The sequence below is a fragment of the Acinetobacter silvestris genome, assembly GCF_002135235.1.
GTDB classification, from domain to species: Bacteria; Pseudomonadota; Gammaproteobacteria; order Pseudomonadales; family Moraxellaceae; genus Acinetobacter; species Acinetobacter silvestris.
Genome location: NZ_NEGB01000001.1, coordinates 346,029 through 403,699, shown reverse-complemented (window position 1 = coordinate 403,699; position 57,671 = coordinate 346,029). Strand labels below are relative to the sequence as shown.

The window sequence follows — 57,671 nt, the reverse complement described above, 5'->3', positions numbered from 1 at the left end:
TATTACGGTCTTATTACATCCAATTAATGCAGATGCTCGACCTGCTACTGCACACTATATTCAACAGCTTTCCATAGATGATCTAGAGGAAATGCAGCGCTATCTTCAAACTCAATCTAAAGAATTTCGAGGGCAGCCGACTCAATTTTATTTTCAATTGGGGCGAGAGTTAAAAAAAATTCCACCTAAAGTTCCTGAAAGTAATAGCATTCTCAGTAATATTTGGTGGAGTTTGAAATTTCGTTACTATGCTTGGCAGCAGCATGAGCGTGGAGATGGTTCTCCCAGTGTTACTTTGTATTTGAATTATTATGATCCACAGTATATTAAACAACTTAAACATTCCGTTGCTTTAGAACGTGGGCGAATTGGGTCTGTAAACCTATTTGCATCTACGAAACAAAGTGGTTCGAATAAAGTAGTTTTAGTACATGAATTACTGCATGCCTTTGGTGCAAAAGATAAATATGATTTACAAACGGGTCAACCAATTTATCCTCTCGGTTATGCAGATCCTGAACAAAATCCACTTTATCCTCAGCACCGAGCTGAAATTATGGGAGGCTATATCCCTTTAAATGCTAAGCAGAGCCAGACTCCCGATAGTTTAAGCGATACTATGATCAGTCGAGCTACGGCTCAGGAGATAGACTGGGTTAAGTAATTTGGCTGCATGTGGATAATTTGATACTTATCCACATAACTTTTGATGCAGTTCTTATACAGACAAACTTTTATATTCAAATAACAATAAAAATATATTGAATAACAATGAAGAGAAGAATATGCGCACCGTGGGAAATGATTTAGTTCGTCATCAATTACATGAGAATCGTAAGTGGTATTTGTTAATTGGAATAATATTGGTGGTTTTTGGTATTATTTTATTGGCTTCACTAAGCGTGGCTACACTAACCGCAGTGGTGTTATTTGGTGTGCTAATGATGATCGGTGGCGCACTACACTTAATTGCTGCATTTAAAATTTTTGACGGTGGGTATCGCTGGTTTTGGGCACTTTTTGGGATTTTATATTGGGTCGCAGGTTATTATGCCTTTACCTCACCGATTAAAACTGCGATTGTTTTAACCAGTTTGTTGGCGATAGCCTTACTCATCGCTGGGTTTATTCGGATTATTAATGCATTTATGTTAAAACCGATTTCTGGTTGGGGGTGGACCTTATTTTCAGGGCTATTAACCTTGGCAACCGGTGCGATTATTTTGGCTTCACCTGATTCACCATTTTGGGTACTGGGTTTGTTTTTAGCAGTGGATATTTTATTTCAAGGCGTGAATTATCTTACTTTCGCGGCTGCCATTAAAAAAATTCCACCGAGTTCAGCAGACGCGTAAGTGTTTAATGCTGTTATAAAGCGAAGGAGTGCATTGATTGCGCTCCTTTTTGTATATTTGTATAAATATTATTTAATTTTCTGTTTTTGTTCTTTTATGGGAGAAGTTGAAAGTCTTATGTCTAAAGTTTTTGTCCTTGCACCAGATTCCTTTAAAGAAAGTATGAGTGCTGAACAGGCCTGTCTAGCGATGCAGCGTGGCATTCAAAAAGTGTTTAAGGATGCTCAGTTTATTCACGTACCTATGGCGGATGGTGGTGAGGGAACGGTTGATACATTAGTGGCTGCAAAGCATGGTCATAAAATTGATATTGAAGTCACAGGCCCAGTGCGAACTCAAAAAGTCCAAACCTATTTTGGGCTCATGGATGATGGTCGAACAGCCGTAATTGAAATGGCTAAAGCCAATGGTATTCATTTGTTAGAAAATTCACAGCGGAATCCGTTGTTCACCAGCACTTTTGGTACGGGCGAAATGATTAAGGCTGCTTTGGATTATGGTGTAGCTAAAATTATTATAGGTTTAGGCGGTAGTGTCACCAATGATGCAGGTGCAGGTATGGCACAGGCTTTAGGTGCAAAGTTTTATGATGCGAATGGTGGTGAGGTTGCTGTAGGTGGTGGGCAACTGCATCACATAAAAACCATGGATACTTCAGGATTAGACCCTCAGTTAAAGCAGACGGAGATCATCATTGCCAGTGATGTGAATAATCCCTTATGTGGAGAGAATGGGGCTTCTTATGTCTTTGGGCCACAAAAAGGTGCAACAATTGAAATGGTGTTGCAATTGGATCAAAATCTCGCACATTTTGCGAATGTGGTTGAACAACAATTGGGATTGAATATTCAAAATGTAGCTGGGGCTGGTGCAGCAGGTGGATTAGGCTTTGGCTTAATGGCGTTTGCAGGTGCAAAGATTCGTTCGGGTGTGGAAATTGTCATTGAAGAAATTAGGCTTGCTGAAAAAATTGCACAAGCTGATTATGTTTTTACGGGTGAGGGCGGTATCGACTTTCAGACCAAGTTTGGCAAAACACCATTTGGTGTTGCACAAGTTGCAAAGCGATTGAATAAACCTGTAATTGCTTGTGCCGGTTATATTGGTGAAGGTGTTGAGGAATTATATGACGAAGGTTTTACTGCAATCTTTGGTATAGTCGATGGTGCATGTGATTTGCAAACTGTATTAAAAAATGGCGAGAGAAATTTGGAAAGAACCTGTGAGAATATTGCGCGGCTTTTATAATTTTAGAATTAGAATAATCAGTCTTAGATAATGGTTTTACTTTTTAAAGTTAAAAGTAATAAAAAGCTTTTGTTGCTAAGTAATTGGTTTTTGTAATTTCGGTTCAACAGGGTTATATCGGTCATTTGCTCCATTAGATAATGGTACTCATTGCGGATAATTAATTCTACTGGTGGATAAACTCAGTTTTGATGGGAGAGTTTTGTTAAACTACGCCTCATCCACAAAATGATGAGTGAAAATGAGTTTAGCCAGCCTAATTGATGAATTAAACCCTCAACAAAAGCAAGCCGCAATCACGCAAGCAAAACATAGCTTGGTCCTTGCAGGTGCAGGCTGTGGCAAGACCAAAACCATCGTCGCCCGTGCTGCCTATCTGATTGATCAAGGCGTTCCAGCCAACCAGATCCAAATTCTGACTTTTACCCGTCGTTCAGCCAGCGAAATTGTGGCACGAGTAGAATTGGCTTTAGGTGATCAAGCTAAAGGTTTACGCGCATCGACGTTTCATACTTTTTGTATGTATTTACTACGCCGTGTGCCGAAAGCATTTGGTTTAGAGCAATTCTCGATTATTGATCGTGATGATCAGTTGATGATGTTCCGCCTAATTCGCGGTAAAGATGATAAAAATAATCCAAATGCTTTACCCAAGCCGAAAGAACTGTGTGATCTTTATTCTTTTGCACGAAATACCCATCAAAAATTGAGCCTTGCTTTAGAAAAACAACTCCCTGAATTTTTGGATCATAAAGATCAAATTGCAGAAATCATGAAAGAGTACGAGGCACGTAAACAAGCACGTTGCTTCTTAGATTATGATGATATTTTAGCTGTGGTTGCCTCAGCTTTAGCACAATCGGATGGATTGGTCGATTATGTCGCATCATTGTGTCAGCATATGCTGGTGGATGAAATGCAGGATACCAATCCCTTGCAATGGGCATTGTTAGACCCTTTAAAAGATAAAACCCATTTATTTTGTGTGGGCGATGATGCGCAATCGATTTATGGTTTCCGTGGCGCAGATTTTGAAAATATTCATCATTTTAAAGAGCGTGTGCCTGAGGCACAGATTTTTAAATTGGAAAAAAATTATCGTTCAACCCAAGAAATTTTAGATCTATCCAATTGGCTGCTTGATCAAAGTGAAATTACTTACGATAAGCATTTAGAAGCTTATCGTGGAGAGGGCATCAAACCACGCTTGCATATTTTCCCGAATGAGTTTGATGAAGCCAAATGGATTGCTATCGATATTAAAGAACGTCATTTTCTGCAAGGTTCTGCATGGCATGAACATATGGTGTTGGTACGTTCCAGTTTTGCCGCACGACATATCGAGGCAGCATTTATTCAAGCCAATGTGCCATATCGTTTCATTGGTGGTATGAAGTTACTTGAAACCGCGCATGTGAAAGATTTACTCAGTTTACTGCGTGTGATTGCCAATCCATTGGATGATATTGCTTGGATGCGTTTTTTAACGCTCTGGAATGGTGTCGGTGATGTCAGTGCTAGTAAGTTATCACATCAATTGTTAGGTGAACCTGATTTAGAGCGAATGCTGGAAAAGCTGGAGAAATTTGGTCGAATTCCTGAAAATACGCTGTTGATCATGAAGCAAATGAGTGTACTCAAGCATGAAGTAGCAGCGTGTGTGAAATTGGGTGTTGAAGCATTATTGACACAGCTTGAAGAGAATTATGCCAAAAAAGAATGGTCAAAACGGGTCAGTGATTTTGATTTAGTCAAACAGTTAGCGGCTAAGCATCAACAACTTGGTGAGTTTTTAGAAGAGTATGTACTTGATCCTGTCTCAATCAGTGAAATTGAGCGTCAAGCTCAAGATGATGTGGTCACGCTTATCACCATTCACTCGGCTAAAGGCACGGAGCAAAAAGTTTGTTATGTCGCCAATGTCTCGGCTGGTCAATATCCACATGCACGTGCACAAGGCAATTTTGATGAAGTCGAAGAAGAGCGTCGGGTGTTGTATGTCGCTTTAACCCGTGCGCAAAATGAGTTGATTTTGACGAAACAAAATTTAAATTTGTGGGCTAAAGATCAAGTGGATGAACAAGGTCGAACGATTGAAAGTTATTTTTTGAATGGTTTAGCTCGAAATTTATGTACCTCTGAAACGCATTACAAACCACGTCAACAGACCGTCAAAAGCGCTTTAATTGAGCGTCAGTCGATTAATTTAGATTTTGGTATCGATCTCGATTAAACTAGAGCTATCTTGTGTTTTCATTCAAAAAGTAGAGTAGGCGAGTGCTTTTTGATGTTTATTGTCTATTTTATATTTTTAAGGTTGTAAAATGAAAATTTTAGTTCGCAGTTTAGAGCGTACAGTCACTGAAGCAGAGCTACTGGAATTGTTTAAAGCATACGGTACAGTGAAATCATGTACCGTGGTTTTAGATGCTGCAACAGGTAAATCGAAAGGGTTTGCATTTGTAGACATGCCAAATGGTCGTGAAGCAGTGAAAGCGATTAAAGGCTTAAATACATTGCGCTTACATGGACATGGTATTCGTGTTAAAGCTGTAGAAGATAAACCTGAAGCGAAATAATAAAAAAAAAGAGCCGATTAAAAGGCTCTTTTTTTATAGAATAAATTTAACAATGTTCACTTAAATTTATTCAAGCTTTATGGCAGTTGCTTGATTGGGCTACCGCCTAAGGCTTGCATCAATGTCACATAGGCATTGTATTGGTTTTGCTTGGTTTGTACTAAACTTAAACGTGCATTCCGCGTGGTTTCTTGCGCATCTAAGAGGTTTTTCAAAGCAATAGCTCCATTTTTATAACGAACTTGAGTGAGCTGCTCAGTCTTTTCAGCTAGCTCTAAATTACGTTGTTGTAATGTCACTTGCTTATCTAGTGCAGTTCTATTTGACAGTGCATTTTCAGTGTCTGCAAAAGCCTGATAGAGCGTTTGACGATATTGAATAATGCTTTTTGCATAGTCCAAGTCACTAATCTGAATATCTTTTTTCATATCATTATATTGTAGAAAAGGCAGACTTAGACTTGCACCCAAAGAAAGGGCTGGATTTTGTAATAACTGAGTTAAAGAGGTACTGCTCGAACCTAAATTGCCAGTTAAGTTAATTGAAGGATAATAACTGGCTTTGGTGGCATCTTTATTGGCCAGTGATTTACGTAACCGTAATTCCGCTGCACGTAAATCAGGACGACGGGACAGTAATTCTGCGGGTAAACCTGCTGCAATATTCGGTAGATGAATACGCGGTAGAACTTGCGGTTCTTGAATATTTAGCTGCTGTACTGGAAGCTGTAATAAAACGGCTAAGGCAGTACGTGCTTCAATACGTTGTTGATCAATTTGACTTAAACTGGCTTTTTGACTTTGTACCGATTGTTCAGCTTGAGTTAAATCTAAACCTGAAACTGCTCCTGCACGATATTGTATGCGAATCAATTCATACAGTTTTTGTGTGGTTGTTAAACTTTGCTGAGCAGTACTGTAGCGTTCATTTAAATAACCCAATTGCCAATACAAATTTGCAGTTGTCGCGATCAGGCTTTGCCCCGTGGCTTGTAAATCTTGTTCAGTCGCTAAAGCCTCCCATTTACTGGCTTCAGTCTGTCGAGCTAGTTTGCCAAACAAATCCACTTCATAACTGACACCAGCATTGAGTGAGACGCCTTTAGATGAATTGTCACCTGAATGTAAGTCAACATTGTGCCCAGTTGAAACGTTCGAGTTGATCCGAATACCTTGTTGATTTTGTGCTAAGCCAGCTCTTAAGCGGGCTTGTTGTAAATTAATGCCTGCGATAGCAAGATCCGTATTTTTTTCAATAACTTGATTCACTAATTGATTCAGTTGCACATCATCAAATAATGACCACCATTGATCAGCATAGATATCGACTTGGACTTGTTTAGTGTTCGCTTTTTGATAGGCGAAATTGTTGGGGATTTCTATACTCGGTGCTTGGTAGGGAGTTTTGACGACAGCTGCACATCCAACCAATGCGCTACTGAGAATCAAGGCACTTGCAAGCTTGCTTAAATGTAATTGCATATCCATTCCTTATTCTCGTGATAACGCATCGACAGGGTCGAGTTGTGCTGCATTGCGCGCTGGGATAAAACCAAAGATGACACCAATTAAGGTTGAGCATACAAAAGCAGCAATAATTGAGGTACTGGAATAGGCCATTTGGAAAGTACCTTTGGCAAAGTGACCGATAATTTGCCCAATGCCTAAAGAGAGTAAAACTCCGAGAATGCCGCCCAAAATACAGACCAAAATCGCTTCAATGAGAAACTGTTGCAGGATATCACTTTGACGTGCACCAACTGCCATACGAACCCCAATCTCTTGCGTTCGTTCAGTCACCGAAACCAGCATGATGTTCATCACGCCAATACCCCCGACAACGAGAGAAATCACCGCAATCGCTGAAACCAATAACGTCATGGTTGCTGTGGTTTGTTCAATGGTTTCACGAATACTGTCCGAATTTTGGGTAAAGACATCCTGTGCACCATGCCGTTGTTCGAGCAAGGCTAAAATTGCATTTTCAGCTGCAGCACTGGGATATTCATCTTTGATTCGCACAATGATATTTCGGACATTCGCTTGGCCTAACATACGGCTCATGACGGTGGAGTAGGGCAAATATACGTTGAGGCTATCCGAGTTGCCCATCATGCCTTTCTGCACATCGGTTACACCAATAATACGACTTGGGACATTACCTAATAAAATGACTTTGCCTAAAGGATCTGTGCCATCCGCAAAAAGGGTCCTTTTGGTATTGGAATCAATCACGACATCTTGAGCGCGTTGCAAGACACTTTGTTTATCAAAAGCTTGTCCAGACTCAAAAGTCAGACCACGCACATTAAAAAAGTCAGCGCCGACTCCATTCACTGTGGTCGCTGCTTCGGTATCTTTATAACGTGCTGTGACATTGGTGTTGACTGAAGGGCTGACACTTTCTACGTAGGGTTGTTCTGCTAAAGCCTCAGCATCAGCGGGTATGAGTGTTTTGGCCTGTGCCGTTTTTGAGTTATCACCAAAACCTCGACCTTGAAATACAGTAATGGTGTTGGTGCCTAAGCTGCTAATATTTTCTAAAATTTGTTTCTGTGAACCATTGCCGAGAGCGACAACGGATACCACTGAGGCAATCCCAATAATAATCCCCAACATGGTTAAAAATGTACGCATGCGGTGTGCATTCATCGCAAGTAAAGCCATGTTAAATGCTTCACCAAAACGATCCAGTGCCGAACGCCACGCAGAAGATTTTTTCTGCTTTTTGGCATTGTCTAGATCAGTACCAATATCAATAATGTCATTGGTTTCTGGCGTATTCGGCTTATCCGCAATAATATTCCCATCACTGATTTCAATAATACGCGTCGCATTTTTGGCGACATTCATATCATGTGTAACCAAAATGATGGTATGACCTTTGGCATTCAGCTCACGTAAAATACGGATCACTTCTACGCCACTATTTTTATCTAATGCACCTGTTGGCTCATCGGCGAGAATGACGTCACCGCCATTCATCAGTGCACGAGCAATGGAGACACGTTGTTGCTGACCACCAGAAAGCTGATTGGGACGATTTTGGGTTTTTTCAGCTAAACCAAGATCGGTCAGAATTTCATGCGAGCGCTTGTGACGTGCATTGGGATCTACACCTGCATAAATTGCAGGCACTTCGACGTTGCCTGCTGCCGTTAAATCGCCTAATAAATGATAACGTTGAAAGATAAAGCCAAAATATTCACGACGTAAATGTGCGAGTTCATCGGGTTCAAGTTTTCCTGTCTCCCGACCATTCACTTTATAGCTGCCAGACGTTGGTTTATCTAAACAACCTAAAATATTCATTAAGGTTGATTTACCTGAACCAGATTGACCGACAATCGCCACCAGCTCGCCTGCATAAATTTTTAAATCAATGCTCTTTAGAATCTGAATCGTCGATTCGCCCGCAGGGAATTCACGAATCAGATTGCTGACCTCGAGCAGAGGTTGTTTGTTCTGATCCATGCTTAAAATCTCATTGCGCTATTTTTATTGCTACGTTTTGCAGAATCATTCGATGTATCTGAAGCATCAGCAATAATGACTTGTTCACCTTGGGCTAAACCACGGAGTACTTGTGCTGTGACACGATTGTTGAGTCCAATGAGGACTTGTTTGCGCAGTGGTGTAGCATCTTCTGGTAGTACTCGCACAATGGCTAGAGAAGCCTTGCCTTGATCAATTAAGGCTTTTTCATCCGCATTCAGTTCTAGGCGTTGTGGACGATCACTATTTTGAGCCATATCTTTGTTGTCTTTTTGCTGTGAGTGACTTCCGGCAGATTGATTTTTTCCTGAATTTTGACCAGCAGCCGATGCGGTATTACTGTTGCCACGTTTTGGACGATTCGATTTCTGTAAGGCTGAGGAAGGAATGGTCAGCACATTTTTAGCTTCAGCTAAAATAATATAAACCTGAGCTGTCATATCGATACGTAACTTGCCATCTTCATTCGGTATATCAAATAAAGCATTGTAGTAAATAGCGGTATTTGATGATGAGGAGTTGTTATTGGTTTCATTATTAATGGAATCGGGTGCAGGCTCAACTTGACGTAAAGTCGCATAACGTTTTTTCTCACTATCGCCTAAAGTTGTGAAATAAACCTTTTGTCCTTCCTGAACTTTCATGACATCCGCTTCGGAAATCTGAGCTTTGATGGTCATGGTGTCTAATTTGGCTAATTTTACGATGGTTGGTGCACTTTGATTGGCATTCACGGTTTGACCTTCTTCAGTCACAATCGCAACCACAGTTCCATCAATTGGTGCCATAATTTGGGTATAACCCAAATTTTCTTGTGAGGTGGCTAAGGTTAACCGAGATTGTTCAATTTGTGCGTTAATCGCAGCAATATCAGCCTGTGCTGTTTTATAACTTGCTAAGGCAGATTCTAGTTCAGCTCTAGAAGTTGCATCTTGAGCATACATGGCTTGTTGGCGTGTATATTCTGCTTCAAATTTGGCTAAATTGGCTTGTTTGACTGCCAATTGTGCTTGTTGGTTTTTAATGCTAGCTTCAGCCGTTTTTAAATCATTGTGCTGACGAACTGAGTCAATTTGTGCAATCAGCTGACCTTGTTTCACTTGATCGCCTAATTTGACATACATTTTTTTGACTTGACCGGAAACCTGTGCGCCGACACTGACCATTTTGGTGGCTTCTAAATTACCTGTGGCTAAGACTGAGTCTTCTAGATCGTTACGGGTTACTTCAGCAGTAATGTATTGTGGTTTTTCGTTTTTAGGTTTTAAGAATGTCCACGCAAGCGCGGCGAGAATGGCAATACAGACCACGATTAGAATGACTTTGGCTGGTTTTATTTTTGGCATAGCGAAGTGGTTCGAGTCAGAATTAAAAATTGTTCAAATTATAAGAGTGAATTAAGGATAAAGCGTGAATTTTTTTAAATAAATAGAAATGATAATTATTCTAAATAAGCGGTAGTGTAGTTATACTGGAAAGAGGGTTTTGCCACACATTTCAGCCACACATTGAAGAATCAAGTGCTCGGCATTTTCTTGACTCATGCCTTTAATTGCGGCGTCTATACGTAAAAGAAGTTGTGGCCAAGTTAAAAAATGTTGGGGATGTAAACGCCTTAAGGCTTGTTGATAATTGGAAATTTTAGTTTTCCAGATGCCAAGTTGTAAAGCATTTTGGGGTTGTTCATACAGTTGCATTAGTAACCGCATTTCTTTGCTGAGCGTCCATAAAATTAAACTATTTGGTTCACCCGAAGCGATTAAATATTGAAAAATCTTAGTGGCTTGAACTAGATTTCCAGCAATCAAAGCATCACTTAAATCAAAAGTTGTATAGCGAGATTGATCTTGTAAACATTCGTATAGATGTTCAATTTTAATGATTGGATTATCTGGAAAGGTGTCGTGTACACGCATTAAGCTATTTTTTGCAGCAAGCAGATTATGCTCATGATGTTGCTCTAGCCATAACCAAGCATCTTGTTCGAGTTGAATGCCAAGTTTATCTGCTTCGACGGTTAAAATACGCTGACGATCTTGTGGATAGTTGGCTGTTAAAGCGACCACGACACCATTGGCTTCCACCACCTGAAAGAAAGCTGACTTTAAACTGCTGCTATCTTGCTTTGGCATAATGATCATCAGCAAATTATGTTCATTATGCTGAATATAGTTTTTTAATAATTTGAGGGCATTGGCATCAGGCTTAATATTGCCATGCACTTCAATCGCAAGATGTTGTGAAAATAAAGATAAACTATTTAACGCGTTAAAGACATTTTTCCAGTCACTGACACTACTAATATCAAAACGTTGTCGTTCAACCTCTTGAACATTCCAACTTTTACGAAAAGTATCCAGTAGGTTTTGTTCAAGTAAAGGTTCTTGACCATGTAAAATCCAAGCACCACGTGCTTCATGGGCACGTTTTAAGGCTTGGAGATAATCAATTTTCATGTATGTAGCGCGTCTAAATTATGGTGTAGTTGGATGAACGGGCAACGTTGCGTTAACTTTTGCTTTCGGTAAACGATTAGCCGAAATTTGGCGAGTTATTTGGCGAGCAATATCATCAATTAAAATTTTGCTTAAATAGGTATTTTGTTGATCATCAGTATTAACGGTTGCGACATCATATTGATAACTACGTGAAGCCGTTACGGTACGGGGTTCGGTGACTGGATGACCTTGTTTATCTTCAATCTGGAAAGTCACAGATAAACGTAATAGTGTTTCAACCAGCTTACCATTTAACTCATGACGCGTAGGTTTATAATCCAAGATACGTAAGACATAAGCATCATTGGCATTACTGAGTTGTATACCCGAAGCGGCTAAATAAACACTGAGTTTTTTCTCAAGGTCTTCAGCCTTTTCAGGAATAACCAATTGTAGCTTGGTGTAAACCAGTGGCGTTGCTTGTGGGTTTGTTCCTTTGAGATGAAATCCACAACCGACCAAGCTTGCAGTTAAGCCTAGAGTTAATACAACTGCTGCAATACGTTGAGCTAAGTGCATGCTTTGTCCTCTGTAGAAATTCTTCATTTATAGGGCGTGAATCATAATTTTAAAAATCTTAATGATTTTAGAGTCAAAGCCCGTTGAATAACAACGGGCTTTTGTAATTCTTCAAGCAACTTTCCAACAATGTCATATTAGAAAGTTGCTTTTCAATATAGGGAATCTAGAGGAGGGAATAAATTAAACCACCAAATTCACTAATTTATTCGGCACTACAATTTCTTTCTTGGTTGGACCGGTTAAGAATTGTTGTACTTCTGGTAATGCTTTTGCCAAAGCCAAGATATCATCTTTAGAAATATCAACCGCAACTTCTAATTTGCCACGAAGTTTACCATTCACCTGAACCACAATGGTTTGTGTATTGCGTGTTAACGCAGACTCATCCACTTGTGGGAATAGCGTTGTGGTTAATTCAACCCCAAATTCAGCCAATAAGGTTTGGCTTAAATGTGGTGCAAATGGTGCAAGTAAAGTAAGAAGTGCAGTGATCGATTCGCGTGCGACAGCAATGTCGTTGTCATCTTTGGCTTCAAACTTATTGTTTGCGTTTAACAATTCCATCATCGCAGCAATTGCAGTATTAAAGGCATGACGACGTTCGATGTCATCACCCACTTTTTGGATGGTTTCATGCGTTTTACGACGTAAGTCTTGTGCTGCAGATGATAAATTTGCCACATCAATTGCCGTTGCATTATTGCCTTTTTCAAGGAAACTTGAAGTCAAACGCCAAACACGTTTCAAGAAACGATTTGAACCTTCAACACCTGCATCAGACCATTCAAGTGATTGATCGGGTGGGGCTGCAAACATCATAAAGACACGGGCAGTATCTGCACCGTATTGCTCAATAATGGATTGTGGGTCGATGCCGTTATTTTTCGATTTCGACATTTTTTCTTGACCACCAACCACAACTGGCTCGCCATCACCTGTATATTTTGCAGAAAGAACACGACCTTTGTCGTCTTTTTCTAACTCAACGTCCGCAGGATTAAACCACGTTTTCTTACCTGATTCGGCTTCACGGTAGAAAGTATCAGCTAAAACCATACCCTGAGTCAGCAAGTTAGCAAAAGGTTCGTTCCCTTCAACGACGCCTTCATCACGCATCAATTTATGGAAGAAACGGGCATATAATAAATGTAGGATGGCGTGTTCTACACCACCAATATATTGGTTGACTGGAAGCCAAGTTTTCGCAGCTTCTGGTTTCACCAGACCACCAGTAAAATCTGGTGATGCATAGCGTGCATAATACCAAGATGACTCTACGAACGTATCCAATGTATCTGTTTCACGACGTGCGTCGCTACCACAGCATGGACATTTAGTTTCATAAAATTCAGGCATTTTATTCAATGGATTGCCTGAACCATCTGGCACAACGTCCGTTGGTAAAATGACAGGAAGCTGTTCTTCAGGTACAGGAACTTGACCACAGGTGTTGCAGTTGATCATTGGAATTGGGCAACCCCAATAACGCTGACGAGAAACACCCCAGTCACGTAAACGGAATTGAACTTTGGTATTGGCTAATTGTTGTGGCTCTAATTTAGCAATGAATGCATCAAATGCAGCTTGGAAGGCTAAACCGTCAAATTCATCAGAATTTACCAAGGTACCGTCTTTCGAACCGTACCATTCTTGCCATTCAGTTGCAGAGAAATCTTGATCGTCTGCACCTTTGGCATCAATTACTTGTTTGATGTTGAGACCAAATTTATTGGCAAACTCAAAATCACGTTCATCATGCGCAGGAACGGCCATGACTGCACCTGAGCCGTATGACATCAATACATAGTTGGCAATCCAAACAGGTACTGCTTCACCCGTAATCGGGTGCTTCACAGATAAACCTGTTGCCATACCTTTTTTCTCGGCAGTGGCAAGGTCTGCTTCAGCCACTGAACCCATACGGCATTCTTCAATAAATGCAGCCAGTTCAGGATTATTTTCAGCCGCTTTCAGCGCCATTGGATGTTCAGCCGCAACAGCGACATAAGTTACACCCATTAAGGTGTCACCGCGTGTGGTGTAAACAGTTAAATCATTTGCATAGACTTCAGGACTTGCTGATGGGAAAGTAATTTCCATCCCTTGTGAACGACCAATCCAGTTACGCTGCATGGTCAAGACTTGCTGCGGCCAACCATCTTTTAATGTATCTAAATCGTCTAATAATTCTTGTGCATAATCAGTAATGCGGAAGTAGTACATTGGAATATCACGTTTTTCAACCAATGCACCCGAACGCCAACCACGACCATTTTCAACTTGCTCATTGGCAAGTACAGTCTGATCGACAGGATCCCAGTTCACCGTTGAAAGTTTGCGATAAATCAAACCTTTCTTATATAGCTGTACAAATAACCATTGTTCCCAGTGATAATACTCTGGCGTACAGGTCGCAAATTCACGATCCCAATCGACTGAAAGGCCAAGCTTCTTCAATTGGTCACGCATATATGCGATGTTTTCAAAGGTCCATTTTGCTGGTGCAACTTGATGTGCAATCGCAGCATTTTCAGCAGGCAGACCAAAAGCATCCCAACCCATCGGTTGCAGGACAGTTTCGCCTTTGAGACGGTGGAAACGGCTAATCACGTCGCCAATCGTATAGTTACGCACATGACCCATATGCAGCTTGCCACTTGGGTAGGGGAACATCGACAGGATATAACGATGTTTACCTTCTACAGTGTCGGCAACTTTAAAGGCTTTGCGAGATTCCCAGTCTTGTTGGACTGTTGGCTCAATCGCACTTGCTTGATATTCAGGGTCAATGTGATGAGTAGTCATATACGTATATTAAGAACAATGGTTAAAAAGTTTGTTGCACAGCATAGCGCAAAATGCACCTAAAAGTGAATTTTGCATGCTATTTAAAATTGAAAAAAATGGATCAAGAATTTTTCGAATCGCAATCTATCTAATTATTGTGCTTGAGAAGCATTGCTCGATTCAGCTTGTGCTTTTTGTACGGGTTCATGACCTTGATGAGGTTGTTGCTCAGCTTGAGGTTTTGCTGTCGATGAATTGCTTGGTGCTGGTGTTACTGGAGGGGTGTTGGTCACGGTGGAATGTGCACCATAGGTATCTATTTTACTTTTGCTTTTCGCATTTTTCGGTGGTGGCGTGTTGGTATAATGTGTTGAACCTTTGCTATCCGTCCACTTGTAATATTGTTTTGCAAAACTTTGAGATGAACTTAAAGTCGCAATGCAAAGCATGGCAACAGAGAAGAGTGTAAATTTAGAACGGTGTATTTTGTACATAAAATATCCCCAATGAATAAAATTATTCAGTCAGTTTTTAAGATAATCTAAATATACAAGCGATCAAAATCAATGTCGTGATTTAGCTTGTGAGTGTCGCTATTTTAACCGGTTTTATGTAGGAAGAAATATTTCTTTCGTAAATTTATAAGTTTATAAGTTATTGAATTTTTTTTTATAAATGATTAAAAAAAAAGGAATAGTTTAAAATATGTGCGGATGGTAAATAAACAATAAAAAGCATGATTGAAGCCTTGACTTTGATTGCTGAAACAACAAAAATGCAACACTAGTTTTATATGTTTTTATTCGATCACCCTTCGAATGAAATACATAGCAAGCAATAACTTTTCCTCTAAGCCGAGGAAATGAATCTAGTTAAAAATATGTTTATCCCAACATATTTTTTAAAATGTCTACACTGCTTAAAGGGCTGTGCAGTCAGAAAAAAATTATTATTGCTGCGAAAACGAAGAAATATGTGTGCTATAACAGAGCACAAGTCAATGAATGAAACACGATTTATGTCTCCCATAACATCGTGAAATAAAATATTAGGGTGAATTACGTTGGAACTTTTATCTGGTGGAGAAATGCTTGTTCGTGCATTAGCGGACGAAGGCGTTGAACATGTTTTTGGATATCCAGGCGGCGCAGTTTTACATATTTATGACGCGCTATTTAAACAAGATAAAATCAATCATTACCTTGTTCGTCATGAACAAGCTGCTGGTCATATGGCAGATGCTTACTCGCGGGTTACAGGTAAAACGGGTGTAGTTCTCGTGACATCAGGTCCTGGTGCGACGAATACGGTAACGCCAATTGCAACGGCTTATATGGACTCAATCCCAATGGTGATTTTGTCTGGTCAAGTTGCATCACATTTAATCGGTGAAGATGCTTTCCAAGAAACGGACATGGTTGGCGTGTCTCGTCCAATCGTAAAACATAGTTTCCAAGTGCGTCATGCCAGTGAAATTCCTGCCATTATTAAAAAAGCATTCTATATCGCAGCATCTGGTCGTCCAGGTCCAGTCGTTGTTGATATTCCTAAAGATGTGACCAATCCAACAGATAAGTTTGCCTACGAATATCCTGAAAAAGTGAAGATGCGTTCGTATCAGCCACCGCATCGTGGTCATTCAGGTCAAATTCGTAAAGCCATTGATGAATTGGTGAATGCTAAACGTCCAGTTATTTATGCGGGTGGTGGTGTTGTTCAGGGCAATGCATCTGCGTTATTGACTGAACTAGCGCATCTTTTGAATTACCCTGTGACCAATACCTTAATGGGTTTAGGTGGTTTTCCAGGTGATGATGAGCAGTTTGTTGGTATGTTGGGTATGCATGGTACCTATGAAGCCAACATGACTATGCATAATGCAGATCTGATTTTATGTATTGGTGCGCGTTTTGATGATCGTGTTACCAATAATCCTGCAAAATTCTGTCCAAATGCCAAAGTGATTCATATTGATATCGACCCAGCGACGATTTCAAAAACTATTATGGCGCATATTCCAATCGTGGGTGCAGTAGAACCTGTACTTCAAGAGATGTTGGTTCAATTGAAACAAATGAATGTTTCTAAGCCCAATCCTGAAGCGATTGCAGCTTGGTGGTCGCAAATTAATGAATGGCGCAAAGTTCATGGTTTACGTTATGAAGCTGGTAAAGATGGGGTAATGAAGCCGCAACAAGTGGTTCAAGCTTTAGATCGAATTACCAATAGCGAAGCCATTATCACTTCAGATGTCGGTCAACATCAGATGTTTGGTGCAAATTACTATACCTATAAACGTCCACGTCAATGGATCAATTCAGGTGGTTTGGGCACCATGGGTGTAGGTTTGCCTTACGCAATGGCGGCAAAGCTAGCTTTCCCAGATCAGCAAGTGGTGTGTATCACGGGTGAAGCATCGATTCAGATGTGTATTCAAGAGTTGTCGACCTGTAAGCAGTATGGCTTAAATGTAAAAATTCTGTGCTTAAATAACCAAGCTTTGGGTATGGTTAAGCAATGGCAAGATATGAATTATGAAGGCCGTCACTCAAGTTCTTATATCGATTCATTGCCTGACTTTGCCAAACTCATGGAAGCTTATGGGCACGTGGGTATCCAAATTGATCATGCGGATGAACTGGATGCGAAGCTCGCAGAAGCGATGGCGATTAATGATAAATGTGTGTTCATTAACGTGATGGTTGATCGGACTGAGCATGTTTACCCAATGTTAATTGCAGGTCAGTCATTACAAGATATGTGGTTATCTAAAGGGGAGCGTACGAAATGAGACATATAATTTCTGTACTCGTTGAAAATGAAGCTGGTGCGCTTTCTCGCTTAGTGGGGTTGTTCTCACAACGTGGTTATAACATTGAAACTTTAAATGTTGCGCCGACTGAAGATCCGACTATGTCACGCTTGACCCTGACGACTTATGGTGATGACCATAAAATTGAACAAATCACCAAGCAACTGAATAAGTTGGTTGAAGTGGTGAAAGTGGTTGATTTATCTGAAGGTTCACATATTGAACGTGAACTGATGTTGATTAAAGTCAAAGCATTGGGTGCAGCTCGTGCTGAAATCAAACGCACAGCAGACATATTTCGTGCTCAAGTTGTAGATGTGACACCGACGACGTATACCATTCAAATTGCGGGAACGACTGAAAAGATTGATGGCTTTATTGATGCTTTGGCTGAAAATACCATCCTTGAAGTGGTACGTTCAGGTGTATCTGGTATCGCACGTGGCGAAAAAGTTTTATCAATTTAACTCTATTTTATTAATACCTCAAAGATACCTCTCTTTGTAAGGAGAGGGCTTAATCAAGAAGATTTTGAATAAATTCTTCAGGATAAGAAGAGGCAACAACGCATTTTAGCGGAGACAACAATGCAAATTTTTTATGATAAAGACTGTGACTTATCTATCATCCAAGGTAAAAAAGTAGCAATTATTGGGTACGGTTCACAAGGGCATGCGCATGCGCTTAACCTTAAAGATTCTGGTGTTGACGTAACTGTAGGTTTACGTGCTAACTCTACTTCTTGGAAAAAAGCTGAAAATTCTGGCCTTAAAGTTGCTGAAGTGCCTGCTGCAGTTGTACAAGCTGACTTAGTCATGATTTTGACGCCAGATGAATTTCAATCACAACTTTATCGTGATGTGATCGAGCCGAACATTAAGCAAGGTGCAACTTTAGCATTTGCACATGGTTTCTCTATTCTTTATAACCAAGTTGTTCCACGTGCTGATTTAGACGTGATTATGGTTGCACCAAAAGCACCGGGTCATACCGTTCGTTCTGAATTCCAACGTGGTTCAGGTGTACCTGACTTAATCGCAATTCACCAAGATGCTTCTGGTAATGCACGTAACGTTGCGCTTTCTTATGCTTCAGGCGTAGGTGGTGGTCGTACTGGTATTATCGAAACTTCATTCCGTGAAGAAACAGAAACTGATTTGTTCGGTGAGCAAGCGGTACTTTGTGGTGGTGCGGTTGAGTTGGTTAAAATGGGTTATGAAACGCTAGTTGAAGCGGGTTATGCACCTGAAATGGCTTATTTCGAATGCTTGCACGAACTTAAATTGATTGTTGATTTAATGTTTGAAGGCGGTATTGCAGACATGAACTATTCAGTATCAAACAATGCTGAATATGGTGAATATGTAACGGGTACTGAAGTCATCAATGAGCAGTCTCGTGAAGCAATGCGTAATGCATTGAAACGTATTCAGTCTGGTGAATATGCAAAAATGTTCATCCAAGAAGGTGCGTTGAATTACCCATCGATGACTGCTCGCCGTCGTCAAAATGCTGAGCATGGTATTGAAGTAACGGGTAACAAGCTACGCGCAATGATGCCGTGGATTCAAGCCAACAAAATCGTAGATAAAGAAAAGAACTAATATTTCTGTCTACCCTTGAAATAGGGTGGCAGTGTTAAGGAAAAGTCAGCTATGTAAATAGCTGACTTTTTTATTCATAATTTGAGATAGGAAAAGTATTGCTGGTATTTAGATGTACTTTCTACATGCATGGATTTGCAATCACTTTATAAGTCAGTACTGGTCACTCTCAAATATTTTATAGTTTGGTGAGATATATGTTTAGGATTTTGATTTACTTGTTTTTTTCTTAGATATTTTGGGTTGTTATTATAATATTCAGGAGAGATTGTTAAGCCTTGTATTTTAATACTTTTTTTAAAGAAGCTGTGTTTTGCTTATATCAGTTGAGCTGGTAGTCGGGTCTAGAGGCTTTTATGTTATTCAATTTTTATGAATATCCTAAGAAAATAAGTTTTAGTGACCTTAAGTGGCTTTGGATTGTGATTTTAGATAGGTAAACATAATAAAGTGTGATGTATTTCATATATTTTTATCATAAATGCAAACAAAAAAAGATTAATTTATGAAATATAGGGCAATATTAGGGTTTATTTTGTAAGTTAAGTAACTTTAATAGATGTTTATGTAAAATGGTATTTTTTAATAAATATAATAAAATTATATGGTTATATTTTTTAATTAAGATATTAATGAGTTTTTTATTTTTCTGGTTCATGTTTACCTAGAATAATTTCAAGAGTTTATTTTTTTTATTAATAAAAGCTAAATAAAAAACAATATATTATGTAATAAAAATAAACAAACTTTATATATAATGTGAAATATGTCACATATATCTGTTTTTTTGCAAAAAGCATTATTATGTATTTACGGTTACGAAGCCTACTCAATAATGAAGAGTAACCAGCGTAATTGTTGTTGTTTCTTATTGTTATCTATTAAGTGCACATTCTTTTTAAAAAAAGAAATGGGAGATAAAAGATGAATAAAATGACGCAGGCTGCGTTAGCAGCAGTGGTATTGGGTGCTTGTTCAACGGCAGTTTTTGCAGATGATGCAGCAAAACCAGGTGATAATGGCCCAGACTTTTCAAGATGTACGGAGCTAGGCTGTAGTAAAGATATTCCAATTACATTAGAAGTACCGAAAAAATGTACTGTAAGTGGCGGTAGTCCAATTATTTTAAGTTCAGCTGGTGGTACCAAAACCTCAAATTATGCAGTAGAAAGTAATACACATTATGTATTGGAACTCAGCACAGCGAATACTGGATTTTCTAATTCTACCTATGTGAAAAATGGAACAAATCATATAAGCACAACCATAAAAACAAATGGTGGTGGATTGGTAAATGCAGGTATGGGTACTACGAACCATACAGGCTTGGGCACAGATAACTATGTTGTTTCTGTGACTAATGCAGCAACTACAGCATCCAATGCAGCAGGCACTTATAGTGACACATATCGAATTAGGGTTTCTTATTGATATTTCCTGTTTATAATAAAACGAACCTAACTTAATGTTGTGTTAAGTTAGGTTTTTATTGTTAATAATAATAAGGTGATGATATGAAAAAAATAAGACCTTTGTTAGTCGCTTCGATGTTATTCGGTACGATGGCACATGCTGGAGTTTCAGTCAGTCCAGTTCAACTTTATATGCTTGATACAGCACGACAAAAGTCAACTACTTTGACGCTTGAATCTGTAGATGAGACTGATAAAAGAATATTTGAAGTTAAGGCATTTGTATGGACTCAGGATGAAACTGGGAAAAATGTACTGACAGCAGATGATACTATTATTGTTAATCCTAGAAATTTCATCTTACAACCGCAAAAACAGCAAACCATTCGTATAGGATTTGGGCGACCAATTGCATCGGTATTGACCAATAATCAAGAAGGGGCATGGCGGATTATTGTTGATGAGATTCCACAAGCGACCAAAGATACTTCAGTTAATTTTTTACTCAACTTTAGCTTGCCATTATTTGTGGGGAAGCAAGAAGCTCTAGATATGAAATTTAAACTTGAAAATGGTCAGCTAAAGGCCATCAATAATGCAAATTCACATGTTCAAATTACGGCTTTAAAAATTGTCGATGCGAATAAAAAAGAAGTATTTAAAAACGAGACCATGAGCTATTTACTTGCAAAAAAAAGCATGATATATGATTTAAATAATACTAAATTAAGTGCTTCACAAAACTATACTATCCAGTTAAGCACCGATAAAAATGACAAGGTAGTGGAATTTAAGCTATCAGACTAAAGCCTATGCAAAGAGGGTGGTATGCCTATAAATAATAAAGTATTAATATTAATTAATGTTTTCTGGGCATTTAGTGCACAGGCAAGCAATAATAATCTAGAAAATATTCTGGCTGATTTATGGATCAATGGGCTGGATATGCATACAGATACTACTTTATTAAAAGATCAGGATCGGTTTTATATAAAGTGTGATGTATTAACGCAAGGAAAAATTGATACCAGTCGCCTTCAAATACTACAATCGCAACCCGATTACTGTTTGGTTTCGGGGGGGGCTGTTCAGTCAACTTTTGATCAAGAATCACAGTCTATTCGCTTAACCGTACCTGCTGATCTTTTTGCCACGAATACGTATGGTACGGATATTCAGAAGCCAGAAAAAGCCAGTTTTGGTGGGTTTTTGAATTATGAAATGTATTATGCGAATAATGCATCGGATAATATTTATAATGGCTTGGTTGAGTTGGGAGTTTTTAAAGATTATTGGATTTTTAAAAATTCTATGTTTTATCAGAATTTAGCGAAAGAAGATAAGTTAGTCAGATTGGCTAGTAGTGTAGATTACGACTTTACGGATCAAATGACACGCCTAACGATTGGTGATACTACGACAGTTTATAATCCTTTAATTAACTCGCTTCGATTTGGCGGGCTAAGTTGGGGAACGAACTATACAGAACGACCAGGTTTTATTTATTGGAATGTACCTAGCTTACAGGGTAGTGCTCGAATTCCATCTACGGTTGAGCTGTATATCAATGGTGTGAATATTTATAACCAAAAAGTCACGCCAGGTGATTATAATCTGCAAACGGGTTCGCAAATACAACAGTCTGGCAATGCACAAATTGTGGTTGAGGATATTTTAGGGAATCGAAGTGTTCAGAGTTTCCCGATCATCGTCACAAGCCAATTGTTACGTAAGGGGTTAAGCGAATATAATGTTTCCTTAGGAAAGCTTCGCTATAACTATAATTCGGATAGTAGTGATTATCGCGATTTCTTTGCAAATACGTTTTATCGCAAAGGGATATCTAATTCGACCTCATTAGGCACAAATCTTTTATATAGTAAAGATATTCAAAATATCGGTTTAATGTGGACACAGGCTGTCAGTAATCTATTTCTTTTAGATAGTACTATACAAGGGTCGCATGAAGATCAAAATGGATTTAAATTTTCATATGGATTGTCTGCAAGTAAAGATTTGGGGCGCTATTCTTTAGGAGCGAGTACCAAATATACCGAGAGAGATTTTAAGTTTTTAGGGGATGATCTCGGCGGGGAAAATTTTTATCCGAAATTTGAAAGTTTAGTTTATTTTGGCGTAAGTGATATTCCATTCTTTCAGAATGTGAATATAAATTATGCAGAGCAGAAATATTATGATAGCGCGACTTTTGCTCGAGATAATCAAAAAATACTCCGTGTAGGTTTTAGTCGACAAATTGGTCCTAAGGCTTTATTGGGTCTGAGTTATTTTAACGAAATGGGTGATCGAAAAGATTCGGGTGGCATTTTATCTTTAAGTTACAATTTTGACATCAAGAGATCGCTGTATTTTAATCAATCAGCGGATAATAATACCAATTTACAGTTCGTCAAAAGTGATGCGAATCAAGTTGGATTTGATTATGCCGTGGGCGTGAATAGAAGAGATAATGAAACTTTATACAATGTCGATGGGACATTTAAAACTAATGTTGGTGACTTAAGTTTTAGTCATCAGCAAAGTAATCAGTATAGAGAATCACAGTTACATTATCGCGGCGCAATCGTTTTACTCGAAAATCAGCTCAGTTTTACCAAGTCGGTAGATAATGCTTTTGCCTTGGTCAAAGTAGGTTCTTATCCGAATATTAATATTCTTCGCTCATTAAATGAGGTGGATAAAACCAATAAAAATGGGTATGCATTTGTTCACGATATTATTCCATATGTGAAATATGATATTGCGTTTGATGAAAACCAGTTGCCGATAGAAGATAAAATTATCTATTCAAATAAGCAAATTACAGCACTAAACCAACGGGGTTATGTAATTGATTTTCCTGTGTATCATGCAAAACAGGTGACTGTTCGCCTGTTGAATATGAATGGTCAAAATTTTGCACCAGGTACTGAGGTTTCTATTAATAATGAAGATGGCGATGTTTATCCAGTTTCATCTGATGGAACAGTCACCTTGTATGGCTTAATTCCAAAAACTTATCAATTGAAAGCCCAATCTAAGGAGGGAGAAGCATGCTCAGCTGAATTGAACGTTACCAATGCTCCGACTGTAGCGGGTGCACCACCCGTTGATCTCAGTTGTAAATAAATGGAGTAAGACATGAAACTTAAATTAAGTATATGTGTATTATTATTGTTTTGTATTCCACTCGGTCATGCAAAATCTTGTCAAATTGACAGAGTCACATCTTCACAATTAAAACTAAGCTCATCTTATCTGAGTCAGGCCGCAACATCGTTTATGGTATCGTGTGATACCCGTTACGCGATTCAATTTAGTTCAAGGAATCTGACTAATTCAAGTGGAAGTAGTTATTTGGTTAATGAGACTAACCATAAATTAAGAACACAAATGAATATTTCAGGCGCTTCAGGCTCTCGTTGGAATGTTCCTTTGTCACAACCAGCGGGTACGAATGATAAATTTGTAGTTCTTGTTCAATTGCTGGAGCGGCCAAATGTGCTTACACCTGCTGGCAGCTACAAAGATAACTTATATGTCAGTCTTATGTTCTAAAATGAAATTTAATGCACTGGATTTGCGCTGTTTCAAAAAACAGTCATCTAATTATCATCAAAGTGTAAGAAATATTGCCTAATCTACTCAGGAGGAGGAGATTAGGCAATTGTATAATAAGTCTATACGCACAAACCTTTGTTATACAAATAACAAGATAGTCTGGAAAAAAATTAAGTTTTATTTTAAGAAGAACAAACATAATTTGATTTGTGGAAATATGGGTTTACTTCATAATTTAGTATGGTTACGACTTAAAGTAACTATCGTAACTGAAGCGTAACGGCATGGTATTGGCTTTGTTAGAGTGCTGTAAAGGTTTACAGCAGCAAAGAGATAAATTTTATTAATCGGTCTGAGCAGAAATATTAATTTAATAATTTTAAACTGAATAAAGAGTGTTTAGTTAAACCAAATTAATCTCTAAGTATTCTAATATGCAATTCGGATGGTCGTAATATTTGAACGTTTCTCAATCCATTTATTCAATATATGCTGCAACTACCAAATAATAAAACTTTGCAGCAGATGGGGCGCAGGCTAGTGTACCAAATATAGGATGGAAATATTCTATTCAGTAATTTGAACAAGTCCTTTATTAGTTAACACAGAATTTATTTTTGTGATTTCGGATATCTCATAGTGAGGAGAGGAGTATTAAAGTGAATTTTAAAAATACTAAAATAAAAATACTCGATTTGGATCTAAAAGGCTGCATTTATCTTAATCATTTGTCACATACGCAAAATATTGCAATTTTTTTTAAAATCATTAGTCGATTAGGTGATGGTACATTTTGGTATGCCATGTTGATCTTGATATGGGTACAAAAGAATTTAGCTTATGGTTTACAACTTTTTTATGTAGTACTTAGTGGATTGTTCGGAACAGGAGTTTATAAATTACTCAAGCATAAAACCACACGCCCCAGACCGTATCAAGTACATCAAGTCATCGTGCTTGGTGAAAGACCACTTGATCACTTTAGCTTTCCTTCAGGTCATACCTTACATGCTGTAATGGTGACAATCGTCTTGGGGTACATTCAGCCGCTTATGTTATTTTTGATGTTGCCCTTTACCATTTTAGTTGCAATATCACGGATGGTACTCGGCTTGCATTATCCAAGTGATGTATTGGTGGGGGCGTTGATTGGTGTGGTCATCGCCAGTGGGATTATTTGTACTGCACCACTTTTACATATTATCTTGTAAAAATGTGCTGTTAAAAATCGAAAAATCGTTTTTCAATTTTGGGAATTTGTTAAAGTAACAGTATTCATTTAGCGTTTAGGAATATCCATGGGTTTACGTTGGACTGACAGCATTGATCTCGCCATTGAACTTTTAGAAGCACATCCAGATGTAGATCCACAATGGATTCGCTTTACCGACTTACATGCATGGGTGTGTGCCTTGCCCAATTTTAGTGATGATCCGACCAAATCGACAGAAGGTCTGTTGGAAGGGATTCAAATGGCATGGATTGACGAAGCAAACTAATCCTCAGCTTTCTGTATGTTGAAAAAACCATTTTTTTTACATATCAAAAGCAGAAAATTGCCCATTATTCGGTATAATGCGCAAAATTTTAACGTCAAATTGACCTAAGGAGCCAATCATGGCTATTGAACGTGCTTTATCTATCGTAAAACCTGATGCTGTTGCTAAAAACAATGTTGGCGAAATTTTTGCTCGTTTTGAAAAAGCGGGTCTTAAAATCGTTGCAACTAAAATGAAACATTTGACTCAAGCTGAAGCTGAAGGCTTCTATGCTGAGCACAAAGAACGCGGTTTCTTTGCTGATCTAGTTGCATTTATGACTTCTGGTCCTGTTGTTGTTTCTGTTCTTGAAGGCGAAAACGCAGTTCTTGCTCACCGTGAAATCCTTGGCGCAACGAATCCTAAAGAAGCTGCTCCTGGTACAATCCGTGCAGATTTCGCTGTAAGCATCGACGAAAACGCTGCTCACGGTTCTGACTCAGTTGCATCTGCTGATCGTGAAGTTAACTACTTCTTCGCTCAAACTGAAATCTGCCCACGTACTCGTTAATTTGTAGTACATAGGGTCGCCCGATTTTAGCTGAGAGACTTAGCTATTTATCAATTGTTAACAGACCCGAAACCAGATAAGTGATATACTGCTTGTCTGGTTTTTTTTTCTTAATATATTTTTTTGCTTGATTATTGAGCGAATTTTTTCATCCCAAGACATGGTTAGGTAATCTCATGAATTCTGAAGTTGTCGCTTCATCCGTAAAACAAGATGGGCCTCAGTCTCTATCGACTCCAGTACAAGTTGAAACTGTACCGAAGGTGAATTTACTCGGCATGTCACGTCCACAATTAGAAGCATTCTTTGAAACCCTCGGGGAAAAGAAGTTTCGTGCGGGACAGGTGATGAAGTGGATTCATCAATTCTTCGTGACTGATTTTGCCGAAATGAGTAATATTTCAGGTAAGTTACGTGAAAAATTAGAACAAGTTTGTGAAATTAAAGCGCCTGAAGTGGTACATCGTAACTATTCCAAAGATGGCACTCGTAAATGGGTCTTTCGTGTTGGAGAAGGTGCGGGCTCTTTAGTTGAAACGGTATTGATTCCTGCTGAGCATAAAACAGGATTGAGTAGAACGTTATGTATTTCCTCACAAGTCGGTTGTGCACTGGATTGTTCATTTTGCTCGACAGGGAAACAAGGTTTCCAACGTGACTTGACGCCGGATGAGATCATTGGGCAGTTATGGGTTGCGAATCATTCTTATATGGAAGACGTGCCTGTGGCTGAGCGTGAACGTTCAGTGACCAATGTAGTGATGATGGGCATGGGTGAGCCTTTACTGAATTATGATGCAGTACTGAGTTCAATGTATATCATGCTTGATGATTTTGCTTATGGTATGTCTAAACGTCGTGTGACTTTGTCAACTTCTGGTGTGGTGCCTAAAATTGATCAGTTGGGTAAAGATATCGATGTTGCTTTGGCAATCTCTTTACATGCACCGAATGATGCATTGCGTAATGAGCTGGTGCCAATTAATAAAAAATACCCATTAGAGCAATTGATTGCTGCTTGTCAGCGTTATATTGCAAAAAATGGCAATGAAAGCTCACGTAGACATGTAACCATTGAATATGTGATGTTGGATGGTGTGAATGATCATCCAGAACATGCGCAACAAATGATTAAACTTCTTAAAAATCTACCAAGTAAAATTAATTTAATTCCGTTTAATCCATTCCCTCATGCGCCTTATGAGCGTTCTAGCCGAAATCGTATTATTTCTTTTCAAAAAACTTTGTCTGATGCAGGATTTGTGTGTACGATTCGTCAGACACGTGGTGATGATATTGATGCAGCTTGTGGTCAATTGGTGGGGCAGGTTGCTGACCGCACACGCCGTGCAGAACAATGGAAAAAGAAAGTTGAAGAAGGTAATGTGATTCTGCGATCACAAGGCTAAAGCCATTGGTAGAACTTATTTAGGAGCATGCTTTGAGAAAACCTCTGTATCAAAAAACAATCGTATATATAGCGATATGTTGCACTGCATTGGTTGTACAAGGGTGTCAGACCATTCCGAATGGTATGATTACTAAAAAAGACCCTGAAAAAGCGGCAAAAGTACGTGCTCAATTAGCAGCTGAATATATCCGTTCTGGTGATTTAGATGCTGCGAAACGTGCATTAGATCAGGCGCTTGAAGCAGAACCGCGTGATTCAAATGCGAATATGATGATGGGCGTGTTACTACAGCGTGAAGGTAGTAAGCCCAATATGGAAAAAGCAGAAAGCTATTTTAAGCGATCAATTTCTATAGATTCTAAAAATGCACAAGCGCGTAATAATTATGGTACGTATTTGTATCAAGTTGAGCGTTATAATGACGCAATTGAGCAGTTCTCAATTGCGGGTGCAACATTAGGTTATGATCAGCGTTTTCGTGCATTGGAAAATCTAGGGCGAATTTATTTAAAGCTTGGTGATGCTGCCAATGCTGAAAAAACCTTTAAACAAGCTTTGCAAGCCAATCGAGATTCTATTATTTCAATGATAGAGTTATCTGAGTTGTTTTATTTGCAGCAAAATATACCCGCTGCAAGTCAACTTTATGAGCAATATGTTCGTTTAGTGGGTCAGAATAACCAAGGGGCACGAGCGCTTTGGATTGGTTTACGTATTGCGCGTGCCAATGGTGATAATATGGGAATGCAGGTGCTGGTGAATCAGTTGCGTGCACAGTTCCCAGAAAGTCAAGAATATCAACGTTATTTGCAATTACAGTACAATACTGAGGCCGTATGGAAGTAAATCCTAATTCACAGCAACCTGCTGCTTCAAATGCAGTACCTAATGCTTTAGGAAATATTCAACGTCCAGGTGAATATTTGCGTCAAGTCCGAGTTTCGCAGATTCGTGATATTCAGGATGTTGCTGCAGACTTGAATATGCCGATAAAAACCTTACAGGCATTGGAGCAGGATGACTATAAAGCATTGCCAGAGGCGACTTTTATCAAAGGATATTATCGTTCTTATGCAAAGTATTTAAATGTCGATGCGACAGCAATTATCCAGCGTTTTGATGAAATTTATGAAAATGATACGGGTTTGTTGCCGAATCATGCTCTAAATAATTCTCCTATTAAAATTATGGGAAAATTGCCAAGTTCTAAAAGTGACCGCAATAGAAAATGGTTGAAACGCAGCATATTAATTTTAGTAGTGATTGCGGTCATCTGTGCAGTTATTATTGGAGTTCAAAACTGGTCGTTGAACAAAGGTGATGAAACTCCAGAAACCAAAGCTCAGGCTTCAGAAGTGGAAGTATTGTCATTAAACAATAGTTCAGCCACATCTGGTGATGAAATGGTGCTTAATTTTAGTCATCCAACGGCTGTGCATATTGTTGACAGTACCGGTAAAGTCTTAGCGACAGGTCGTCAATCTGCGACATTAACGATTAATGGTCAATCGCCATTTCAAATTCGACTGGATGATGCCACTGCGGTAACTTTAAGTTTGAATAATGAACATATTTCATTGTCACCATATACTGTGAACGGAAAAGCAGAATTCCGTTTATCTCGTTAATCACATTGAGTCGAGCAGTACAATGATTGCAAATCCGATTAAACGCCGCCCAACACGAAAAATTCGTGTTGGTTCGGTGTATGTTGGTGGTGATGCGCCAATCAGCATCCAGAGTATGACGAACACAGAAACCTGTGACATTGATGAGACCGTTGCTCAGATTGAGCGTTGCGCTGATATCGGTGCAGACATCATGCGTGTTTCAGTTCCATCGATGGAAGCTGCAATCGCATTTGGTGAAATTCGTAAACGTGTTTCTGTGCCTTTAGTTGCTGATATTCATTTTGATTATAAAATTGCATTGAAAGTTGCTGAAATGGGGGCGGATTGCTTGCGGATTAATCCCGGTAATATTGGTTCTGAAGCAAAAATTCGTGAAGTGGTTGCCGCAGCAAAACATCATGATATTTCCATGCGGATTGGTGTCAATGCCGGTTCTTTAGAAAAAGATATTCAAAAAAAATATGGTGAACCTACTGGTCAAGCTTTGCTTGAGTCGGCGATGCGTCACATTGATATTTTGGATCGTTTAAATTTCCAAGAATTTAAAGTATCGGTTAAAGCATCGAATGTGTTTTTAACCATGGATGCTTATCGTTTGCTGTCTAAACAAATTGATAATCCATTGCATTTGGGTGTAACTGAGGCGGGAATTTATCGTACCGGTTCAGTGAAATCTGCGATTGCATTAGGTGGTTTATTGATGGAAGGCATCGGTGACACGATGCGTATTTCATTGGCTGCCGACCCTGAAGAAGAAATTAAGATTGGTTTTGATATTTTAAAATCACTGAGCTTACGTTCAAATGGGATTAATTTCATTGCTTGCCCGAGCTGTTCACGTCAAGAATTTAACGTGATTCAAGTGATGCAAGCTTTGGAAGAAAGGTTGGAAGATATTCGTACCCCAATGGATGTTTCCGTAATTGGGTGTAAGGTGAATGGACCGGGTGAAGCCAAAGAGGCGGATATCGGTGTGGTTGGTGCTGCACCACGTTCACTGGTGTATCGAAATGGTGAAAAAAGCCATTTGGTTGACACAAATCAGTTGGTTGATGAAATCGAAAGCATGGTTCGTCAACGTGTTATAGAGCTTGAAGAAGCTAAATCTAAAGAGATTATTCGCACCAGTTTTTCTGAGTAGATCATGAGTTCAATTGTCGCAATTAAAGGTTTTAATGACGTACTTCCAAGCCAAACAGCTGCTTGGAGACGTCTTGAGCAACACTTAGCATCATTAATGGATGCTTATGGTTATCAACAAATTCGTTTACCTATCGTTGAACAAACCAGTTTGTTCAAGCGTTCTATTGGCGACGCTACTGATATCGTTGAAAAAGAAATGTACACATTTTTTGACAAAGGTAATCCACCTGAGTCACTCACTTTGCGTCCTGAAGGGACAGCAGGTTGTGTACGTGCCATGCTTGAACATAACTTACTACGCGGAGCAACTCCACGTGTTTGGTATGTTGGTCCAATGTTTCGTTATGAAAAGCCACAGAAAGGACGCTATCGTCAATTTCATCAGTTTGGTGTGGAAACGTTTGGTGTGGCAACACCAGATATGGATGCTGAATTGATTTTGATGACCGCACGTCTGTGGAAGCGTATGGGCGTGGCGGATAAGGTTCAACTTGAGTTAAATACTCTGGGGGAATCGGATGAGCGTGCTGAATATCGTGCTGCCTTAGTCGAATTTTTAACTGCACATAAAGCTGAATTAGACGAAGATTCTCAACGTCGTTTAACGACCAACCCATTGCGTATTCTTGATTCAAAAGATGCACGAACTCAACAAATTTTGGAAAATGCGCCAAAATTGCATGACTTTATGCAAGAAGATACGATGAACCATTTTGCACAATTGCAACAGTATCTCACGGATGCTGGTATTGAGTTTGTGATTAACCAGAAATTGGTACGTGGTTTAGATTATTACAATAAAACTGTATTTGAATGGACAACTACACATTTGGGTTCACAAGGCACTGTATGTGCAGGTGGGCGTTATGATGGTTTGGTTGGACAACTGAAAGGTAAGGTTGATCAAACTGTTCCAGCTGTTGGTTTTGCGATGGGTATGGAACGTTTATTGCTGCTACTTGAACAGGTAGAAGACAATACGCCTGTACGTGATTGTGAAGTATTCTTGGTTGCAGATCCTGCTTATCAAAGTAAGGCATTGGTACTTGTTGAAGCGGTTCGTAATCAATTGGAAGTTATAAATAGTTCAATTCGATTTAAAATGGGTTCGCTTGGTTCAATGAAAAGCCAAATGAAAAAGGCCGATCAATCTGGTGCGATCTATGCTTTAATTTTGGGTGAAAGAGAGTGGGAAGCACAGCATCTTTTAGTGAAAGAGCTTGCAACTGCTGAGCAATGTGAAGTGGCCATATCTAATATTGTGCCGTTCTTTATTGAAAAATTTTCTGTAAAATAAGCGATAAAACATAAGGAAAAGGGTAAAACAATGAGTGCGATGACCGGTGAAGAACAACTTGATGGTTTGAAATCATTTATTCAAAAGTATGGTTCTGCCATGCTTTCGGGTGTGTTAATTGCACTGATTGCCTTTTTTGGTTGGGAATATTGGCAGAAAAAAACATTAGCAACAAACCAAATCCAAACTGCAAAAGTTCAACAGTTAATGGATGAAGCTAAAGCAGCCAGTGGTAATGAAAAAGCCTTTGCTGCGTTAGCGATAGCGGCTGATAAAATTGTAAAAGAAGATCCAAATTCAGTACAAGCATTACAAGCGCAATTGGTAATGGCGCGTTTGGCATATGATAAAGCAGATTATGCAACAGCAGAGCGTGAGTTAAAAAAAGTTGAAAACGCTCAGATTAAAGATGCTGGCTTGTTACAGGTTGTAAAAATTCGTTTAGCCGATGCTCAGCTTGCGCAAAAAAAATATGATGAAGCTTTAAAAACCTTAGCTGCTGTTACAGAGCCTGCATTTAAGGCCACTGCAGAAGAGGCCAAAGGTGATGTTTATGTAGCGAAAAATGATACTGAAAATGCTAAAAAAGCGTATCAAGCTGCATGGAATACCTTAGTAGAACAGAAGAAAGAGCGCCAAATTTTACAAATTAAACTCGAAAGTGTTGGCGTATTGGTAGATGATCCTGAACTTGAACGCCCAATTTTAGAAACGCATGTGGATGAGTCTTAATGAATATAAAATATAAAATACCGTTCGCTTTAGCGGTTTTGACAGTTGCATTGGTTGGCTGCTCAAGTAATAAAGTTAAAGAGGAAAAAATTAAGCCGAGTCCACTTCCAAAAATTGTTCAGGCTACAAGTTTGGTATCTATATTTTCTCAAAGTGTTTCTTCAACACCAGAAGAAGATCCTTTGCGTCTAAGATTAGATGCCAGTAATGGTGTGATTTTTATTGTTAATCCGAAAGGGGAAGTCGCTGCTTATAAAGGTAAGCAACGCCTTTGGGAAGTGAAAGTAACTCAGCAAGAGTTAAGCTCAGGTGTAGAAGCCGCTGATGGGCTAGTGGTTGTCGGTAATAAAAAAGGTCAAATTTTTGCCTTGGATCAAACGACAGGTGCACAACAATGGACGGCTCAATTGTCTGGTGCAATTATTAGTCCTGCTTTAATTCAATCTGGCCGTGTAATTGCAGTTGCCAATGATGGAACAGTATTTGCATTTGATGCAACCTCAGGCCAACAAGCGTGGACTTATAAATTACCGAATGCTCAATTTAGTTTGCGTGGTCAGGCTGCGCCAGTGAGCATTGATCCTCGCACAATTGTGGTTGCAACCTCAAATGGTTATGTTTATGCGATAGATAGCTTAACTGGCGTACCTCGTATGCAACAACGTGTTGCTGTGAGTGAAGGTCGCTCGGATATTCAACGTTTAATTGATGTTGATGGTGATCCAGTGGTTTCGGGGCAATTTTTGGTGACCACTAGTTATCAAGGTCAAGTTACTGTGACAGATTTGGCCTCACAGCGTGTGATTTGGAGTGAGGATGCAAGCAGTATTACGCGTCCAGAAGTTTCAGATAATAAAGTATTCGTTGCACAGGTGGATGGTAAGTTAACCGCTTACGATTTAACGACGGGGCAGCAGCTTTGGCAAAATGAAAAACTGTTAAATCGTAATTTAAGTAATCCTGTGATGCTTGGAAAAAATCTGGTTGTTGGTGATTTAGATGGTTATCTACACCTTATCGATCCAACCACAGGTGATCTAATTGGGCGTAATAAAACCAGTGGTGAAGTTCGTTCGTTACGTGTGATTGATGGGCAACTTTATGTTTCAACACGAAAGGGTGCAGTGAGCGTTTGGCAGAATCGTTAATGCAGAATCGTTAATTTTGTTCTGTCTTGTGTTAAACTAAGACATAGTTATATTTTTTAATGCTCGGGGTGATTGAAAGTTCAATACCCCGTGTTTTTATTTAGGTGATTCACCTATTTTCTTCCTATACTTTCTGATGTTCAGGCCGTTCAAATGGCTGACTTGAATAAAGGTTAATCTATGAAACCCGTAATTGCGCTCATTGGTCGTCCGAACGTCGGAAAATCAACGCTATTTAACCAGATTACCAAGAGTCGTGATGCTCTCGTTGCAGATTTTGCTGGTCTTACTCGCGACCGTAAATATGGTGATGCAACGTATCAAAATAAATCATTCATTGTCGTCGATACTGGTGGTATTGGCGAAAGTGAAGCTGGTATTGACGCTTATATGGCGGAACAGTCAAAAACAGCCATTAATGAAGCAGATATTATTATTTTTGTAGTTGATGCGCGCGCTGGTTTGCTCTCGTCTGATGAACAAATTGCACGTGAAATTCGTACTTTAGGTAAAAAAGTATATTTAGTTGCGAATAAAGTTGATGGTGTACATGCTGAAGCGGCTGTAGTTGAGTTTTATCAACTCGGTTTTGGTGAGCCTATTCATGTTGCAGCCAGCCATGGTCGTGGTGTGGCGCAAATGCTTGAGGAAGTACTTGAAGAAGTTCCTGAAGATGAAGATGGTGCTGAACACGATAAAGCGACAGGTTTACGCTTAGCAATTATTGGTCGTCCGAATGTCGGTAAATCAACGCTCGTAAATCGCTTGTTGGGTGAAGAACGTGTAGTTGCATTTGATGAACCAGGAACGACACGTGACTCGATTTATATCCCGTTTGAGCGTGATGGTCGTCAATATACATTGATTGATACTGCGGGTGTGCGTCGTAAAGGCCGAGTCGATGAAATGATTGAGAAATTCTCAATTGTGAAGACTTTACAAGCGATTAAAGATGCACATGTAATTGTGGTTGTATTAGATGCCCGTGAAGGTGTGGTTGAGCAAGACTTACACTTAATTGGTTATGCTTTAGAAGCTGGTCGTGCCATGGTGATTGCCATTAATAAATGGGACAACATGACTGAATATGATCGTAAGCAATGTAAACTTGATGTTGATCGCCGCTTTGATTTTATTCCATGGGCAAAAGTACATTTGATTTCTGCATTGCATGGTACTGGTGTTGGGGAAATGTACCCATCTATTCACCGTGCTTATGAGTCTTCACATTTAAAAGTTACACCTGCAAAATTGACGCAAATTTTGGGTGATGCAACAGAAGCACATCAACCGCCAATGATCAGTGGGAAACGTATTAAAATGCGTTATGCCCATATGGGTGGCCAAAATCCACCGACGATTGTAGTACATGGTAACAAGGTGGATAAAACTCCTGCTGATTATCGTCGTTATTTGGAAAATGTGTTCCGTAAAGTGTATAAGCTTGAAGGTACACCTGTTCGAATCGAATTTAAAATGTCAGAGAATCCATTTGAAGGGCGTAAATCTCAAATAGATGAGCGTGTTGCAGCACGTAAACGTCGTTATGTTCAGAAATTTAAAAAGGCAGCAAAGAAATTTAATAGTTAATTTTCTGTCATTAAATTAAGAAAACCCAAAGTTAACTTTGGGTTTTCTTTTTTCATAAAACTAAGTGGTTGAAAAAATTCAAGAGTATTTTGTGATGTTTTTTATTGCAAATGATATAATTCAGACCACACAGTATTCTGTGCAATAAGTAAAATATTGGCTAAAGACAATTAAGCATGATTCATATCAATTTATCACAACTACAAATGAGTTGTGCAGGGGAAACTTATCCTGCGCTTGAGCAGATCCCTGCTATGCAACGTCGGCGCTTATCTTCAATTGCAAAATTAGCATTGAGTTGTGCGATTGAAACACTTGCGCAAAATAAAGTGGATTATATCGTTTGGGCATCACAATATGGTGATGAAAGCAAAACCTATAAAATTTTAGAAGATGTGTTGCAAGGTTTGACGCCATCGCCGACACAGTTTTCTACGTCAGTACATAATGCGATTGCCGGTTTATATTCTATTCTTTGCCAAGATAAGACACCATCAACCAGTTTGTGTGCAAATTGGTCTGAAGCGTTATTTGAAGCCTATGCTTATTTGAAAACCAGTGAATATCCAGCTCGAGTTTTAGTAGTGTATTACGATGCCCCTCTGCCTACTGTATATGTGGAATATAAAGAATTTCAATTCTTTGCAATGGCAGCTTTGGTTGAGTTACAACATCCAAATTTAACTGTGACGCTATCGAATATTCAAAATCATACCTATAAATATGTAGATGCTTTAAAATTTCATCAATTCTGGACTGAAGGTTCGGATTCCAAGATGCGTGTGTGGCGATAATGCGGTTGTTCAATACCTTAAAAAATAAGGCTAATTATGTCTGGCGAGTCGGTGTAACTGGCTTTAGTTTTGCAAGTTTTGGTTTGGGTGGGGTTGCAATTGGCGGTGTTATTGCACCTTTGGTTAATTTAACCACTCGAGATCAACAACTTAGAAAGCAACGGGCACAACAGGTTATTAAGCATAGTTTTAATGGTTTTACTGAAATGATGGTAAAGCTGGGGATTATGACTTATGAAGTCGAAGGCTTAGAAAAATTAGTCAGTAGCCAACAAGAACTTGTGATTGCCAATCATCCGACTTTGATTGATGTGGTCGTGTTAATTGGGCTTATGGAAAAAGCCAATTGTGTGGTGAAAGAGGCATTATGGTCAAATCCATTTACCAAAGGCCCAGTACGGAGTGCTGGTTATATTTTAAATGCAGGTTCAGAACAATTTATACATGATTGTGTGGCACATTTAAAACAACAGCAAGCAGCTTCATTACTTATTTTTCCAGAAGGTACGCGCACAGCAAAAGGTGAGTACTTAAATGAATTCCAACGTGGTGCTGCAAATATTGCAATTCGTGCCAATGTGCCTATACGACCAATTTTAATAAAATGTACCCCTTCGACATTAACCAAGAATGAGAAGTGGTATCACATACCATCTGAACCTTTTCATATTCAAATTAAAGTTTTAGATGCAATTCATGTTGATGATGTTTTGGAGGATAATGATATTTCTCCTAAGCAAGTCCGTCGGCTAAACCAAAAACTTCAACAGTTTTTTAACCAAGAGTTATTGAAAAATGAGCAATCTTGCTGATGAATTAAAACAAATGATTATTGATGTACTTGCTCTTGAGGACATTGGTATAGAGGATATTGATACTGACGCACCATTGTTTGGTGATGGTTTAGGCTTGGATTCAATTGATGCTTTAGAGTTGGGTTTGGCGTTAAAAAAACGTTATAACATCCATTTAAATGCAGAATCAGCAGAGACAAAACAGTTTTTTAAATCAATTCAAAGTTTAGTGGCTTTGGTTGAAGCTCAACCAAAAGCTTAAGAGGTTATGATGTTAACGCAAGAACAAATTTTAGAAAAATTACGTGAATGGATGGAAGAATTGTTTGAAATTGAAGCTGAGACGATTCAGTTTGATTCAAACTTATATTCTGATCTAGATGTAGATAGTATTGATGCCATTGATTTGGTTGTTAAAATTAAAGAATTGACCGGTAAGCAAGTTCAGCCAGAAGACTTTAAAAATGTGAGAACAGTTCAAGATGTTGTAATTGTTATCCAAAATATGTTGGCTGAATGAAACATTTCATTAGAGGGGGTGTAGTGATTTTATTGATTCTCTATCCCTTTTTAGTGGGCTGGAGTTTATCGCATGGGCAGTTTGTATGGGTCAGCGTGCTGCTGTTGGTGTTAGGTATATTGCGTTTATGTAGTAAAAGCCACAACCTGATGTGGCCTTTGACTTGGTTTGCCATTTTGTGTGGTGGTTTGAGTTTGCTTTTAAATAATCAGGCTTGGCTAAAAATGTATCCAGTATGTATGAGTGTTGGAGCATTCCTGATTTTTGCTAGTACATTGATTAAGCCCCCATCGATGATTGAGCGATTTGCTCGCTTGGCTGAACCTAATTTACCTGAATCAGGTGTTATTTGGACGAGAAAAGTCACCATTGTTTGGTGTTTTTTCTTTGTGATGAATGCTTTAGTCGCGCTTGCGACGGTGTTATTTGCACCGATGCATGTTTGGGTTATTTATAATGGTTTTATTTCATATGTCTTGATGGGAATTTTACTTTTAGGTGAGTTTATCTTACGGAAGCACCATCAAGGTTTCAATCAAGAACAAAATTCTGACTCCTCAAAGGATAGTCAGTTTAATCATCATCAGAGTTAAGAATTCATCATGCCATGTCATTTCCAAAACTATCTACATTCCAGACAAATGCTATGTATTCGTGATGATTTAAGCACTGTTCGTTTTGTTGATTTTTGGCAAGATGTTTGCCAACAAGCTGTAAGTATGAAGTTATTAAGTCACAAGACTTGGGCACTTTGGGAATCTGACAGTTATGAATTTTTAGTACTTTTATTTTCGGGATTATTGGCAGATAAAGAGATTTTAATTGCACCCAATCGAATAAAAGATTTAGAACTTGAATTGGCTGAGCAAGAGATTTATTTTCTAGAACGACACAATAGTATTGGAACACAACAACAAATATTGCAGCCACAAAAACTATTATTAGATGATGATTTTTTAAATCAGGCGCAAGTCTATTTTTATACATCAGGCTCAACGGGACAACCGAAGAAGATTCCACGAACGTTGAGACAACTCTTGAACGAAGTACAAGGGTTAGAGCAGAGTTTTACTTTACCTGAAACTGTGATTGCGATTGCCACAGTCAGCCATCAACATATTTATGGTTTATTGTTTAAATTACTTTGGCCATTGGCGAGTGGACGTCGCTTTTATCTTACCCAGCTGGCTTTTCCTGAAGATGTCGTAGAAGCACAGCGTAAGTTACGATTTTTACAGATTGAAAACTATATTATTTCAAGCCCCGCATTATTAAAGCGTTGGACAGCTGAAGTCCAGTTAGAAGATTGTATGCAGATTTACTCTTCGGGGGGGAAGTTGGATAGTGGCATTCGTCCTGTATTCAATCGTCCGATTGTTGAAGTATTAGGAAGCTCAGAAACAGGCGGAATAGCACATCGTCATCAGGATGATGCGTTCTGGATGCCTTTTGCCAATGTTGATATTCAAATGACTGAACAACAAGAACTTGCAGTGAAGACAAATCATGCGTTTCGTGAGGATTGGATTTTTACTGGAGATCAGGTACAGGTTGTTGAGGAAAATCAGCCTAAAAGTCCTTTTAGGTTATTGGGGCGTTTAGATCGCATCATTAAGCTTGAAGAAAAACGCTTAAGTCTAGATACAATTGAACAGAAAATTTTATCTCTTCAAGAAGTTGAACAATGTCATGTCTTGGTTTTAGAGCACGAACATCGACAAATATTGGCTTGCGTTGTGGTACTACAGCAAGCAGCTCAACAGCAATTTGAAGAAACCTCGAAAGCAAATTTTGTGGCTGCCTTAAAAATACAGTTAAAAGATAAGTTGGAAAGTATTGCGATTCCTCGGCAATGGCGTTTCTTGCATCAATTACCACAAAACAGTCAATCCAAATTGAATAAAAATGCGCTGCAAGCACTGTTTCAAACCATGTTATTCCCTGTTGTTTTAGAGCAACAGCAGCATGCTGAAGAAGTGCAATTTAAATTAGAATTTCCTGCTGAACTTGCATGTTTTAAGGGGCATTTCCCTAACTATCCGATTTATCCAGGGGTTGGCCAAATCGGTTTTATTCAGCATTTTGCGAAACAAATCTGGGCAGATTTGGATTGGTGTAATGGTTATGAACAGCTTAAATTTCAGGATTTAATTCGACCGTATACGGTGCTGCAACTCAAATTACAACGTAAATTACATAAAGTACATTTTGAAATGAGTACTTCTGACAAGATATTGGCGTCTGGACGCTTATTATTTTCGATAACATCAGATTTGAGGGCAGAAGAATGAACTCAATGACTCAATATAGTTTTGTTATTCCAGTTTATAATCATCCGCATTATCTGGCACCCTTATTACAATATCTCGATCAATTTGACCTACCCATTGTCATTGTCAATGATGGTAGTGAAGCACAGTGTACGCAAATTTTACGTGAATTAGCTGAACAATATTCGAAGATGATTTTGGTTGAGCATGTACAAAATCAGGGTAAAGGGCAAGCGGTTGTGACAGGCTTGCGTAAAGCAGAAAGTATGGGTTTGAGTCATGCATTACAGTTGGATTGTGATGGTCAACATGATTGGAATGATATTGCAAAGTTTCTTGAGGTTTCTCAGAACAACCTGAATACGATGATCATTGGGCAGCCTATTTTCGATGATACTGTACCAAAAGGGCGTTTATATGGTCGTTATGCGACTCATATTTGGGTGTGGATTAATAGTCTTTCCTTTGACATTAAAGACAGTATGTGTGGTTTTCGAGTATATCCACTGAAATCGACTTTAGCTGTTTTAAATAGAGGAAAATTCCAACCGGATATGGGTTTTGATAGTGAAATTTTGGTCCGTTTAAAATGGGACAATGTACCCTTAATGAATATTCCGACCAAAGTGATTTATCCTGAAAATGGCATTTCCCACTTTAATGTGTGGCGTGATAATTGGGGGATATCTAAGGTACATTCCAGATTGTTTGCAGGCATGTTGCTGCGTTTACCGAAATTGATTCGTCAAAAAATTAAAGCTTAAACTCATGGTTAACTCTAATCATTCCTCGCAATGGAGCGAACTCAAAGAAAAGGGGGGCATGCTCCCTTTAATGCTTATGCTTGGGTTTTACCGTTTGGGTGGGCGCTTTTTATGTCGTCTTGTCTTATATTTTGTGATTATGTGGTATTGGCTGTTTTCTAAAATGGCAAGACAGGCATCATTATGCTATTTAAAAAAAGTACATACTTTTGCAGGTAACCAAACTCCTTTTATTGATCAACCATCCATAACGAATACTTATACACATTTGATGCAATTTGGTGAATGTATCCTCGATAAAATTGAGGGATGGCTCGGTCATATTGATGAAAAGAAACTGAATTTACGTGGTCATGAACATTTTCGGGCACATTATCAAAAGGGGGCGATTATTGTCGTTTCACATTTTGGCAATATCGAATTATTGCGTGCCATTAAGTCAGAACAGAAGCAGAAAATTAATATTTTGGTTTATCAAAAGCATGCGACACAATTTAATCAATTTTTAAAAAAGCTCAATACCAAAGCGGACGTACATTTGATTTCTGTCGATGAATTGGGACTAGAAACAGCATTTCAGTTACATGATAAATTAGAACAAGGTGAATGGATTATTGTGGCTGCCGATCGAGTTCCAGTGCAGTCAGCTCGAGTACAAACAGTGAGTTTCTTAGCCGAAGATGCTGAATGGCCACAAGGGGCTTGGATTCTTGCAAATTTACTGAAAGTACCCGTGCTCGCTGTATTTTGTTACCGAATTAAAAATAGTTTTGATGTGCATATCCATAAATTGGCTGATCAGATTGAATTACCAAGAGCTACGCGGTTACACGCAATGCAAAATTTCACGCGTCAATATGTCTCTTTACTGGAACAGCATTGTATTCGTGCACCTTATCAATGGTTTAATTTTTATCATTTTTGGAAGAAGTAATTGGACAAAAATAATATGCAAGTTTTAGTGGTAGGGGAAAACCTATTAACGATTGAAGATGTGATTCGTGTAGCACATCAACAGGTGAAAGTGGCATTGCCTGAGTCAAGTGAATGGCGAACCTTGATTCAACGTGGGGCAGATTTTTTAGATCAGCTGCTTGAAGAAGAAGGGGTCATCTATGGGGTTACTACAGGTTATGGTGATTCATGTTTAGTCGAAATTCCACCACATCAAGTGCATGAGCTTCCATTACATTTATCTCGTTTTCATGGCTGTGGTTTAGGTCAAAATCTTGATTTAGTAACAGCACGTGCTGTCGTGGTCACACGTTTGTGCTCATTAGCCCGTGGTTACTCTGGAGTATCATTTGCATTATTAGAACGATTGGTCTGGATGTTAAATGAAAAGATTATTCCCGTTATTCCTTCGGAGGGATCTGTAGGTGCGAGTGGTGACTTAACACCATTGTCCTATATTGCAGGTGCTTTAGTTGGTGAGCGGGATGTGTACTTGCATGATCAACAACATATCGTTCCAATCTCACAAGTCTATGCAGAAAAAAAGATGTCTGCATTGGTGTTACGCCCTAAAGAAGGCTTAGCATTAATGAATGGTACGGCAGTTATGACTGCAATTGCCTGCTTAAACTATAAAAAATCAGAACAAATCGCTTTGGTTAGCACGCTCATTACTGCGATGAATGTTTTAGCTTTAGAAGGTAACCCTAGTCATTTTGATGAAGTACTTTTTGCACAAAAACCACATCAAGGACAACAGCGTATCGCTTCACAACTACGGACATGGCTGAATAGTGAAGTCCAAACAGCACATCAAAGCCCAAGGTTACAAGATCGCTATTCATTACGTTGTGCGCCACATATTATTGGTGTATTTGAAGATTCAAAAGTCTGGTTACGTCAGTTTATTGAAAATGAATTAAACTCGAGTAATGATAATCCTCTCATTGATCCAGTGAACTTGCGTGTCCTACATGGTGGTCATTTCTATGGTGGTCATATCGCGCAAGCCATGGACAGTTTGAAAATTATGATTGCCAATATTGCAGATCTACTTGATCGGCAATTGGCACAATTGGTGGACCATAAAATGAATCATGGTTTGCCTCGAAATTTAACAGGTTCGAGTCCAGAACGTTTAGCGCTAAACCACGGTTTTAAAGCCGTGCAAATTGGGGTATCTGCTTGGACTGCTGAAGCTTTAAAGCAGACGCTGGCTGCTTCAATTTTCTCACGTTCTACAGAATGTCATAATCAAGATAAAGTCAGTATGGGAACCATTGCAGCGCGGGATGCGAGTCGCGTTATTTTACTGACGGAACAAGTGCTCGCGGCACTGTGTTGTGCCAGTGTGCAAGCCATTCAGCTTAAAGGTCTATCGAAAAACTTAACTCAAGTATTAACACAATTCCAAAACTGGGTGCATGAAAGCTTCACCTTTGTAGAGGAAGATCGACCATTGCAAAATGATTTACAAACCTTGGTTGATCGCTTTGAGCAATTGCAGTTTTTACACTGTGATGCATTCAATGCACTGAATATGGAAAATGATTATGCATGCTGATGTGATTATTGAAATTCCTTTCCATGATGTGGATAGTATGAATATTGTTTGGCATGGGCATTATTTAAAATACTTTGAAATTGCTCGTTGTAAATTGTTAAATGAATTTAATTATAACTATGTGCAAATGAAAGATTCAGGCTATGCATGGCCAGTCATTGAAAGCCATGTTCGTTATGTACAAGGTATCGAATTCCAGCAAAAAATTCGTATACGCGCGCAATTAAAAGAATGGGAAAACCGTTTAAAAATTGAATATCTTATTTTTGATGCAGAATCAGGTCGGCGTTTAACCAAAGGTTATACCACGCAAGTTGCAGTACAGATGCAAAGCCGTGAAATGTGCTTTCAGTCACCGCCCGTGTTATTTGAACGTTTAAACGCTTGGTCAGCATTTTTAGCTGAATCACATTAAGTTATAGAGAAGAACAGAGATGAATCATTCCACAATCCTATTGCGAGATAGAGTTGATGTGTTACAGCACATCCAGTTATTACTAAAATTGCTAGGACTGCTGCTATGTTTGGTACTTTGCTTCTCCTTTTCAAATTTTGCACGTGCGCAAAATACAGAAGTTGCTCAAATATTTAAGCAATTATCTAGTACAGCTCTCGTTCGTGCGCAGTTTCAGCAGCAAAAGAAATTGGCATCTTTAAATAAAACTTTTGTATCAAATGGCAGTGTTTTATTTTCAAAACAACAAGGTGTACTCTGGCAAATTCAACGGCCTGTGCAAGCCAGTTTAATTGTCACACCACAAAAATTAGTACAGAAAACGCAACGCACATTTAGTCAGATTGAGATGAATAAAACACCATATGGCTCAGTGGCGACTATGTTTTTACAATTGATGTCAGGTGATGAAACAGCCTTGGCGAAAAATTTTAATATTGTTTCTGCTCGCTATGCTACAAATCAATGGAATATGATCTTAACGCCTAAAAGCAGTTTATTTAAAAAACTATTCGTGCGTATTGAAGCCCAAGGTCAAAATTTTGTTGATCAAATCGTGATTACGGAACAAGCCAATAATTCAACTGTGATTCAGTTTAGTCAACACAGCGCTCAACCACAAAATTTAACGGCTGCGGAACATGCACTTTTCCAATTGGCAAAATAAGCTTTCAGCGCTTTGGTTAGTTGTTTTATTGATTGTGGCCAGTAATTTAGTCTGGGCTTGGCTACACAATGATATTCATATTCAAACCAATATTTTTGCGTTACTACCCAAAAAAAATCAAGATAAGGCACTGGAAAATACCCAGCAATATGTTAATCAACAGTTGAACAATAAAGTTTTTTTAGTCATTGATACACCTGATGAAAAAGCCTTAGTGCATGCAACGGAGTTACTCAAGCAGCAGGTTCAAGCCAGTACTTTGTGGCAACCATTAAAGCCACAATTAGATACCGATCAATTTGTACAAACCCTATTTCAGCACCATGCTGGCTTGCTTGCAGCTGAAGATGTTGAACATTTAAAACGACAAGATTATTCGGCATTGACCGAGCAGAGTTTATTACAAGTAATGAGTCCGGGGATGCCAATCACCGCTGAATTATTCAAAAATGATCCCTTGTTATTATTCCCTCGTTTTGCAATGGGGCTTGCACATCAACAAAGTAATCCTGCAATAGAAATGGAGCAAGGCTTCGCCACCTTAAAAGATGTAAATACGATTTCACGGTTTTTTACTTTAGAGCTAACGCAAAGTCCATACAATATTGATTATCAAAAAGATACTGAAGTTTGGATGAAGCAGTTCAATCAACAGTTAGCACAATTTAATGTGAAAACCCATTGGACGGGTACGTTATTGTTCTCCAATTTTGGTACGCAGTCGGCTGAAAAAGAGATTTCTAGTATTGGCTTAGGTTCTAGTATTGGCGTTTTGCTACTGGTTTGGTTTGGTTTTAGATCATTACGCCCGATGTTGACTGAATTCATTGCCGTAAGTAGTGGGTGTTTATTGGCTTTTGCTGTCACACATTGGTTATTTGGTGAAATTCATTTAATGACCTTGGTTTTTGGCGCAAGTTTAGTTGGGGTGTGTGTCGATTTTTCGTTCTACTTTATGGCCTTGCAATCACAGCATCGCAAGATCGATGGATTTTCAATTTTAAAACCAGTCTTACCCAGTTTATTCATGGGATTAATGACTACATTGGTGGCTTACCTATTTCTAACCTTTACTCCTTTTCCTGGTTTTAAACAAATCGCCGTTTTTTCAATGGTGGGTTTAAGTTCGGCATGGCTGACCAGTATCTTATTGTTACCTCGTTTAAAAGCATTAAATGCTGAACCAGCTATTCAAACGTTAAAGTTTATTGGCGATGCCCGATGTTATTTTTTACAACATCAAAAATTACGTTATTCGAGTATTGCACTGATTGTATTGATTGGACTTGGGAGTGTTTATTTTTTAAAAAGTAATGATGATATTCGTAATTTACAAAGTATGGATCAACAACTCAAACAGGAAGATCATTATGTGCGCGAACGTTTTGGTCAGGAACAAGGCAGTGATTATTTTGTGATTCGAGCGAAAACTTCTGCTGAGGTTGAAGCGCTTGAGCAGCAACTAATTCAGCAGTTATCAGATTTAAAAATGCAGGGCGTTGTACATAGTTTTCAAGCAATTGGTCAATCTATACCTTCGGAACTTCAGCAAAAGCAAAATATTCAGCTACTCCAAAGTATTCCAAAGTCAGACTTGATACTCTATGCACAAGCGCTGCAATTGAATCCGCAAGACGTATTCAATTGGCAGGTGCATTTGTCTACACAACCAATTTTGAATTTGTCGAAATTTAGCCAACATCCTTTTGCTTTTTTACAGCCAAATGCAACAGAACGTCTGATTTTATTGCAAGGTATTCAAAATGAGCAAGCACTGCAAGACTTGCAAAATGGCTACATTAAACTTTTGCAGCCCGTCAAAAATTTATCCCATTTGTTTAAAGAGCATCGCATACAAGCACAATATTTATTGGCTTATGCTTTGATTGCATTAACGCTTGGTTTGGCTTTTATTTATGGACTCAATGCGATTATTCCGTTGATATTACCAGTGAGCTTAGCCCTGTTAAGTACCTTTGCCGTGCAGGCATGGCTAGGAATAGAAATTAATTTATTCAGTATTATGGGCACATTTTTGATTATTGGGATTGGTGTGGACTATGCGATTTTTTATCGGCATGGACATGATCATCCGCAGGTGGTTGGAATGGCATTATTTTTATGTATGATGTCGACCTTGCTTGGCTTTGGTTTATTGTCATTTAGTCATACTTATGCGATTCATTGTTTTGGATTAACCGTCCTGTTGGGAGTCATTTTTTCATTTATATATGCGACATTGTTTACTCAAGCAGATCAACAGCATCGTGTCATTTTAAATAATCAGCCAAAGAGCTGAAAAATAGGGGAATAGAATGGATTTATTACAATATACCGATGTGGTGATTATTGGAGCAGGGCCATCGGGAAGTTCAGCAGCGGCCTTGTTACGACAAAAAGGCTATGCGGTTATGATTATTGAAAAACAACATTTTCCCCGATTTTCAATTGGGGAGTCATTATTACCACAATCCATGGTGTTTTTAGAAGAAGCGGGTTTACTCGAAACGGTACGTGATCATGTAGAGGAATATGCGTTTCAATTTAAAAATGGCGCTGCCTTTTTAAGAGGAAAGCAACGCAGTTTTTATAATTTCACAGAAAAATTTACCGATGGCCCAGGAACAACGTGGCAAGTTCGCCGTGCTCATTTTGATCATTTGTTAGCATCAGAGGCTGCAAATAAAGGCACTGATATTCGTTTTGGACATGAAGTTGTTGCCGTAAATGTTGCAGTCACTCAGCCCGTTTTAACGGTGAGTAATGAAGCTGGTGAACAGTATCAGATCCAAGCTAAATTTTTACTGGATGCTAGTGGTTTTGGGCGTATTTTGCCAAAATTTTTGGACTTAGAAAGCCCCTCCGATTTTCCTGTACGGCGCGCTATTTTTACCCATATTGAAGATGGAATTCTAGATGATCCCGAATTTGATCGTGAAAAAATTCTGATCTCTGTACATGAAAAAGATCATCGAGCTTGGTATTGGTTAATTCCATTTGCAGATGGCCGATCTTCTTTTGGTATTGTTGCTGAACAGGATTTCTTTGATCAGTATCAGTTTGATGATACAACTTCAGAAACATTATTAGCGACATTTAAACGGATTCTTGCGGATGAACCGAGTTTATCGCATGTATTACGCCAGATGAAGTTTGATACTCCAGTACGGACTTTGGTTGGTTATTCAGCCAATGTAAAACAGCTTGCAGGTCAGAATTTTGCCCTATTGGGGAATGCGGGGGAGTTTCTAGACCCAGTGTTTTCGTCAGGCGTAACCATTGCGTTAAAATCTTCGAGTTTAGCTGTACCTTTGGTCGATCGTACTATTCGTGGTGAAGCCGTGAATTGGATGGATGAATATGAAAAACCATTACGTAAGGGAATTAAAGTCTTCCGTGCGTATGTGGAGGCATGGTATGACGGTGAATTCCAAGATGTGGTATTTTCCAATAATCAAAATGATAAAATACGCAGAATGATTGCATCACTTCTAGCAGGTTATGCATGGGATGATGCAAATCCAATCCATCGAAATGCACGACAGCGTTTAAGTACTTTGGCAGAATATTGCCGTGAAGAAGTTTCTCAGGAAAAAGTGGTAGAGATGGAGTGATGCAATTGAAATGGATTGGCGGATTGTTTGGGATTATGCTTGGATTAAATTTAAGTGGATGCCAGGCATGGATACCGAAAGCCCAAGGTCTGGCATCGGCGCAATGGGCAGTTCAATCCTACCAACGACAAGATCAGGTTGAAGTGCAATGGAAACAGCAAAGTTTTAGTTTTTTGTTATATCAGCAGCAGCATGGGCTAAGTTTGGATTTAGTTGCGTTAAGTTTAACAGGGCAACAGTTGTTTAAACTGAAATTTGATGGTCAACAGGTTTACGTAGAACAACGGATTGAGCAAATGAAGTTATTGCCTTTCAATTTTGTGGTACGTGATATTTTATTTGCAACGTATCCAAATTTTGCTCAACTACAGCATGATCGGGTCGCCGTTCAATACGATGGTGAAAAAAATCAAAGTATTTTGATAAATCAACAGCCTGTTTTGCACATTCATGATCTTACAGATTATATCGAACTTGATAATGTACAAGTGCCTTATCAAATGGTGTTTAGTACAGTACCTAATACTTTAGAAAATAATGAATAGAGTATCATCATGATTAAAAAAATAGATGAAAGTATCATGAAGCGACAAAATTCTGCAGTTGGAATTCAATTTTCAGTGGGGTTGTCTGCGTTAGGTTCAACAGTAGAACAATTGCAACAGCATCTTATCCAACAAAAAACGAGTTTAACGTTCACGAGTGGTTTGATTCCTGAAAAGAGTGTATGGGTTGGGGCATTTCAAGCTGACTTAATTGAGCAAGTGCCTGAAGTATTACAATCTGTAGATAGCCGTAATTTACGTTTTGCATTGACTGCTTTGCAAAAGATCGAGCCAGAGATCCAGCAATATGTGCAAAATTTTGAGAGATCTCGTCTAGCCATTGTCTTGGGAACATCGACCTCAGGCATTGCTGACAATGAGCCGGTTCTCGCTGAATATTTTAAAGGGAATCCTGAGGTACAGGTGTATCAGCATAAGCAAGAAATGGGATGTCTTTCCAAAGCTGTACAACAGTATTTAGGTTGGGAGGGCTTGGCATATACCATTTCGACTGCATGTTCATCTGGGGCTAAAACATTTGCAGCAGGGCAACGTTTAATTAATGCAGGACTAGCTGATGCAGTATTAGTGGGTGGTGTAGATACTTTATGTAAACTCACTTTAAATGGGTTTAATAGTTTAGAAAGTTTATCTAATGATATTTGCCGACCATGTGGTCAGCAGCGTGATGGTATTAATATTGGAGAAGCCGCTGCGTTGTTTTTATTATCCAAAGAAAATGCTGATGTTATGTTACTTGCAACAGGTGAATCAATGGATGCATGGCATATTTCAGCACCTCACCCTGAGGGTCAAGGGGCGGCTGAGGCTATGCGAAAAGCACTCATGATGGCGGAGGTTCATTCGAGTGAAATTGGCTATTTAAATATGCATGGCACGGCAACACTGCAAAATGATGCAATGGAAGTTAAAGCGGTACGCCAAGTATTTCAAGATTTCAATGTGCCATTAAGCAGTACCAAACATCAGACTGGACATTGCTTAGGTGCGGCAGGTGCAATAGAGGCTTTTATTTGCATGCAAGTTTTAAGGGATCAAAGTTGGTTGCCGTTGCATCATCAAGGTGTGTTGGATGCGGAATTGGATGATCTGAATTATGTTGAAATAGCTCAATTGGATCAGTCAATCGACTATGTAATGTCAAACTCGTTTGCTTTTGGTGGCAGTAATATCAGCCTAATCTTTGGAACAAAAATGAAATGACCATAATGACTCCAGTGAATGCAATTGATTTTATTCCTCATGAAAAGCCCATGGTTTTTATTGATCATATCCTTGAAGTTGGGGATAACTTCGCAATTGTTGAATTATTCATCACACCTGAATTAATGTTTTGTGAAGAGTATGGGCTGCCAACGTGGACCAGTATTGAACTTATGGCACAAACAGTCAGTTTATATGCGGGTTCGCAAGGTCAAAAATTAGGACAAACACCTAAAATTGGTTTTTTGCTCGGTACACGTAAGTTGATTTTGCCTGTGGCATATTTTGAACTTGGAAAAATAGTTAAAATTAAAGTAGAAAGACAATACTTACATGAAGGTTTAGGCCAGTTTTCCTGTGAAATACTGTATGAGGCACATACTATCCAAGCCATGCTCAGTGTGTATGAACCTGTAGAAGCATCTGAATCAAAATTTGGCAATATATAAAATAATTAGGGTAATACTGTGACGAGAAGAATTTTAGTAACCGGTTCAAGCCGAGGAATTGGTAAAGCGATTGCTTTACAATTGGCGCAAGCAGGGTTTGACGTGACTATACATGCACGGTCAAGACAAGCAGAAGCGCAAGCTGTGGTGGAGCAGATTCAAGCTCTCGGTCGAAATAGTCATTATTTATTATGTGATGTGACAGAGCGTACTATAACGAGCCAGTTGCTTGAGCAGGATATTGCTGAGCATGGTGCATTTTATGGCGTCGTTTTGAATGCGGGTCTGACCCATGATGCCGCTTTTCCTGCATTAACCGATCAAGATTGGGATGACGTCATTAGTACGTCTTTAGATGGTTTTTATAATATTTTAAAACCGCTAGTGATGCCGATGATTCGTTTAAAAAAGGGTGGTCGAATCGTGACCATGTCTTCAGTATCAGGAATTATGGGAAATCGTGGACAAGTCAATTATAGTGCAGCGAAATCTGGATTGATTGGTGCGACCAAAGCACTTTCTTTAGAATTGGCAAAACGCAAAATCACCGTAAATTGCGTTGCACCAGGGTTGATCGAAACAGAAATGGTCACCGATGAGGTGAAGCAACATGCACTGAATATGATTCCAATGCAACGGATGGGGCATGTTGATGAAGTCGCGAGTGTTGTAAGATTTTTGTGTAGCGATGAAGCGAGCTATATCACCCGTCAGGTTATTTCAGTCAATGGAGGGCTGATTTAATGAAACGTGTTGTTATTACTGGAATGGCGGGTATTACCTCTTTGGGAGAAACGGCCGATGCTATTTTTACCCAATTTGCACAAGCAAAAAGTGGCATACGTTATATGCCAGAATGGGAGATATTCACTGACTTAAGATGTAAAATTGCAGGGCCAGTCGAATCTTTTCAAGTGCCTAAGCATTTTAATCGTAAAGTGACTCGTGGAATGGGGCGCGTCGCATTGATGTCTGTGATTAGTGCAGAAAAAGCATTAACCGATGCTGGATTACTGAATGATCCTATTTTAGCTAATGGTGAAACTGGGGTGGCTTTTGGTTCATCTGCCGGTAGTGTCGATGCGGTGGCTGAATTTGGCAGTATGCTCTTAGACCAAAATATGGGGAAAATGAATGCGACCACTTATATTCGAATGATGTCACATACCAGTGCTGTGAATATGACTGTGTATTTTGGTTTAAAAGGGCTGACTTTACCGACCTCAAGCGCTTGTACCTCAGGATCAATGGCGATTGGTCAAGCCTATGAAGCCATTAAATATGGTAAACAGACGGTGATGCTTGCGGGTGGTGCAGAAGAGTTGAGTGCAGCAGGTACGGCTGTCTTTGATGTGCTACTGGCTACAAGTGGTATGAATCATCAACCTGAAAAATCTCCGCGTCCTTTTGATACTGATCGTGATGGATTGGTTGTTGGTGAAGGTGCGGGTTGTTTAATCCTAGAAGAATATGAACATGCAAAAGCCCGTGGCGCAAAAATGTATGCTGAAATTATTGGTTATGGCAGCAATACCGATGGTCAACATGTAACACGACCAGATTCTGAAATGATGGGGCGCTGTATGCAATTGGCACTTAAAGATGCCGATATTTCGGCTGATGCAATTGATTATGTCAATGCACATGGTACTTCAACGGATCAGGGTGATATTGCAGAAACGCAAGCAACGGCAAGGGTATTAGGTAAAAAGCCGATTAGCTCATTGAAAAGCTATTTTGGACATACTTTAGGTGCTTGTGGCGCAATTGAAGCTTGGCTGTGTTTGGAAATGATGCATCGGAATAGTTTTATTCCAACCTTAAATCTCAATAATATCGATCCACAATGTGGAGATTTAGATTATATTGTTGGTCAGATTCGCTATATAAATGCTGAAATACTCATGAGTAATAATTTTGCATTCGGAGGAATTAATACCTCCATTATTTTTAAACGTATCTAATAATAGAAAATAGGATATTACAATGCTAATAAAGAAAGTTTGTGCAGCGATCATATTATGTTGTGGGGGAATTATTTCCGCTCAAGCTGCTGATGAGACGCATCATTTTAATTTTAAAGAAGCGGTAGAGCGAGCTGTCGCAGATGGAACTTTAGATGGTTCAGTTAAGTTTTATTTAGCGGGAACAAAATCTGGGGGGCACATCATTGCAAAGGGTTTAGTCACTAATAAAAAAACCAATGGATTTGCTAAAACGGCTGAAAATGCATGTGACCATGTACTTCGTTCTGCATTGATTCAATTTCAAAATACAGCGAAAGCGAAAGGTGCTAATGCGGTCACTAATTTAGTCAGTTATTACAAATCTAAGGAAACTCAAAGTACCACAACGTATGAATGCCACAAAGGGGCAGCGATTGCTGGTGTCGCATTGAAAGGCGATATTGTTAAGTTTTGATGCATAAGTAGGATACATTGGGTTAATGACACAGCGCACGATTCAAATTCATGTTCAAATATTAACTCAATTTATACCTTTAGATCGATCTAACTTTGTTGATTTTTCTACATTTAATAGCTATAAAAAACGATGTATTGCTCAACAACGTAATCAGTATTTAACGACGTTTTTTCTTCAAAAAATTTCAACTGAAGACTTTGCTAAAACTGAACATGGAAAACCATATTTATTCAATTTTCCAAAATATTCATTCAATCATTCGCATAGTCAAAAAAATTATACGCTTGCATTGTCACAACATGTCCAAGATCTGGGTGTTGATATTGAAGACTTAGATCGTAAAGTACGTTTTGAGGCTTTGGCGAAACATGCGTTTCATCCTAATGAATATCAGACATGGGAAGCTTTGGATTTTGATCCTGTGTACTGGTTTAAAGTATGGACGACAAAGGAAGCTGTACTTAAAGCATCAGGTTTAGGTATTCGTTTAAGTTTGAATGAGTTAGATACTCAAGCCCATGCTTTAAGCGATGGGGGAATATGTCAGCACCCTCAGATTGGTATATTTGCTTATCAAAATTATCAGCTTGCACATTGCATGCTTACCGTTGCTTGGAGAGCAGAGCAGTCCTGTAAAGGATTCTCTTTTCCACAGATTCAAGTGATCCAGCATTAACAAGTTAATTATTAGCCCTGAATATGAGCATCGTAAACAAAAAAAGCCCATCATATGATGAGCTTTTTTTGTTTTGAACGATTAAGGAATTTCTTGTTCATCAAACTCAGGTTTAACTTGTACGATAAAGTCCTGACGGTTTAGACCACGCCATAACGCAAAAGCTGTACCAATATAGATTGATGAATATGTACCTACAAATACACCAACAAACATCGCGACTGAGAACCAATGTAAGCCATCCCCACCCAAGAACATCATGGCTAGAACAACCAGCAATAAGGTCATAGAGGTATGAAAGGTACGCTTTAGGGTTTCAGTCAATGCAATATTGACAATCTCTAAAGGTGTTGCACCACGAATTTTTCGGAAATTCTCACGAATACGATCTGATACGACAATGTTATCATTGAGTGAGAAACCGATTAAAGCCAAGACCGCTGCAAGAACAGTTAAGTCAAATGGCCATTGCATCATGGCAAAAATACCTAAAGTCACAATCACGTCATGCAGTAGCGAAAGTACCGCACCGACAGCCAATTTAAACTCAAAGCGAATGGTGACGTAAACCAGCATCAGTAGCATAGCAAGTGCTACAGCACCCGCTGAACGAATGTAAAGTTCATTCCCGACTTGTCCACCGACAACATCTACTTTATGCACAATTGCCGTGTTGTCTGGTAATTGGATTGCTTTGGTAATGGCATTGCTTAAATCATCGACCTTAACATCATCTTGTGCAGGCATACGAACGATAAGATCGCGATTAGTACCAATCGTTTGCACGACAGGATCATGAAAGCCTGCTTTATCTAAAGCTGCCACAACTTCAGCCGATTTTACTGGCTTGCTGTAATTAAGTTCAGCCGAAATACCACCCGTAAAGTCTAACCCGAGGTTGAGACCTTTGGTGGTAATGAAGAACAAGCTGGCAATGGTCAAAATGATGGAAATGATTGCCGCAGGTTTGGCAATCTTCATAAAATTAATTATGCGTTCATCATCTGGACGACCGTATTTTTTAGGTTGAGTCACTTCAGTCATCATCGATCTCCTAAATGCTCAACTTTTTCAAATTACGTTTTTTACCGTAAATGAGTTGGATGATAGCACGCGTTACAGTAATCGCTGTAAACATCGAGCATACAATACCAATCATGAGTGTTACGGCAAAGCCTTTGATTGGACCAGTACCAATCGCAAATAAAATGAATGCCACGAGGAAGGTGGTTAAATTCGAGTCTAAAATAGTATTATAGGCTCGATCATAACCCGCAATAATGGCTTGCTTAGGTGATGCGCCCCAACGTATTTCTTCTCGTATTCGCTCACAAATCAAGACATTGGCGTCAACAGCCATACCGATGGTAATCACGATACCCGCAATACCCGGTAAGGTGAGTGATGCACCAATCCAAGACATGATCGTCAGAATCATCGCCAAGTTAATGACTAAGGCAAAATCTGCAATCAGACCAAATAGACGGAAGAAGGCAACCATCCACAAAGCGACAAGAATAAAACCGACTTGCGTTGAAAGTACGCCTTTATCAATGTTTTCTTGTCCTAGGCTTGGCCCCACGACACGTTCTTCAACAAAGTACATTGGTGCAGCTAAAGCACCAGAACGAAGCATTAACGCAAGTTCAGCCGCTTCTTGAGGTGAACTCATTCCAGTAATACGGAATTGTGCACCGAGTACAGCTTGAATGTTTGGTGCGCTGAGCACAACTGATTCTGCATAAGGGGTACGCACTTCAGTTTGTGCACCTGTTACAGGATCGGTCACAGTACTTACTTTTTGTTTATTTTCAATAAACAAAATGGCCATACGTTTACCTACAGCATTGCGTGTTGCATCTGCCATAAGTTTTCCACCAGCACTGTCCAAAGTAATATTAACTTCAGCACCACCAGAATCTTGACTAAATCCACTCGCTGCATTTTGAACGCGTTCGCCAGTTAAGATCCGGCTACGATTGAGCAGTATTTCTCGACCACTATCCAGTGATTGATAAGCGAAAGCTTCTGTACCAGGAGGTAAAGGTTGCCCATTTAACTTACCCGTATAACGATCGACATATTGATCATTTAAATCGGAAACTAAACGGAATTCTAAGTTTGCAGTACGACCCAAAACACGTTTTGCTTCGGCTGTATCTTGTACACCCGGGAGTTCAACCACAATGCGGTTGCTACCTTGCGTTTGCACCAATGCTTCGGCAACACCTAGCTCATTAATACGATTTCGTAACGTGGTTAAGTTTTGGTTTAATGCATAGGATTGAATTTCTTGCTTCGTCGCATCGTTATAGGTCAACTTCAGTGTAGAACCTGTATCGGTTGCAATCGCTTGCTGCGTATATTTATTCCCATTGCGGCGTAAAAAATCCATCGCATTGGTACGGTCATCATTATTTGCAAATTGTATAGTGATGACATTGTTATTTAATGACAAATTATTAAATTTAATTTTATTGTCACGGAACTCACGACGTAAATCTGTTTCTGATGTTTCCATACGTTGTGCAACAGCTTTGTCCATATCTACTTCAAGTAAGAAGTGAACACCACCGCGTAAGTCCAAACCCAGCTTCATTGGTTTAGCACCAATTTTTTGCAACCATTCAGGTGTGGTTGGTGCAAGGTTTAATGCAACTGTATAATTTTCACCGAGTCCATTGGCTAAAGCTGCTTTGGCTTTTAATTGAGCCTCTGATGTGCTTAAACGTAGGAGTGCGGCATTTTTGGTGAAAGTATTATCATGACTGCTAATATTTTCGTTTTTTAAAATTTGCTCTGCTTTTTGTATAACGGTCTGGTCAATGACGGTACCTGCCTTGGCACCAGAAATTTGAACAGCAGGTTCATCAGGATACAAACTTGGCAGTGCGTATAATGTACTGATGATTAAAACAACCAAAATCAGTATATATTTCCATGCAGGGTAACGCATTTGCTTTCTTCTTAAAATGAAAAAGTCGTGCTAGTAGCACGACTGTTTTATGATTAAAGGTTATTTAGTGTGCCTTCAGGCAATACTGAAATGACACTCGCACGTTGGATTTTAACTTCATTACCACGGTTTAGCTCAACGACTGCAAAATCACCTTCGATCTTGGTGATACGTCCCATTAAACCACCCGCAAATACAACTTCACTGCCTACGCCTAAGCTTTCAACTAAGTTGCGATGTTCTTTTGCGCGTTTTGCTTGAGGACGCCAAATGAGGAAATAGAAGATTGCTACAAATACAGCAATCATTAATATGTTTGCCATCATGCTTGGACCTTGTGCAGCTGCTGGTGCAGCGTGAGCAGAAGAAATAAAAAAGCTCATTTTAGTTTCCTAAAGTTAAATAACGGGTGTCTTTTTGTGGTCGTTGAGACTTCAATATGGTTACAACTGAAAAAATTTCTAGTTAATAACGTTATATATTTTGAAATAACAAAAACCACATGACATTTAAATTGACTTGTTCTGCAATTTACATTGTCTTGAGTTTGAGCGCAAATACTGATGACGGAATATTCAATGCTGTTTTATATTTGAATATTAGTCTTCAGGGCAAGGCGGAACGTCTAAACCACGACGCTGATAAAAATCAGTTACATAGTCATCAAAAGTACCGTTATCTAATGCATCACGGATATCTTGAGTAAAACGTTGGTAATAACGTAAATTATGAATGGTTCCCAGCATTGAACCGAGCATTTCACCACATTTTTCTAAATGGAATAAGTAAGCTCGAGAAAAGTTGCTACAGGTATAGCAATCGCAGTGTTGATCTAGTGGACGTTGATCGTGACGATATTGTGCATTACGAATTCGGACTAAACCATCGGTGACAAAATAATGACCATTGCGTGCATTACGTGTTGGCATGACACAGTCAAACATATCGACACCACGACGAATGGCTTCAACAATATCTTCAGGTTTGCCTACACCCATCAAGTAGCGTGGTTTATCTGCCGGCATTTTTACTGGAAGATAATCCAAGACCTTGATCATTTCCTCTTTGGGCTCGCCCACAGAAAGACCACCAATCGCAAAGCCATCAAAGTCAATTTCTTTTAAACCATTAAGTGATTCTTCACGAAGATCTTCATACATGCCACCTTGGATGATACCGAACAAGGCATTTTTATTTTTTAACACATCATGATGTTGAGTTTTACAACGCTTCGCCCAACGTAAAGAAAGCTGTAATGATTTTTGCGCCTCTTCATGTGTTGCTGGGTAAGGTGTACATTCGTCAAAAATCATGACGATGTCGGAATTCAAAGTATGTTGAATATCCATTGAAATTTCAGGCGATAAAAAGACTTTTGAACCATCAATCGGTGAACGGAAAGTCACACCATCTTCTTTAATTTTACGCATAGCACCCAAGCTGAACACTTGGAAGCCGCCTGAATCGGTCAAAATGGGTTTGTTCCATTTCATGAAACCGTGTAAGCCACCATGTTCACGAATGACATCTAAACCAGGACGTAAATAAAGATGGAATGTGTTACCTAAAATAATTTGAGCTTTGATATCCTCAATATCACGTGGCAACATACCTTTAACCGTGCCGTAAGTACCGACAGGCATGAATACAGGCGTTTCAATTACGCCATGTTCAAGCGTTAAACGACCACGACGGGCACGACCCGACTGACCTAATTTTTCAAACTTCATAAAATATCCAGATCTAGCGAAAAAACAGTTCGCTGATGGTGTTGCAAAAGGGGGTTATTTTCCTAGATTCTGAGATTGGATGCCACAAAATTTACAATATTATTATGATGAAGTATTTAGAGTATTTTGATGTACTTAAAAGATTGATGCAGTGCGAAATGATTTTATGCAATTCATCATTTCTATTTGATTCAACATGAGTGCATGGATGAGTAAGAACAAGTGTTTTGTAAGGTTTTAATCTAGATCTGAGTTGTTGAACGGCATTACTTTTAATTCATATTGATCTTATAGAATGATTGAAAGAGAAATAGCACAATTCAGGATATTTCTCTTTCATGAGATCAGTCAATAAGGATTTTTTTAATGATTGCTTATGCAGTTATGAGCTTATGTGTA

General features: G+C 39.0%; 54 protein-coding genes (1 of these 54 only partly in view). 43 read left to right on the top strand and 11 right to left on the bottom strand.

Annotation, left to right across the window (positions count from 1 at the left end):
- From B9T28_RS01925 to B9T28_RS01905, 5 genes are all read left to right on the top strand, one after another.
- Positions 1-664: the 3' portion of a hypothetical protein gene (locus B9T28_RS01925; RefSeq protein WP_086202267.1), read on the top strand. Its footprint begins 95 nt before the window's first position; the window shows 664 of its 759 coding nt (coding positions 96-759); the start codon falls outside the window, past its left edge; it ends in the stop codon at positions 662-664.
- Between the two features lie 121 nt (positions 665-785).
- Positions 786-1,355: an HdeD family acid-resistance protein gene (locus tag B9T28_RS01920; RefSeq protein ID WP_086202266.1), complete on the top strand. Its 570-nt coding sequence runs from the start codon at positions 786-788 to the stop codon at positions 1,353-1,355.
- 117 nt (positions 1,356-1,472) lie between these two features.
- Positions 1,473-2,603, top strand: coding sequence for a glycerate kinase family protein (locus tag B9T28_RS01915; protein ID WP_086202265.1), 1,131 nt, complete (start codon positions 1,473-1,475; stop codon positions 2,601-2,603).
- Positions 2,604-2,844: 241 nt separating this feature from the next.
- Positions 2,845-4,836, top strand: coding sequence for an ATP-dependent helicase (locus B9T28_RS01910; RefSeq protein WP_086202264.1), 1,992 nt, complete (start codon positions 2,845-2,847; stop codon positions 4,834-4,836).
- Between the two features lie 91 nt (positions 4,837-4,927).
- Positions 4,928-5,182: an RNA recognition motif domain-containing protein gene (locus tag B9T28_RS01905; protein WP_086202263.1), complete on the top strand. Its 255-nt coding sequence runs from the start codon at positions 4,928-4,930 to the stop codon at positions 5,180-5,182.
- A gap of 77 nt (positions 5,183-5,259) precedes the next feature.
- Here B9T28_RS01905 and B9T28_RS01900 read toward each other — a convergent pair whose 3' ends face one another.
- From B9T28_RS01900 to B9T28_RS01870, 7 genes are all read right to left on the bottom strand, one after another.
- On the bottom strand, positions 5,260-6,663 hold the full coding sequence (locus tag B9T28_RS01900) for an efflux transporter outer membrane subunit (RefSeq protein ID WP_086202262.1): 1,404 nt from the start codon (positions 6,661-6,663) through the stop codon (positions 5,260-5,262).
- Between the two features lie 9 nt (positions 6,664-6,672).
- On the bottom strand, positions 6,673-8,655 hold the full coding sequence (locus B9T28_RS01895; protein ID WP_086202261.1) for a MacB family efflux pump subunit: 1,983 nt from the start codon (positions 8,653-8,655) through the stop codon (positions 6,673-6,675).
- 2 nt (positions 8,656-8,657) lie between these two features.
- On the bottom strand, positions 8,658-10,022 hold the full coding sequence (locus B9T28_RS01890) for an efflux RND transporter periplasmic adaptor subunit (RefSeq protein ID WP_086202260.1): 1,365 nt from the start codon (positions 10,020-10,022) through the stop codon (positions 8,658-8,660).
- Positions 10,023-10,142: 120 nt separating this feature from the next.
- Positions 10,143-11,132, bottom strand: a complete 990-nt coding sequence (holA, locus tag B9T28_RS01885; RefSeq protein ID WP_086202259.1) for a DNA polymerase III subunit delta — start codon at positions 11,130-11,132, stop codon at positions 10,143-10,145.
- A gap of 18 nt (positions 11,133-11,150) precedes the next feature.
- Entirely contained in the window at positions 11,151-11,693 is a 543-nt protein-coding gene (locus B9T28_RS01880; RefSeq protein ID WP_086202258.1) for an LPS-assembly lipoprotein LptE, read from the bottom strand.
- A 183-nt stretch (positions 11,694-11,876) separates the two neighbouring features.
- Positions 11,877-14,501 carry a leucine--tRNA ligase gene (gene leuS / locus B9T28_RS01875; protein ID WP_086202257.1) on the bottom strand — a complete coding sequence of 875 codons (2,625 nt, stop codon included), beginning with the start codon at positions 14,499-14,501 and terminating at the stop codon, positions 11,877-11,879.
- 134 nt (positions 14,502-14,635) lie between these two features.
- On the bottom strand, positions 14,636-14,977 hold the full coding sequence (locus tag B9T28_RS01870) for a DUF4124 domain-containing protein (RefSeq protein WP_434057110.1): 342 nt from the start codon (positions 14,975-14,977) through the stop codon (positions 14,636-14,638).
- Between the two features lie 569 nt (positions 14,978-15,546).
- On the opposite strand from B9T28_RS01870, the gene B9T28_RS01865 reads away from it, so the two are divergent.
- The 38 genes from B9T28_RS01865 to B9T28_RS01680 all read left to right on the top strand — a co-directional run bounded on the left by B9T28_RS01865 (position 15,547) and on the right by B9T28_RS01680 (position 52,586).
- Positions 15,547-17,274 carry an acetolactate synthase 3 large subunit gene (locus tag B9T28_RS01865; RefSeq protein ID WP_086202256.1) on the top strand — a complete coding sequence of 576 codons (1,728 nt, stop codon included), beginning with the start codon at positions 15,547-15,549 and terminating at the stop codon, positions 17,272-17,274.
- On the top strand, positions 17,271-17,762 hold the full coding sequence (gene ilvN / locus B9T28_RS01860; protein ID WP_086202255.1) for an acetolactate synthase small subunit: 492 nt from the start codon (positions 17,271-17,273) through the stop codon (positions 17,760-17,762). The genes B9T28_RS01865 and ilvN overlap by 4 nt, the downstream gene beginning before the upstream one ends.
- 120 nt (positions 17,763-17,882) lie before the next feature.
- Complete coding sequence (gene ilvC, locus B9T28_RS01855; protein ID WP_086202254.1) at positions 17,883-18,899, top strand: ketol-acid reductoisomerase; 1,017 nt, start codon at positions 17,883-17,885, stop codon at positions 18,897-18,899.
- Between the two features lie 924 nt (positions 18,900-19,823).
- The gene (locus tag B9T28_RS01850) at positions 19,824-20,330 is read left to right on the top strand and encodes a hypothetical protein (protein ID WP_086202253.1); all 507 of its coding nucleotides are present in this window, start codon (positions 19,824-19,826) and stop codon (positions 20,328-20,330) included.
- Between the two features lie 83 nt (positions 20,331-20,413).
- Positions 20,414-21,118 (top strand): fimbrial biogenesis chaperone, encoded by a 705-nt coding sequence (locus tag B9T28_RS01845; RefSeq protein ID WP_086202252.1) that lies wholly within the window; start codon positions 20,414-20,416, stop codon positions 21,116-21,118.
- 21 nt (positions 21,119-21,139) lie between these two features.
- Entirely contained in the window at positions 21,140-23,440 is a 2,301-nt protein-coding gene (locus tag B9T28_RS01840; protein WP_086202251.1) for a fimbria/pilus outer membrane usher protein, read from the top strand.
- A 12-nt stretch (positions 23,441-23,452) separates the two neighbouring features.
- Positions 23,453-23,869: a hypothetical protein gene (locus tag B9T28_RS01835; RefSeq protein ID WP_086202250.1), complete on the top strand. Its 417-nt coding sequence runs from the start codon at positions 23,453-23,455 to the stop codon at positions 23,867-23,869.
- Positions 23,870-24,531: 662 nt separating this feature from the next.
- The gene (locus B9T28_RS01830) at positions 24,532-25,083 is read left to right on the top strand and encodes a phosphatase PAP2 family protein (RefSeq protein ID WP_086202249.1); all 552 of its coding nucleotides are present in this window, start codon (positions 24,532-24,534) and stop codon (positions 25,081-25,083) included.
- 87 nt (positions 25,084-25,170) lie between these two features.
- Positions 25,171-25,371 carry a Fe-S cluster assembly protein IscX gene (gene iscX, locus B9T28_RS01825; RefSeq protein WP_086202248.1) on the top strand — a complete coding sequence of 67 codons (201 nt, stop codon included), beginning with the start codon at positions 25,171-25,173 and terminating at the stop codon, positions 25,369-25,371.
- A 118-nt stretch (positions 25,372-25,489) separates the two neighbouring features.
- Entirely contained in the window at positions 25,490-25,921 is a 432-nt protein-coding gene (ndk, locus tag B9T28_RS01820) for a nucleoside-diphosphate kinase (protein WP_086202247.1), read from the top strand.
- Between the two features lie 176 nt (positions 25,922-26,097).
- Entirely contained in the window at positions 26,098-27,330 is a 1,233-nt protein-coding gene (gene rlmN / locus B9T28_RS01815) for a dual-specificity RNA methyltransferase RlmN (RefSeq protein WP_086202246.1), read from the top strand.
- A 44-nt stretch (positions 27,331-27,374) separates the two neighbouring features.
- Positions 27,375-28,178, top strand: a complete 804-nt coding sequence (pilW, locus tag B9T28_RS01810) for a type IV pilus biogenesis/stability protein PilW (RefSeq protein ID WP_086202554.1) — start codon at positions 27,375-27,377, stop codon at positions 28,176-28,178.
- Positions 28,169-28,960: a helix-turn-helix domain-containing protein gene (locus B9T28_RS01805; protein ID WP_086202245.1), complete on the top strand. Its 792-nt coding sequence runs from the start codon at positions 28,169-28,171 to the stop codon at positions 28,958-28,960. Before pilW ends, B9T28_RS01805 begins: the two co-directional genes overlap by 10 nt.
- A 22-nt stretch (positions 28,961-28,982) precedes the next feature.
- Positions 28,983-30,104, top strand: coding sequence for a flavodoxin-dependent (E)-4-hydroxy-3-methylbut-2-enyl-diphosphate synthase (ispG, locus tag B9T28_RS01800; RefSeq protein ID WP_086202244.1), 1,122 nt, complete (start codon positions 28,983-28,985; stop codon positions 30,102-30,104).
- 3 nt (positions 30,105-30,107) lie between these two features.
- On the top strand, positions 30,108-31,403 hold the full coding sequence (gene hisS, locus B9T28_RS01795; protein ID WP_086202243.1) for a histidine--tRNA ligase: 1,296 nt from the start codon (positions 30,108-30,110) through the stop codon (positions 31,401-31,403).
- Positions 31,404-31,433: 30 nt separating this feature from the next.
- Positions 31,434-32,135: a YfgM family protein gene (locus B9T28_RS01790; protein ID WP_086202242.1), complete on the top strand. Its 702-nt coding sequence runs from the start codon at positions 31,434-31,436 to the stop codon at positions 32,133-32,135.
- On the top strand, positions 32,135-33,283 hold the full coding sequence (bamB, locus tag B9T28_RS01785) for an outer membrane protein assembly factor BamB (protein ID WP_086202241.1): 1,149 nt from the start codon (positions 32,135-32,137) through the stop codon (positions 33,281-33,283). Before B9T28_RS01790 ends, bamB begins: the two co-directional genes overlap by 1 nt.
- 180 nt (positions 33,284-33,463) lie before the next feature.
- The gene (der, locus tag B9T28_RS01780; protein ID WP_086202240.1) at positions 33,464-34,873 is read left to right on the top strand and encodes a ribosome biogenesis GTPase Der; all 1,410 of its coding nucleotides are present in this window, start codon (positions 33,464-33,466) and stop codon (positions 34,871-34,873) included.
- Positions 34,874-35,049: 176 nt separating this feature from the next.
- Complete coding sequence (locus tag B9T28_RS01775) at positions 35,050-35,667, top strand: beta-ketoacyl synthase chain length factor (protein WP_086202239.1); 618 nt, start codon at positions 35,050-35,052, stop codon at positions 35,665-35,667.
- Positions 35,667-36,479: a lysophospholipid acyltransferase family protein gene (locus B9T28_RS01770; protein WP_086202238.1), complete on the top strand. Its 813-nt coding sequence runs from the start codon at positions 35,667-35,669 to the stop codon at positions 36,477-36,479. Before B9T28_RS01775 ends, B9T28_RS01770 begins: the two co-directional genes overlap by 1 nt.
- Complete coding sequence (locus B9T28_RS01765; protein ID WP_086202237.1) at positions 36,463-36,723, top strand: phosphopantetheine-binding protein; 261 nt, start codon at positions 36,463-36,465, stop codon at positions 36,721-36,723. Before B9T28_RS01770 ends, B9T28_RS01765 begins: the two co-directional genes overlap by 17 nt.
- A 9-nt stretch (positions 36,724-36,732) precedes the next feature.
- On the top strand, positions 36,733-36,981 hold the full coding sequence (locus B9T28_RS01760; protein ID WP_086202236.1) for an acyl carrier protein: 249 nt from the start codon (positions 36,733-36,735) through the stop codon (positions 36,979-36,981).
- The gene (locus B9T28_RS01755) at positions 36,978-37,574 is read left to right on the top strand and encodes a COG4648 family protein (RefSeq protein ID WP_086202235.1); all 597 of its coding nucleotides are present in this window, start codon (positions 36,978-36,980) and stop codon (positions 37,572-37,574) included. Before B9T28_RS01760 ends, B9T28_RS01755 begins: the two co-directional genes overlap by 4 nt.
- Positions 37,575-37,583: 9 nt before the next feature.
- The gene (locus B9T28_RS01750; protein ID WP_086202234.1) at positions 37,584-39,272 is read left to right on the top strand and encodes an ApeI family dehydratase; all 1,689 of its coding nucleotides are present in this window, start codon (positions 37,584-37,586) and stop codon (positions 39,270-39,272) included.
- A gap of 5 nt (positions 39,273-39,277) precedes the next feature.
- Positions 39,278-40,015, top strand: coding sequence for a glycosyltransferase family 2 protein (locus tag B9T28_RS01745; RefSeq protein ID WP_086202553.1), 738 nt, complete (start codon positions 39,278-39,280; stop codon positions 40,013-40,015).
- A gap of 4 nt (positions 40,016-40,019) precedes the next feature.
- Entirely contained in the window at positions 40,020-40,949 is a 930-nt protein-coding gene (locus tag B9T28_RS01740) for a lysophospholipid acyltransferase family protein (RefSeq protein WP_086202233.1), read from the top strand.
- Between the two features lie 15 nt (positions 40,950-40,964).
- Positions 40,965-42,533, top strand: a complete 1,569-nt coding sequence (locus B9T28_RS01735; protein WP_086202552.1) for an HAL/PAL/TAL family ammonia-lyase — start codon at positions 40,965-40,967, stop codon at positions 42,531-42,533.
- Complete coding sequence (locus B9T28_RS01730) at positions 42,523-42,948, top strand: acyl-CoA thioesterase (protein ID WP_086202232.1); 426 nt, start codon at positions 42,523-42,525, stop codon at positions 42,946-42,948. Before B9T28_RS01735 ends, B9T28_RS01730 begins: the two co-directional genes overlap by 11 nt.
- A 70-nt stretch (positions 42,949-43,018) precedes the next feature.
- On the top strand, positions 43,019-43,654 hold the full coding sequence (locus tag B9T28_RS01725; RefSeq protein WP_434057114.1) for a LolA family protein: 636 nt from the start codon (positions 43,019-43,021) through the stop codon (positions 43,652-43,654).
- Positions 43,629-45,953 carry an MMPL family transporter gene (locus B9T28_RS01720; RefSeq protein WP_086202230.1) on the top strand — a complete coding sequence of 775 codons (2,325 nt, stop codon included), beginning with the start codon at positions 43,629-43,631 and terminating at the stop codon, positions 45,951-45,953. The genes B9T28_RS01725 and B9T28_RS01720 overlap by 26 nt, the downstream gene beginning before the upstream one ends.
- Before the next feature lie 16 nt (positions 45,954-45,969).
- Positions 45,970-47,268: an NAD(P)/FAD-dependent oxidoreductase gene (locus tag B9T28_RS01715; protein ID WP_086202229.1), complete on the top strand. Its 1,299-nt coding sequence runs from the start codon at positions 45,970-45,972 to the stop codon at positions 47,266-47,268.
- Positions 47,268-47,813: a DUF3261 domain-containing protein gene (locus B9T28_RS01710; protein WP_086202228.1), complete on the top strand. Its 546-nt coding sequence runs from the start codon at positions 47,268-47,270 to the stop codon at positions 47,811-47,813. Before B9T28_RS01715 ends, B9T28_RS01710 begins: the two co-directional genes overlap by 1 nt.
- 36 nt (positions 47,814-47,849) lie before the next feature.
- Positions 47,850-49,037, top strand: coding sequence for a beta-ketoacyl-[acyl-carrier-protein] synthase family protein (locus B9T28_RS01705; RefSeq protein ID WP_086202551.1), 1,188 nt, complete (start codon positions 47,850-47,852; stop codon positions 49,035-49,037).
- A gap of 5 nt (positions 49,038-49,042) precedes the next feature.
- Complete coding sequence (locus B9T28_RS01700) at positions 49,043-49,486, top strand: hotdog family protein (protein WP_086202550.1); 444 nt, start codon at positions 49,043-49,045, stop codon at positions 49,484-49,486.
- Between the two features lie 18 nt (positions 49,487-49,504).
- Positions 49,505-50,230 carry a 3-ketoacyl-ACP reductase FabG2 gene (locus B9T28_RS01695; RefSeq protein ID WP_086202227.1) on the top strand — a complete coding sequence of 242 codons (726 nt, stop codon included), beginning with the start codon at positions 49,505-49,507 and terminating at the stop codon, positions 50,228-50,230.
- Positions 50,230-51,450, top strand: a complete 1,221-nt coding sequence (locus B9T28_RS01690; RefSeq protein WP_086202226.1) for a beta-ketoacyl-ACP synthase — start codon at positions 50,230-50,232, stop codon at positions 51,448-51,450. The genes B9T28_RS01695 and B9T28_RS01690 overlap by 1 nt, the downstream gene beginning before the upstream one ends.
- 22 nt (positions 51,451-51,472) lie before the next feature.
- The gene (locus tag B9T28_RS01685; RefSeq protein WP_086202225.1) at positions 51,473-51,907 is read left to right on the top strand and encodes an excinuclease; all 435 of its coding nucleotides are present in this window, start codon (positions 51,473-51,475) and stop codon (positions 51,905-51,907) included.
- Positions 51,908-51,932: 25 nt separating this feature from the next.
- The gene (locus B9T28_RS01680) at positions 51,933-52,586 is read left to right on the top strand and encodes a 4'-phosphopantetheinyl transferase family protein (RefSeq protein WP_086202224.1); all 654 of its coding nucleotides are present in this window, start codon (positions 51,933-51,935) and stop codon (positions 52,584-52,586) included.
- A gap of 81 nt (positions 52,587-52,667) precedes the next feature.
- On the opposite strand, the gene secF is transcribed toward B9T28_RS01680, so the two are convergent.
- The 4 genes from secF to tgt all read right to left on the bottom strand — a co-directional run bounded on the left by secF (position 52,668) and on the right by tgt (position 57,272).
- Positions 52,668-53,633: a protein translocase subunit SecF gene (gene secF, locus B9T28_RS01675; RefSeq protein ID WP_171263425.1), complete on the bottom strand. Its 966-nt coding sequence runs from the start codon at positions 53,631-53,633 to the stop codon at positions 52,668-52,670.
- Between the two features lie 7 nt (positions 53,634-53,640).
- Positions 53,641-55,542, bottom strand: coding sequence for a protein translocase subunit SecD (gene secD / locus B9T28_RS01670; protein ID WP_086202222.1), 1,902 nt, complete (start codon positions 55,540-55,542; stop codon positions 53,641-53,643).
- A gap of 53 nt (positions 55,543-55,595) precedes the next feature.
- The gene (gene yajC / locus B9T28_RS01665) at positions 55,596-55,925 is read right to left on the bottom strand and encodes a preprotein translocase subunit YajC (RefSeq protein ID WP_086202221.1); all 330 of its coding nucleotides are present in this window, start codon (positions 55,923-55,925) and stop codon (positions 55,596-55,598) included.
- A 216-nt stretch (positions 55,926-56,141) separates the two neighbouring features.
- Entirely contained in the window at positions 56,142-57,272 is a 1,131-nt protein-coding gene (gene tgt, locus B9T28_RS01660; RefSeq protein ID WP_086202220.1) for a tRNA guanosine(34) transglycosylase Tgt, read from the bottom strand.
- Between the last annotated feature and the right edge of the window lie 399 nt (positions 57,273-57,671).

Bases quoted from the DNA above. Each gene is read 5' to 3' on its own strand.
- B9T28_RS01715 (WP_086202229.1), top strand. From the start codon at position 45,970: ATGGATTTATTACAATATACCGATGTGGTGATTATTGGAGCAGGGCCA.
- rlmN (WP_086202246.1), top strand. From the start codon at position 26,098: ATGAATTCTGAAGTTGTCGCTTCATCCGTAAAACAAGATGGGCCTCAG.
- B9T28_RS01920 (WP_086202266.1), top strand. From the start codon at position 786: ATGCGCACCGTGGGAAATGATTTAGTTCGTCATCAATTACATGAGAAT.
- ndk (WP_086202247.1), top strand. From the start codon at position 25,490: ATGGCTATTGAACGTGCTTTATCTATCGTAAAACCTGATGCTGTTGCT.
- hisS (WP_086202243.1), top strand. From the start codon at position 30,108: ATGAGTTCAATTGTCGCAATTAAAGGTTTTAATGACGTACTTCCAAGC.
- B9T28_RS01750 (WP_086202234.1), top strand. From the start codon at position 37,584: ATGCCATGTCATTTCCAAAACTATCTACATTCCAGACAAATGCTATGT.
- B9T28_RS01775 (WP_086202239.1), top strand. From the start codon at position 35,050: ATGATTCATATCAATTTATCACAACTACAAATGAGTTGTGCAGGGGAA.
- B9T28_RS01790 (WP_086202242.1), top strand. From the start codon at position 31,434: ATGAGTGCGATGACCGGTGAAGAACAACTTGATGGTTTGAAATCATTT.
- B9T28_RS01685 (WP_086202225.1), top strand. From the start codon at position 51,473: ATGCTAATAAAGAAAGTTTGTGCAGCGATCATATTATGTTGTGGGGGA.
- B9T28_RS01850 (WP_086202253.1), top strand. From the start codon at position 19,824: ATGAATAAAATGACGCAGGCTGCGTTAGCAGCAGTGGTATTGGGTGCT.
- ilvN (WP_086202255.1), top strand. From the start codon at position 17,271: ATGAGACATATAATTTCTGTACTCGTTGAAAATGAAGCTGGTGCGCTT.
- der (WP_086202240.1), top strand. From the start codon at position 33,464: ATGAAACCCGTAATTGCGCTCATTGGTCGTCCGAACGTCGGAAAATCA.
- B9T28_RS01770 (WP_086202238.1), top strand. From the start codon at position 35,667: ATGCGGTTGTTCAATACCTTAAAAAATAAGGCTAATTATGTCTGGCGA.
- B9T28_RS01760 (WP_086202236.1), top strand. From the start codon at position 36,733: ATGTTAACGCAAGAACAAATTTTAGAAAAATTACGTGAATGGATGGAA.
- B9T28_RS01910 (WP_086202264.1), top strand. From the start codon at position 2,845: ATGAGTTTAGCCAGCCTAATTGATGAATTAAACCCTCAACAAAAGCAA.
- B9T28_RS01735 (WP_086202552.1), top strand. From the start codon at position 40,965: ATGCAAGTTTTAGTGGTAGGGGAAAACCTATTAACGATTGAAGATGTG.
- iscX (WP_086202248.1), top strand. From the start codon at position 25,171: ATGGGTTTACGTTGGACTGACAGCATTGATCTCGCCATTGAACTTTTA.
- B9T28_RS01890 (WP_086202260.1), bottom strand. From the start codon at position 10,022: ATGCCAAAAATAAAACCAGCCAAAGTCATTCTAATCGTGGTCTGTATT.
- B9T28_RS01845 (WP_086202252.1), top strand. From the start codon at position 20,414: ATGAAAAAAATAAGACCTTTGTTAGTCGCTTCGATGTTATTCGGTACG.
- B9T28_RS01755 (WP_086202235.1), top strand. From the start codon at position 36,978: ATGAAACATTTCATTAGAGGGGGTGTAGTGATTTTATTGATTCTCTAT.
- B9T28_RS01710 (WP_086202228.1), top strand. From the start codon at position 47,268: ATGCAATTGAAATGGATTGGCGGATTGTTTGGGATTATGCTTGGATTA.
- leuS (WP_086202257.1), bottom strand. From the start codon at position 14,501: ATGACTACTCATCACATTGACCCTGAATATCAAGCAAGTGCGATTGAG.
- B9T28_RS01905 (WP_086202263.1), top strand. From the start codon at position 4,928: ATGAAAATTTTAGTTCGCAGTTTAGAGCGTACAGTCACTGAAGCAGAG.
- ispG (WP_086202244.1), top strand. From the start codon at position 28,983: ATGATTGCAAATCCGATTAAACGCCGCCCAACACGAAAAATTCGTGTT.
- B9T28_RS01870 (WP_434057110.1), bottom strand. From the start codon at position 14,977: ATGTACAAAATACACCGTTCTAAATTTACACTCTTCTCTGTTGCCATG.
- secF (WP_171263425.1), bottom strand. From the start codon at position 53,633: ATGATGACTGAAGTGACTCAACCTAAAAAATACGGTCGTCCAGATGAT.
- secD (WP_086202222.1), bottom strand. From the start codon at position 55,542: ATGCGTTACCCTGCATGGAAATATATACTGATTTTGGTTGTTTTAATC.
- B9T28_RS01900 (WP_086202262.1), bottom strand. From the start codon at position 6,663: ATGCAATTACATTTAAGCAAGCTTGCAAGTGCCTTGATTCTCAGTAGC.
- bamB (WP_086202241.1), top strand. From the start codon at position 32,135: ATGAATATAAAATATAAAATACCGTTCGCTTTAGCGGTTTTGACAGTT.
- B9T28_RS01680 (WP_086202224.1), top strand. From the start codon at position 51,933: ATGACACAGCGCACGATTCAAATTCATGTTCAAATATTAACTCAATTT.
- B9T28_RS01740 (WP_086202233.1), top strand. From the start codon at position 40,020: ATGGTTAACTCTAATCATTCCTCGCAATGGAGCGAACTCAAAGAAAAG.
- yajC (WP_086202221.1), bottom strand. From the start codon at position 55,925: ATGAGCTTTTTTATTTCTTCTGCTCACGCTGCACCAGCAGCTGCACAA.
- B9T28_RS01915 (WP_086202265.1), top strand. From the start codon at position 1,473: ATGTCTAAAGTTTTTGTCCTTGCACCAGATTCCTTTAAAGAAAGTATG.
- B9T28_RS01745 (WP_086202553.1), top strand. From the start codon at position 39,278: ATGACTCAATATAGTTTTGTTATTCCAGTTTATAATCATCCGCATTAT.
- B9T28_RS01765 (WP_086202237.1), top strand. From the start codon at position 36,463: ATGAGCAATCTTGCTGATGAATTAAAACAAATGATTATTGATGTACTT.
- B9T28_RS01730 (WP_086202232.1), top strand. From the start codon at position 42,523: ATGCATGCTGATGTGATTATTGAAATTCCTTTCCATGATGTGGATAGT.
- B9T28_RS01700 (WP_086202550.1), top strand. From the start codon at position 49,043: ATGACTCCAGTGAATGCAATTGATTTTATTCCTCATGAAAAGCCCATG.
- B9T28_RS01805 (WP_086202245.1), top strand. From the start codon at position 28,169: ATGGAAGTAAATCCTAATTCACAGCAACCTGCTGCTTCAAATGCAGTA.
- B9T28_RS01895 (WP_086202261.1), bottom strand. From the start codon at position 8,655: ATGGATCAGAACAAACAACCTCTGCTCGAGGTCAGCAATCTGATTCGT.
- ilvC (WP_086202254.1), top strand. From the start codon at position 17,883: ATGCAAATTTTTTATGATAAAGACTGTGACTTATCTATCATCCAAGGT.
- B9T28_RS01720 (WP_086202230.1), top strand. From the start codon at position 43,629: ATGCACTTTTCCAATTGGCAAAATAAGCTTTCAGCGCTTTGGTTAGTT.
- B9T28_RS01705 (WP_086202551.1), top strand. From the start codon at position 47,850: ATGAAGCGACAAAATTCTGCAGTTGGAATTCAATTTTCAGTGGGGTTG.
- B9T28_RS01835 (WP_086202250.1), top strand. From the start codon at position 23,453: ATGAAACTTAAATTAAGTATATGTGTATTATTATTGTTTTGTATTCCA.
- B9T28_RS01690 (WP_086202226.1), top strand. From the start codon at position 50,230: ATGAAACGTGTTGTTATTACTGGAATGGCGGGTATTACCTCTTTGGGA.
- tgt (WP_086202220.1), bottom strand. From the start codon at position 57,272: ATGAAGTTTGAAAAATTAGGTCAGTCGGGTCGTGCCCGTCGTGGTCGT.
- holA (WP_086202259.1), bottom strand. From the start codon at position 11,132: ATGAAAATTGATTATCTCCAAGCCTTAAAACGTGCCCATGAAGCACGT.
- B9T28_RS01880 (WP_086202258.1), bottom strand. From the start codon at position 11,693: ATGCACTTAGCTCAACGTATTGCAGCAGTTGTATTAACTCTAGGCTTA.
- B9T28_RS01840 (WP_086202251.1), top strand. From the start codon at position 21,140: ATGCCTATAAATAATAAAGTATTAATATTAATTAATGTTTTCTGGGCA.